The sequence below is a fragment of the Burkholderiales bacterium genome (assembly GCA_036262035.1).
In the GTDB taxonomy this organism is placed as follows: domain Bacteria; phylum Pseudomonadota; class Gammaproteobacteria; order Burkholderiales; family SG8-41; genus JAQGMV01.
On sequence record DATAJS010000005.1, the window covers coordinates 1 to 57,260 of the forward strand.

52 protein-coding genes, 3 tRNA genes and 1 pseudogene (1 of these 56 running past the window's edge) are annotated in these 57,260 nt (G+C 66.4%); 21 read left to right on the forward strand and 35 right to left on the reverse strand.

What is annotated here, in order from left to right; translation table 11 throughout:
- The 8 genes from VHP37_02975 to VHP37_03010 form a co-directional block, all read left to right on the forward strand.
- On the forward strand, positions 1-535 hold a 535-nt coding region (locus VHP37_02975; GenBank protein HEX2825286.1), incomplete at its 5' end, for a type I secretion C-terminal target domain-containing protein.
- Positions 536-649: 114 nt separating this feature from the next.
- Positions 650-2,911: a M10 family metallopeptidase gene (locus tag VHP37_02980; protein HEX2825287.1), complete on the forward strand. Its 2,262-nt coding sequence runs from the start codon at positions 650-652 to the stop codon at positions 2,909-2,911.
- A gap of 43 nt (positions 2,912-2,954) precedes the next feature.
- Positions 2,955-3,191 carry a hypothetical protein gene (locus VHP37_02985; GenBank protein HEX2825288.1) on the forward strand — a complete coding sequence of 79 codons (237 nt, stop codon included), beginning with the start codon at positions 2,955-2,957 and terminating at the stop codon, positions 3,189-3,191.
- 8 nt (positions 3,192-3,199) lie between these two features.
- Positions 3,200-4,588, forward strand: coding sequence for a class I SAM-dependent methyltransferase (locus tag VHP37_02990; GenBank protein HEX2825289.1), 1,389 nt, complete (start codon positions 3,200-3,202; stop codon positions 4,586-4,588).
- Entirely contained in the window at positions 4,585-6,129 is a 1,545-nt protein-coding gene (locus tag VHP37_02995) for a sulfatase-like hydrolase/transferase (GenBank protein HEX2825290.1), read from the forward strand. The genes VHP37_02990 and VHP37_02995 overlap by 4 nt, the downstream gene beginning before the upstream one ends.
- Before the next feature lie 11 nt (positions 6,130-6,140).
- Complete coding sequence (locus tag VHP37_03000) at positions 6,141-6,338, forward strand: VanZ family protein (protein HEX2825291.1); 198 nt, start codon at positions 6,141-6,143, stop codon at positions 6,336-6,338.
- Entirely contained in the window at positions 6,335-7,807 is a 1,473-nt protein-coding gene (locus VHP37_03005) for a hypothetical protein (protein HEX2825292.1), read from the forward strand. The genes VHP37_03000 and VHP37_03005 overlap by 4 nt, the downstream gene beginning before the upstream one ends.
- Before the next feature lie 97 nt (positions 7,808-7,904).
- Entirely contained in the window at positions 7,905-10,979 is a 3,075-nt protein-coding gene (locus VHP37_03010; protein ID HEX2825293.1) for an FG-GAP-like repeat-containing protein, read from the forward strand.
- Between the two features lie 29 nt (positions 10,980-11,008).
- On the opposite strand, the gene VHP37_03015 is transcribed toward VHP37_03010, so the two are convergent.
- Positions 11,009-12,004, reverse strand: coding sequence for a VCBS repeat-containing protein (locus VHP37_03015; protein ID HEX2825294.1), 996 nt, complete (start codon positions 12,002-12,004; stop codon positions 11,009-11,011).
- A gap of 308 nt (positions 12,005-12,312) precedes the next feature.
- Between VHP37_03015 and VHP37_03020 the strand changes: the two genes are divergently transcribed.
- Positions 12,313-13,269 carry a hypothetical protein gene (locus VHP37_03020; GenBank protein ID HEX2825295.1) on the forward strand — a complete coding sequence of 319 codons (957 nt, stop codon included), beginning with the start codon at positions 12,313-12,315 and terminating at the stop codon, positions 13,267-13,269.
- Positions 13,266-13,871, forward strand: a complete 606-nt coding sequence (locus VHP37_03025; GenBank protein HEX2825296.1) for a class I SAM-dependent methyltransferase — start codon at positions 13,266-13,268, stop codon at positions 13,869-13,871. The genes VHP37_03020 and VHP37_03025 overlap by 4 nt, the downstream gene beginning before the upstream one ends.
- Positions 13,872-14,070: 199 nt before the next feature.
- On the opposite strand, the pseudogene VHP37_03030 reads toward VHP37_03025, so the two are convergent.
- From VHP37_03030 to VHP37_03045, 4 genes and pseudogenes are all read right to left on the reverse strand, one after another.
- Positions 14,071-15,063, reverse strand: a pseudogene (locus VHP37_03030) (autotransporter outer membrane beta-barrel domain-containing protein).
- Positions 15,060-15,464 carry a hypothetical protein gene (locus VHP37_03035; GenBank protein HEX2825297.1) on the reverse strand — a complete coding sequence of 135 codons (405 nt, stop codon included), beginning with the start codon at positions 15,462-15,464 and terminating at the stop codon, positions 15,060-15,062. Before VHP37_03035 ends, VHP37_03030 begins: the two are co-directional and overlap by 4 nt.
- A gap of 151 nt (positions 15,465-15,615) precedes the next feature.
- Positions 15,616-15,753, reverse strand: a complete 138-nt coding sequence (locus VHP37_03040) for a hypothetical protein (GenBank protein HEX2825298.1) — start codon at positions 15,751-15,753, stop codon at positions 15,616-15,618.
- Between the two features lie 229 nt (positions 15,754-15,982).
- Positions 15,983-16,297 carry a hypothetical protein gene (locus tag VHP37_03045; protein ID HEX2825299.1) on the reverse strand — a complete coding sequence of 105 codons (315 nt, stop codon included), beginning with the start codon at positions 16,295-16,297 and terminating at the stop codon, positions 15,983-15,985.
- A 602-nt stretch (positions 16,298-16,899) separates the two neighbouring features.
- Here VHP37_03045 and istA point away from each other — a divergent pair.
- Together istA and istB are read left to right on the forward strand one after the other, a co-directional pair.
- Entirely contained in the window at positions 16,900-18,438 is a 1,539-nt protein-coding gene (istA, locus tag VHP37_03050) for an IS21 family transposase (GenBank protein HEX2825300.1), read from the forward strand.
- On the forward strand, positions 18,419-19,186 hold the full coding sequence (gene istB, locus VHP37_03055; GenBank protein ID HEX2825301.1) for an IS21-like element helper ATPase IstB: 768 nt from the start codon (positions 18,419-18,421) through the stop codon (positions 19,184-19,186). The genes istA and istB overlap by 20 nt, the downstream gene beginning before the upstream one ends.
- Positions 19,187-19,338: 152 nt before the next feature.
- Here istB and VHP37_03060 read toward each other — a convergent pair whose 3' ends face one another.
- The 12 genes from VHP37_03060 to VHP37_03115 all read right to left on the reverse strand — a co-directional run bounded on the left by VHP37_03060 (position 19,339) and on the right by VHP37_03115 (position 25,771).
- Positions 19,339-19,632: a hypothetical protein gene (locus VHP37_03060; GenBank protein HEX2825302.1), complete on the reverse strand. Its 294-nt coding sequence runs from the start codon at positions 19,630-19,632 to the stop codon at positions 19,339-19,341.
- On the reverse strand, positions 19,548-20,129 hold the full coding sequence (locus VHP37_03065) for a hypothetical protein (GenBank protein ID HEX2825303.1): 582 nt from the start codon (positions 20,127-20,129) through the stop codon (positions 19,548-19,550). The genes VHP37_03060 and VHP37_03065 overlap by 85 nt, the downstream gene beginning before the upstream one ends.
- 111 nt (positions 20,130-20,240) lie before the next feature.
- A tRNA-Glu gene (locus VHP37_03070) sits at positions 20,241-20,316 on the reverse strand.
- Between the two features lie 72 nt (positions 20,317-20,388).
- A tRNA-Ala gene (locus VHP37_03075) sits at positions 20,389-20,464 on the reverse strand.
- A gap of 51 nt (positions 20,465-20,515) precedes the next feature.
- Entirely contained in the window at positions 20,516-21,922 is a 1,407-nt protein-coding gene (gene gltX / locus VHP37_03080; protein HEX2825304.1) for a glutamate--tRNA ligase, read from the reverse strand.
- A gap of 115 nt (positions 21,923-22,037) precedes the next feature.
- On the reverse strand, positions 22,038-22,232 hold the full coding sequence (locus VHP37_03085; GenBank protein HEX2825305.1) for a hypothetical protein: 195 nt from the start codon (positions 22,230-22,232) through the stop codon (positions 22,038-22,040).
- Positions 22,233-22,242: 10 nt separating this feature from the next.
- Positions 22,243-22,434 carry a hypothetical protein gene (locus VHP37_03090; protein ID HEX2825306.1) on the reverse strand — a complete coding sequence of 64 codons (192 nt, stop codon included), beginning with the start codon at positions 22,432-22,434 and terminating at the stop codon, positions 22,243-22,245.
- Entirely contained in the window at positions 22,431-22,595 is a 165-nt protein-coding gene (locus tag VHP37_03095) for a hypothetical protein (protein ID HEX2825307.1), read from the reverse strand. Before VHP37_03095 ends, VHP37_03090 begins: the two co-directional genes overlap by 4 nt.
- A gap of 159 nt (positions 22,596-22,754) precedes the next feature.
- The gene (locus VHP37_03100; protein HEX2825308.1) at positions 22,755-23,336 is read right to left on the reverse strand and encodes a hypothetical protein; all 582 of its coding nucleotides are present in this window, start codon (positions 23,334-23,336) and stop codon (positions 22,755-22,757) included.
- Complete coding sequence (locus VHP37_03105) at positions 23,323-23,784, reverse strand: hypothetical protein (GenBank protein HEX2825309.1); 462 nt, start codon at positions 23,782-23,784, stop codon at positions 23,323-23,325. The genes VHP37_03100 and VHP37_03105 overlap by 14 nt, the downstream gene beginning before the upstream one ends.
- A 71-nt stretch (positions 23,785-23,855) precedes the next feature.
- Positions 23,856-24,860, reverse strand: coding sequence for an IS1595 family transposase (locus VHP37_03110; GenBank protein HEX2825310.1), 1,005 nt, complete (start codon positions 24,858-24,860; stop codon positions 23,856-23,858).
- Between the two features lie 80 nt (positions 24,861-24,940).
- Complete coding sequence (locus tag VHP37_03115) at positions 24,941-25,771, reverse strand: polysaccharide deacetylase (GenBank protein HEX2825311.1); 831 nt, start codon at positions 25,769-25,771, stop codon at positions 24,941-24,943.
- A gap of 59 nt (positions 25,772-25,830) precedes the next feature.
- Here VHP37_03115 and VHP37_03120 point away from each other — a divergent pair, with 59 nt between their 5' ends.
- The 4 genes from VHP37_03120 to VHP37_03135 all read left to right on the forward strand — a co-directional run bounded on the left by VHP37_03120 (position 25,831) and on the right by VHP37_03135 (position 30,492).
- Positions 25,831-27,405, forward strand: coding sequence for a gamma-glutamyltransferase (locus VHP37_03120; protein ID HEX2825312.1), 1,575 nt, complete (start codon positions 25,831-25,833; stop codon positions 27,403-27,405).
- A complete protein-coding gene (locus VHP37_03125) occupies positions 27,405-28,403 on the forward strand; it encodes a tripartite tricarboxylate transporter substrate binding protein (GenBank protein ID HEX2825313.1) in 999 nt (332 codons plus the stop codon). The genes VHP37_03120 and VHP37_03125 overlap by 1 nt, the downstream gene beginning before the upstream one ends.
- A 116-nt stretch (positions 28,404-28,519) precedes the next feature.
- A complete protein-coding gene (locus VHP37_03130) occupies positions 28,520-29,485 on the forward strand; it encodes a tripartite tricarboxylate transporter substrate binding protein (protein ID HEX2825314.1) in 966 nt (321 codons plus the stop codon).
- A gap of 38 nt (positions 29,486-29,523) precedes the next feature.
- A complete protein-coding gene (locus tag VHP37_03135; protein ID HEX2825315.1) occupies positions 29,524-30,492 on the forward strand; it encodes a tripartite tricarboxylate transporter substrate binding protein in 969 nt (322 codons plus the stop codon).
- A 4-nt stretch (positions 30,493-30,496) separates the two neighbouring features.
- Here VHP37_03135 and VHP37_03140 read toward each other — a convergent pair whose 3' ends face one another.
- From VHP37_03140 to VHP37_03150, 3 genes are read right to left on the reverse strand one after another with little or no spacing between them, the layout of a single operon-like run.
- Entirely contained in the window at positions 30,497-31,777 is a 1,281-nt protein-coding gene (locus tag VHP37_03140; GenBank protein HEX2825316.1) for an FAD-binding oxidoreductase, read from the reverse strand.
- Between the two features lie 2 nt (positions 31,778-31,779).
- Complete coding sequence (locus VHP37_03145; GenBank protein HEX2825317.1) at positions 31,780-33,453, reverse strand: hydantoinase B/oxoprolinase family protein; 1,674 nt, start codon at positions 33,451-33,453, stop codon at positions 31,780-31,782.
- 13 nt (positions 33,454-33,466) lie between these two features.
- Positions 33,467-35,557 carry a hydantoinase/oxoprolinase family protein gene (locus VHP37_03150; GenBank protein HEX2825318.1) on the reverse strand — a complete coding sequence of 697 codons (2,091 nt, stop codon included), beginning with the start codon at positions 35,555-35,557 and terminating at the stop codon, positions 33,467-33,469.
- Between the two features lie 119 nt (positions 35,558-35,676).
- Here VHP37_03150 and VHP37_03155 point away from each other — a divergent pair, with 119 nt between their 5' ends.
- Complete coding sequence (locus VHP37_03155; GenBank protein HEX2825319.1) at positions 35,677-36,999, forward strand: Gfo/Idh/MocA family oxidoreductase; 1,323 nt, start codon at positions 35,677-35,679, stop codon at positions 36,997-36,999.
- 106 nt (positions 37,000-37,105) lie between these two features.
- On the opposite strand, the gene VHP37_03160 is transcribed toward VHP37_03155, so the two are convergent.
- The gene (locus VHP37_03160; GenBank protein ID HEX2825320.1) at positions 37,106-38,344 is read right to left on the reverse strand and encodes an FAD-binding oxidoreductase; all 1,239 of its coding nucleotides are present in this window, start codon (positions 38,342-38,344) and stop codon (positions 37,106-37,108) included.
- A 62-nt stretch (positions 38,345-38,406) separates the two neighbouring features.
- Between VHP37_03160 and VHP37_03165 the strand changes: the two genes are divergently transcribed.
- Positions 38,407-38,481 (forward strand) — tRNA-Val (locus tag VHP37_03165).
- A gap of 22 nt (positions 38,482-38,503) precedes the next feature.
- On the opposite strand, the gene VHP37_03170 is transcribed toward VHP37_03165, so the two are convergent.
- From VHP37_03170 to VHP37_03190, 5 genes are all read right to left on the reverse strand, one after another.
- Positions 38,504-39,877, reverse strand: a complete 1,374-nt coding sequence (locus tag VHP37_03170) for an HlyD family type I secretion periplasmic adaptor subunit (protein HEX2825321.1) — start codon at positions 39,875-39,877, stop codon at positions 38,504-38,506.
- Positions 39,874-42,003 (reverse strand): type I secretion system permease/ATPase, encoded by a 2,130-nt coding sequence (locus tag VHP37_03175; GenBank protein HEX2825322.1) that lies wholly within the window; start codon positions 42,001-42,003, stop codon positions 39,874-39,876. The genes VHP37_03170 and VHP37_03175 overlap by 4 nt, the downstream gene beginning before the upstream one ends.
- Positions 42,000-43,316, reverse strand: coding sequence for a TolC family outer membrane protein (locus VHP37_03180; protein HEX2825323.1), 1,317 nt, complete (start codon positions 43,314-43,316; stop codon positions 42,000-42,002). Before VHP37_03180 ends, VHP37_03175 begins: the two co-directional genes overlap by 4 nt.
- Before the next feature lie 210 nt (positions 43,317-43,526).
- A complete protein-coding gene (locus tag VHP37_03185; GenBank protein ID HEX2825324.1) occupies positions 43,527-43,787 on the reverse strand; it encodes a hypothetical protein in 261 nt (86 codons plus the stop codon).
- A 51-nt stretch (positions 43,788-43,838) separates the two neighbouring features.
- Positions 43,839-47,108, reverse strand: coding sequence for a PAS domain-containing protein (locus VHP37_03190; GenBank protein ID HEX2825325.1), 3,270 nt, complete (start codon positions 47,106-47,108; stop codon positions 43,839-43,841).
- A 146-nt stretch (positions 47,109-47,254) separates the two neighbouring features.
- On the opposite strand from VHP37_03190, the gene VHP37_03195 reads away from it, so the two are divergent.
- Positions 47,255-49,207 (forward strand): AsmA family protein, encoded by a 1,953-nt coding sequence (locus tag VHP37_03195; GenBank protein HEX2825326.1) that lies wholly within the window; start codon positions 47,255-47,257, stop codon positions 49,205-49,207.
- 211 nt (positions 49,208-49,418) lie between these two features.
- Here VHP37_03195 and VHP37_03200 read toward each other — a convergent pair whose 3' ends face one another.
- From VHP37_03200 to VHP37_03215, 4 genes are read right to left on the reverse strand one after another with little or no spacing between them, the layout of a single operon-like run.
- Positions 49,419-49,829 carry a hypothetical protein gene (locus tag VHP37_03200; protein ID HEX2825327.1) on the reverse strand — a complete coding sequence of 137 codons (411 nt, stop codon included), beginning with the start codon at positions 49,827-49,829 and terminating at the stop codon, positions 49,419-49,421.
- Between the two features lie 10 nt (positions 49,830-49,839).
- Positions 49,840-50,268, reverse strand: coding sequence for a hypothetical protein (locus VHP37_03205; protein HEX2825328.1), 429 nt, complete (start codon positions 50,266-50,268; stop codon positions 49,840-49,842).
- Positions 50,268-50,561, reverse strand: a complete 294-nt coding sequence (locus VHP37_03210) for a hypothetical protein (protein HEX2825329.1) — start codon at positions 50,559-50,561, stop codon at positions 50,268-50,270. The genes VHP37_03205 and VHP37_03210 overlap by 1 nt, the downstream gene beginning before the upstream one ends.
- Before the next feature lie 35 nt (positions 50,562-50,596).
- Positions 50,597-50,887, reverse strand: a complete 291-nt coding sequence (locus tag VHP37_03215) for a hypothetical protein (GenBank protein ID HEX2825330.1) — start codon at positions 50,885-50,887, stop codon at positions 50,597-50,599.
- 174 nt (positions 50,888-51,061) lie between these two features.
- Between VHP37_03215 and VHP37_03220 the strand changes: the two genes are divergently transcribed.
- Positions 51,062-51,667 carry a hemerythrin domain-containing protein gene (locus VHP37_03220; GenBank protein HEX2825331.1) on the forward strand — a complete coding sequence of 202 codons (606 nt, stop codon included), beginning with the start codon at positions 51,062-51,064 and terminating at the stop codon, positions 51,665-51,667.
- Between the two features lie 156 nt (positions 51,668-51,823).
- On the opposite strand, the gene VHP37_03225 is transcribed toward VHP37_03220, so the two are convergent.
- The 5 genes from VHP37_03225 to VHP37_03245 all read right to left on the reverse strand — a co-directional run bounded on the left by VHP37_03225 (position 51,824) and on the right by VHP37_03245 (position 56,845).
- The gene (locus VHP37_03225) at positions 51,824-53,218 is read right to left on the reverse strand and encodes a sigma-54 dependent transcriptional regulator (GenBank protein HEX2825332.1); all 1,395 of its coding nucleotides are present in this window, start codon (positions 53,216-53,218) and stop codon (positions 51,824-51,826) included.
- Positions 53,219-53,386: 168 nt separating this feature from the next.
- Positions 53,387-54,304 (reverse strand): Ku protein, encoded by a 918-nt coding sequence (locus VHP37_03230; protein HEX2825333.1) that lies wholly within the window; start codon positions 54,302-54,304, stop codon positions 53,387-53,389.
- Between the two features lie 41 nt (positions 54,305-54,345).
- The gene (locus VHP37_03235) at positions 54,346-55,083 is read right to left on the reverse strand and encodes a hypothetical protein (protein ID HEX2825334.1); all 738 of its coding nucleotides are present in this window, start codon (positions 55,081-55,083) and stop codon (positions 54,346-54,348) included.
- A gap of 18 nt (positions 55,084-55,101) precedes the next feature.
- Positions 55,102-56,238 carry a DNA topoisomerase IB gene (locus VHP37_03240; protein HEX2825335.1) on the reverse strand — a complete coding sequence of 379 codons (1,137 nt, stop codon included), beginning with the start codon at positions 56,236-56,238 and terminating at the stop codon, positions 55,102-55,104.
- Positions 56,219-56,845 carry a DUF4142 domain-containing protein gene (locus VHP37_03245; protein HEX2825336.1) on the reverse strand — a complete coding sequence of 209 codons (627 nt, stop codon included), beginning with the start codon at positions 56,843-56,845 and terminating at the stop codon, positions 56,219-56,221. Before VHP37_03245 ends, VHP37_03240 begins: the two co-directional genes overlap by 20 nt.
- 129 nt (positions 56,846-56,974) lie before the next feature.
- Between VHP37_03245 and VHP37_03250 the strand changes: the two genes are divergently transcribed.
- On the forward strand, positions 56,975-57,260 hold the 5' portion of the coding sequence (locus VHP37_03250) for a hypothetical protein (GenBank protein ID HEX2825337.1). It continues 50 nt past the right edge of the window; the window shows 286 of its 336 coding nt (coding positions 1-286); its start codon is at positions 56,975-56,977; its stop codon lies off the right edge, out of view.

Here is a 57,260-nt window from a genome sequence, read left to right on the forward strand (position 1 = left end):
GTGGGTAGGCGACAACTGGGGCGGCGATGCGGCCGGCGACCAGCTGATCTCGATCGAAAACCTCGTCGGGTCGGACACCGCCGACTGGTTCGAGGGCTTACGCACCGCCTCCAGCGTCCTCGACGGGCGCGGCGGCGACGACGCCCTGTTCGGCGGCAACGCGAACGATACGCTGCTCGGCGGATCGGGCAACGACTGGCTGGTCGGCGGCGGCGGGGCGGACACGCTCACGGGCGGCCCCGGGCGCGATTTCTTCGTCTATACGGCGCTGTCCGACGGCGTGGACACGATCACCGATTTCACGCGCGGTGCCGGCAACGACGCACTCGACATTTCGGACGTGCTCATCGGCTATCACAGCGGCACGTCGAACATCTCGGATTTCGTCAGGCTCACGCAAAGCGGCGGCAATACGACCGTCGCCGTCAACGCGGACGGTGTCGGTGCCGATTTCGTCAATCTGGCGGTGCTCCAGAACACCACCGGGCTGCTGTTGAACGATATGCTCGCGCAAGGGAACCTGATCGTGAGTTGAGGGTGCCGCCGCGGGCCTCGGGGCCGCGCTAAAAAAGGCAGGAGTAGCCGGAACCGGGCGACGGCGGCAAGGGTCTCAAGCGGACCTCGAATTCCGCCGTAAAAGGCGCATACCATGCCCGCCACCACTCTCGTCGAGCTCACTGGAGACCAGGACACCGACGGCGTCATCTCGGGCATCCGCTGGGCCGTTCCGACGCTGACTTTCAGCTTCCCGACGTCTGCCGCCTTCTACAGCCGCAGCTACGGGGCAGGCGAGCCGTTCGACCATTTCGGCGCTCTCAACGAGACTCAGAAGTCCGCCGCGCGTGCGGCGCTCGGGCTGTACTCGGCGGTCGCCCAGATCATCTTCGCCGAGGTCACCGAAAGCTCGGCCACGCACGGGGACCTTCGCTTCGCGCGCTCCGACGCGCCCGATACCGCCTGGGCGTATTACCCTGCGGCTTCCTCCGCCGGCGGGGACTCCTGGTACAACAGCTCCACCGGCTGGTACGACAATCCGGGCAAGGGCAACTATGCCTATCTCACCTTCGTGCACGAGCTCGGCCACGCGCTGGGTCTGAAGCACGCCCACGAGGACAACGCCGTGAGCGCGTCACACGACTCGATGGAATACACGGTGATGTCGTACCGCTCCTACGCCGGACAGAGCGTGGACGGCGGCTATACGAACGGCGCGTGGAGCTTTGCGCAGACGCCGATGATGCTCGACATCGCGGCACTCCAGCACATGTACGGCGCTAACTACGCCACGAACAGCGCCAACACCACGTATCGCTGGAACTCCATCACGGGAGAGCTCTCGATCGACGGCGTGAGCCAAGGCGCAGCAGGTGCGAATCGCGTCTTCATGACCGTATGGGATGGCGGCGGAACGGACACTTACGACTTCTCAAACTATAACGCTGGTATACAGGCGGACCTGCGGCCCGGCATGTGGTCCACCACATCGGACGCGCAGCGCGCGTACCTCGGCGATGGACACTACGCGCAAGGCAACATTGCCAACGCGCTTCTGCACGAAGGTGACCTGCGTTCAATCATCGAGAACGTGACGGGCGGTTCCGGCGCAGATCGGTTGATGGGTAACGACGTATCGAACGTGATCTCGGGCAGCGACGGCGCCGACGCTCTCTTCGGCCTCAACGGCGACGATCTCCTGCTCGGCGGTGCAGGCGCCGACACCCTCGACGGCGGGATCGGCACCGACACGGCGTCGTACGCCGGCTCTCCGGACCGCGTCTTCGTCCGGTTATGGGTGGGAGATTCGTGGGGCGGCCACGCCGCCGGCGACACGTTCGTGTCGATCGAAAACCTCGTCGGTTCGACGAACGCCGACTGGTTTGAAGGCTTGGGCTCGGCGCCGAGTCGGCTGGACGGCGGATCCGGCGACGACGCGCTCTTCGGTTTCGACGGCAACGATACACTCCTCGGCGGCGACGGCAGCGACTGGCTGCGCGGGCGCGCAGGCGCCGACCTCATCGACGGGGGCAACGGCATCGATACCGCTTCCTATGAAGGCTCGACGGCTCGCGTGTTCGTGAGGTTGTGGGTCGGAGACGAATGGGGGGGCGACGCCGCAGGCGATCAGTTGATGTCAGTCGAGAACCTCGTCGGATCGGAGCAGCCGGACTGGTTCGAAGGCCTGAGCTCGGTCGCGAGCACCCTCGACGGACGCGGCAGCGACGACGCGCTCTTCGGCTTCGACGCCGACGACACCCTGCTCGGCGGCGATGGCAACGACTGGTTGCGTGGCGGCGACGGCGGCGACGTGCTCAACGGCGGCAACGGGGTCGACACCGCGTCTTATGAAGGATCCGCCCAGCGCGTGTTCGTCAGGTTGTGGGTCGGCGACAGCTGGGGCGGCGACGCCGCCGGCGACAGCTATGCCTCGATCGAGAACCTCGTGGGATCGAGCAACTCCGACTGGTTCCAGGGACTTGCGGCCGCTCCGAGCGTGCTCGACGGACGCGCCGGCAACGATACGCTGTACGGCTTCGCCGCGAGCGATACGTTGCTCGGCGGCACCGGCGACGACTGGCTGGTCGGCGGCGGCGGAGCCGACACGCTCACCGGCGGTCCCGGGCGCGATACCTTCGTGTACGCAGGCCTCGGCGACGGCGGCGACATCATCGCGGACTTCACGCCCGGCGCGGGCAACGACGTGCTCGATCTGCGTGGCGTGCTCGTCGGCTACGATCCGGGGCGCTCTGTCGCGTCGGCGTTCGTTCGCTTCTCGAATGCGGATGCGGATGCCAGCATAGCGGTCGATGCGGACGGCGTCGGGGCCGATTTCGTGACTCTCGCCCTGCTCCGGAACGCCGCCGGCCTGACCCTCGACGACGCGCTGGCCCAGGGCAACGTCCTGCTGGTCTAGCGGGCGCGCGCCAGGGCGCGGCCTCATCCGCTATACTGGTTCGATGACACTACGCATCCGGCTTCTTTCGCCCGTCGCCGTCGTCGCGCTGTTCAGCATTCCGCAAATCGCCTTCGCCTATCTCGATCCCGGCACCGGCAGCATGCTCCTGCAGGGGCTGCTCGCGCTCGTCGGCGGCACCGTGGCGACGATCGCGATGTACTGGCGCTCCTTCAAGACCCTCCTTAGACGTCTGCTCCGCGGCACCGACCGCGACCGGGATCCGCCCGCGTCCGCGTGAGTCGGGCCGTGGCCGTCGCCGACCCGGCTTCCTTCAGGGATCCTAAAGCCACGGTCTATATCGTCCGGGACCGGGTATTCCGCACTCTCGACGAAACGGCCTGGCGGCATTATCAGCAACTGCGCGCCTGTGGAGCGCTCGACGAGCTCGAGCGGGCTGGCCGTATCGTGGCGAGCCGCGCGGCCGAGCCCGGCGAGCTCGTGTCGCCGCAACGAGCGGACGCGCGTCACGTGCTCGAGCACGAGCGTATTCCCTGCGTCTCCTATCCGTACGAGTGGCCGTTTTCGCTGCTCAAGCGGGCCGCGCTGCACCAGCTCGACTTGCACCTCGACCTGCTTGCGCGCGGCTATACGCTGAGCGACGCATCCGCCTATAACGTGCAGTTCCGCGGCACGCGCGCGGTGTTCATCGACGTTCCGTCGATCAGGCCGTACGTCGAAGGCGAGTATTGGGACGGTTACCGGCAGTTCTGTGAGCAGTACCTGAACCCGCTCCTTCTCACCGTCGAGACCGGCATTCCGTTTCACGCGTGGTATCGCGGAAGCATGGAAGGTATCCCGGTCGATCACATCGCGCGGCTGCTGCCGGCGCGCTCGCGCGCATCGTGGCGGGTGCTGCTGCACGTGGTACTGCATGCTCGCATGCACGCGCGCACCTCCACCGAGCGCGATGCCCGCGCCGCGGCGGCTCAGCGCCGGCCGATGGCGAAGTCGACATTGCTGTGGCTTCTGCGTTCCCTGCGCAGCTGGATCGCAAGTCTCGAACCGCGGCGCGGACGCACGGCGTGGAGCAGCTACCATCTGTGCGCGTCTTACGACGCGCACGAGTCCGCGACCAAGCAGGGTTTCGTCGAGAGCTACATACGCCGCCGCGCGCCTGCTCAGGTACTCGACCTGGGATGCAACGAAGGCGCGTTCGCCCAACTCGCGCTGAGCGCCGGTGCAACTCGCGTGATCGGCTGCGATTTCGACACAGGGGCGCTGGAAGCCGCCGTCGAGCGCGCGGACCGGCATCACCTCGACTTCCTGCCCCTGTTTCTCGACGCCGCGAATCCGACGCCCGAACAGGGCTGGGCGCAGGCTGAGCGCAGGGGCTTTGCCGCAAGGACGCGTAGCGACGCGCTCGTCACCCTCGCCTTCCTGCATCACATCGTCATCGCCCGCAACGTGCCGTTGACGGCTGCGCTCGAATGGCTGACATCGCTCGCGCCTTCCGGCGTGATCGAATTCGTGCCGAAGACCGACCCGAGAGTGCGCACGATGCTCGAAGGCCGCGAGGATATCTTCCAGCAGTACGATCCCGCTTCCTTTCGCCGCGAGCTGTGCCGCCACGCAGCGATCATCGGCGAGCAGGCCGTCTCGCCCGGCGGGCGGGTGCTCGTGGAATATTGCCGATGAGCGGGTTAGTTGCGGCGCGCAGCCGCGCGCCCCTCGCCGGCTACACGATGATTTGCCTGTGGCCGGCCGCGATGTTCGTCGCGCGCGAGCACGCACAGGGCGAGCGCGTCGGGCCGCTCGCGCTCGCGGTCGCATGCGCGCTGTCCGGACTGTTGTGGCTCGGGGGCATGCTCGCGGCCCAGGCAGTCGCGGCGTCTGCGCGCGGGTGGCCGCACGCCCGCACGCTCACGGTCCTGACCCTCGCGGTCTTCGAGCTTTTCGCGCACGAAACGCTGCGTTACATCCTCGCTGGCGTCGGCATCGGCGCGGCCGCATCGGCGGTGCTGTACTTGGCGCTCGTCTCGACGACTCTCGCGGCGATCTCGTACTTCTCGGTACACGAGGCGATACGCAGCGGCGTGGGCGTCACCGCGACGTTACTCACCCTGCTCGCGACGATGCACGCGCTGGGCTCGCAGGCGCTCGCTCCGCCTCCATCGGCTGTCGCGGGCGAGCCGCGATTTCAGCCGGTACGAGCGTCCACGCCGCGCAATGTCTATCTGGTCGTGCTGGACGGTTATGCCGGGCCCGCGGCCCTGCTCGAGCATCTCGGATACGATGTGCAGCCTTTCATCGCACAGATGCAGGCGCTCGGCTACGTACACGTGGAGCACGCCCGCGCGAACTACACGACCACGTACACCTCGATCATGGCGATGCTCGCGATGGACTACGTGGTCGACGATACTGCGCCGCCGTATACGTCCACGGAGCCGTTTTTCCCGGCCGCGTGGCGCCGCGACGGACTGCCTGCCGCCCCGCGCAGCCTCGCGGCCGGCGGCTACGACGTCCTGCACGTCGGCAACCTGTGGGTGCCGTGCAAGCAGTCGGTCGAGGTCGAATGCCTGGGCGCCAGCGAGCTCGGTTGGGCCGCTCACACCGTCTACGGCTTCTTTTCGCCGACCAAGATACCGCAGCGCTTCGCGCGCGCTTTCTTCGACCCCGGCGGCATACCCACCGTGCTGCGCGCGGTACCCGAGCTCACGTCACGCAAGCGGCCGTTCCTCGCGTTCGTACACCATCTCTCGCCGCATGCGCCTTACGTTCATGCCGACTGCTCGACGGACTATACGCTCGGCGACGAGCGTGAAAAGTACAAACAGTCGATCACGTGCGTGAACGCGCTCGTTCTGGAGCTCGCGAAGGCGCTCGCGGCGCGCGACCCTGAAGCGATCGTGCTCTTCCAGGCGGACCACGGCAGCGACTTCAACGTGCCGTGGAAGCAGCCGTTCGCGGAGTGGGGTGACGTCGCCATCGACGAGCGCACGAGCATACTCAGCCTGGTGCGCGTTCCCGATGCATGCCGGCGCTGGATACCGGACGATCTGTCACCGCTGAACGCGATGCGGCTGGCCCTCGGATGTCTCGAGGACCGACAGCCTGTCTACCTGCCGGAACGCAGCTATCTCACCACTTACCCCACGTTTCCGGACTTCGGTCGCGTGCGCGACGTGAGCGCCCGTTTGCTGCAGCACGCGGCGCGCAAGCGACACGCGCGATGAAACCGGCAAGCATGGCGCTGGGCATGGCGCTCGAATGCGTCCAGGCCGCACTGCCCTATCGCAGCTTCGACGTGCTTGACATGCTCGCCAACGCTTCCGGGGTGCTCATCGGCTGGGCAGTCGCACCTCCACGCACGGCCAACGCCGTGCGGTGGCTGCAACGCACAGGTTCGCGGCGATATCGTGACGAAGCGGGAGGCCAACGATGAAGCGGCTGAGGATCGCGCTCTTGTACGCAGCTCTGGCGGGACCCACGAGCGTCCACGGCGCATCGCCCGGCATCGGCGCGGCTGCGGCCGGGGCCGTGAACGTCGCGGATTTCGGCGGCGTCTGCGACAACGTCACCGACATCGGCCCGCCGATGCAACGCGCGGTGGACGCGCTGGTGTCGGTCGCCGGCGGCCGCGGGGGGTACGTCGACCTTCCCGCGGGTCATTGCCGGATCGAGACTCAGGTCAGGGTCGGTTCGAACAACATACGGTTCCGCGGCAAGGGCATGCTCGCCACCGCGCTGGTCACGAGATCGCAGACGCTCACGCCGATCCGCGTGATCTCGGTAACCGGCTTCGGCATGAGCGATATCGGCATGACGGGCAGCGGCCCTGGCAACAAGGCGGTTGGCCTCGATCTGATCAACGTATGGGAATCGGGCCTCGACCGCGTCGCGATCAACCGCTTCGCCGTCAACGTGCGGTTCTCGCCGGGTATTAATGCGTCGTATTCGAACTGGATCAGCGACAGCTTCATCACGATGGCCAATGCCACGAACATCGACGCACAAGCGGGGACGAACAGCCTCAAGCTGCGCAACGTCGCAATCGGAGGGTCGCCCGCGCAGCGCGGCGTCAAGGTCGTCGACTCCACCGATTTCAATGCGATCGGCTACAACTGCGAGGGCGTGTCGGTCGCGTGCATCGACATCGACGCCACTCGCGACACGGTGAACAACTCGACCCATCACATCGCGAACGGACATCATGAAAACAACACATCGAGCGTCGCCGATATCGTCGTCGGCGCGACGCGAACCGTCTACGGCGTGAGGGTCGAGAACATCTTCTTCTCCGCCGGCGCCGGCGCGCAGTACCCGATCAAGCTCGTCAACGCTCACAACGTCACGCTCGAGAACAACATCGTTGCGTCCGGCTACGCGATCTCGCAGTATCCGTACATCGGCAACGTCAGCAATCTGAGCGCGCAGGCGAACCGCTGGCAGCTTCCGAGCTTCAATACCGTGCTCGGCGCCGACGTGCGCATCGGCGGCGCGGATCTGAGCGCGCCCCCGGCTTCCAACCTCGAGGTACAGGGCGGCAGCGGCATCACGGTCGCACGCGACGCGAACGGCACCGGCTCCGGAATCGGTCTGACGTTCCGACAGAAAGACGCGCGCAATACGTGGGTGCCCTACGGCTCGCTGCGCGGGAGCCTGCGTTCCGCGGTCCCAGGCGCGGTGACCGCCGAGCTGACGCTCAAAGGCAAGGTCCGCGGTGTCGATACCGATTACCTGACGCTCGACGACACCGGTTTCAGACCGCTCGCCAAGACATTCGCGAACCTCGGAGCAGCGTCGAACGGCACGTTCGTCTACTGTCCGGACTGCGCGATCGCCAATCCCTGCGCGGGCAACGGCACCGGAGCGTTCGCGAAACGGCTGAACGGGGCGTGGATCTGCAACTGAACGGGCCGGCGGATTGGCGCGCATGCCGCCGATGCGTAGACTTTAGGCTCCGCGCCGCGCGCTCAGGCGGCTTTTCCACAATCCCGACAAATCACCGATGGCCAGCCGACCGATCATTTCGAACGTCCAAACGAACCTCACCTATCGGCGCGGGGACGATCCGCTGCTGCTCGCGCCGAATCTCGTCGTCACCGATACGGACAGCGCGACCCTCGCCCATGCGATCGTGCGGCTGCGTGTCGATTACGATCAGCCGCTAGGTGACGAGCTCGCGGCCGACGTGAGCGGAACGAACATCACCGCGTCCTACGATGCCGCGAGCGCCACGCTCATCCTCAGCGGAACGGACTCGGTTGCGCACTACCAGCAGGTCATGCGGTCGGTGACTTATTCGTGGTCCGGCGATGTCGCGGAGCGCCCGACGACGAGCCGCGCGGTCGAATGGCAGGCAGACGACGGCAGCGGTTGGGCGGGCTTCGGCACCCCCGCTTCGATCGACCTTGGCGGCCCGACCGTTCGCATCGACTCCGTGCTTGCGGCGGACGTGAACGGCGACGGAAGAGACGACCTTTTCGGCGGCCCCCTGGTGTTGCTCAACCACGGCCACGGGACCTTCGGCGCGCCGCGGCAGACCTGGTTCACGCCCAGCAGCGTCGCGGACCTCGACGGCGACGGCAACCTCGACATCATCGCGGCCCTGATCGTGAACGGAGTTCGTGTCGTCCAGACCGCGCTCGGCAACGGCGACGGCACCTTCCGGACGCCCGTGTCGCACGCCGCGCCGTCGTGGACTTCCCTGGTCCAGCCGACCGCCGTGGCCGATCTGAACAACGACGGCAAGCTCGATATCGTCACGACGGGATCGGTCCTGCTCGGAAACGGGGACGGCACGTTCAGCACGGCGCAGCCGATAGGCTCGGACAGCAGCGTAAACAACGTCGTCGTCGAGGACACCAACGGCGACAGTCGGGTCGATTTGATCCTGCAGCATACCGATCCCTCCGGTGCTCACTTCTACGCGACCGTATGGAAGGGAAACGGCGACGGGACGTTTCAGGCGCCGCTGCGTTCGGAGTTGCCCGACGGCATGAGCCCTTTCAACGGCAACATATCGGTGGGGGACGTCAATGCCGACGGACGCATCGACCTGGTGGTCACCACTAACAGCTCGACCGGTGTGCTGCTCGGCGCAGGCGACGGCACGTTTGCCGCGGCGATGTTGCACGGGGGCATCACGCGTCCTATCAGGACGGCGATCGACGACGTGAACGGTGACGGCCTGTCGGACATCGTGATCGCGGGCGGCGAGAACGGCTACGAGAGCAGCGTTCGCATCATGCTCGGCGGCACGAACAGCTACGTGGAGTACCACAGCTCGTTCGGCGGCAGCACGCCACGCAGGCTCGCCTTCGGCGACTTCGACGGCATCGGCGGCCCCGATTTCGCGGCCATCGGGAATGGGCGCAGCGGGAGTGAATTCACCTTCACCGCGGTGCTCAATGCAGGCACCAACATGTCCGACCCGGTCCACACGGCGCTCGCGCTGGAGTGGGGCGCCAATGTCTATGCCTGGTCGGCGCTCGCCGACGGCCAGAGCCTGCCGTTCGACCCGTCGACGGACCGCATCGTTTTCGACGACGCCTCGATCTCCGCCGCCGACGTGAGCCTGCGCGGCGCACTGCTCCAGCTCACGCATCAGGACAAGACGGTCACGTTCGAAAGCGACTTGCGGACCGTGACGACGACCAATGTCGCTTTCACCGACGGCAGCGTGCTGCTCGTCGGCGACAACACCACCGGTGCGGCGCTGGACGACGCCGCCAACACGCTCGTCGGCGGTTCGGGCAACGATCAGTTGTATGGCGCCGGGGGTGACGACGCGCTGAGCGGCGGCAATGGCGACGACATGCTGGTCGGCGGTGCCGGCGGCGACTCGTTGGACGGAGGCGCCGGAAGCGACACCGTATCGTACGCGGGTTCCGACGCTCGCGTGTTCGCGCGGCTCTGGGTCGGCGACGCGTGGAACGGAGAAGGCTGGCGCGACCGCGACCATGCGGACGTGCTCGTTTCGATCGAGAATCTCGTCGGCTCCGATCATGCCGACTGGTTCGAAGCGAGCGACCTCACGGGCAGCACCCTGGACGGGCGCGCGGGTCAGGACACCTTGTTCGGCCGCGGCCACGCCGACCGGCTCATCGGCGGCGCCGACGACGACATGCTGTTCGGCGGCGTGGGCGACGACGTGCTGATCGGCGGCGCCGGTGCCGACGTGATCGATGGCCAAGACGGCAGCGGCGATATCGCATCGTACGAAGGCGCGCCGTCACGCGTGTTCGCGCGGCTGTGGGTCGGGGACGCATGGGGCGGCGATACCTCGAACGGCCACGGTGCGACCGATACGCTGCTCAATCTCGAAGGCTTGATCGGCTCCGACAACGCCGACTGGCTCGAAGGCGTGCTGAATGCCCGCAGCACCCTCATCGGCGGAGCCGGCGACGACGCACTATTCGGCTTCGGCGGCGACGACCTGCTCGACGGAGGATCAGGGAACGATTGGCTGCGCGGCGGCGCCGGCGGTGACCGCCTCGACGGTGGAGACGGCAACGATACGGTTTCGTACGAAGGTTCCGACGCTCGTGTCTTCGCGCGGCTGTGGGTCGGCGACGCATGGAACGGGGACGGCTGGCGCGATCGCGACCATCCGGACGTGCTGCTGTCGATCGAGAACCTGGTCGGCTCCGACCACGCAGACTGGTTCGAGGGCGACGCCGGCGCGAACCGGCTCGAAGGCCGCGCGAGCCTCGACACGCTCTTCGGCCGCGAGGGCGACGACGTGCTGATCGGAGGAGCGGACGCCGACACGTTGTCAGGCGGCTCCGGAGCCGACGTTTTCGTTTTCCGCTCCGCATCCGAAGGCGTGGACACCATCGTCGACTTCGAGCGCGGCGCGGGGCACGACCAGCTGCGCTTGGAGCAGGTCCTGGTCGGCTACGTTTCCGGTCTGTCCTCGATCGCCAACTTCGTCGAGTTGCGCGAATCGGGCGGAGACACCATTCTCGCCGTGGACCCCGACGGCATGGACGACGACTTCGTCGATCTGCTCGTCCTGCAAGGACAGGTCGGGCTCAGCTTGAACACGCTCGTTGCAGACGGCAACCTGGTGATCGCCTAGACGGTGTTCGCGATCGCGCGCCGGCTACGTCACGGCCTGATGATCACCTGGTTCTGATCGCGCAAGCTCGGAAGGTAAGCCCAGGTTTTCAGAACCGTCCCGTCCATGAGCCAGATCCCGTTGTCGCCGGAATTGTTGTCTCGCCACACGATGTCGGCCTTGCCGTCGCCGTCGTAGTCGCCGGTCGCGGCCACGGTCCATTTCCTCGGACCGAGCGGACCGCGGGCAAACGACGCCGCCTCGGTAAACGCTTGTTGCGTCGGATTCACGCCGTCCATGAACCAGATGACGTTGTCGCCGTTCTGCGTGTTACGCCACAAGATGTCCGACTTGCCGTCGCCATTGAAATCCGCGGCCGCGGCAATGATCCAGTCCGTGACGATCGCGCCCAGGGACGCATCGCTCGCGATGGAGGCCCCGTTCATCAGCCAGATCACGACCTCGCCCGTCTGATCGTTGTACCAGAGCAAGTCGGCCATGGTGTCGCCGTCGAAGTTTGCGACGGCCGCCACGATCCAGTGGGCGTTCGTGACGGCTGGCAGGAACGGAGCATCCATGACGGTGGCGCCGTCGAGCATCCACATCACGTTTTCCCCGGTCGCGGTATTGCGCCAGAGGATATCGGCCCGTCCGTCTCCGTTGAAATCGCCGGATCCGGCGACCGTCCAGTCGGTGCTGACGACTCTGGGAAGCGATGGAGTGGCGGTTACGTCGAAACCGTCCATGATCCAGAGCAAGTTGTCGCCGGTTGCGATGTTGCGCCAAATCAAATCACCGCGCCCGTCGGCATTGACATCGCCGATCGCAGCGACACGCCACTTCACGTCCGGCACCTTCGGCAGCGTCTGACTTTGTGCGACGGCAGCGCCGTTCATGCGCCAGATCATATTGTTGCCGTTTCCGAAATCGCGCCACAGGATGTCGGATTTGCCGTCGTTGTCGAAGTCGCCCCGCGCGGCCGCATTCGCCGGCCCTGCCAGGACCGCCGCCCCGAGCAACACCGCAAGCACGAACAACGCTTTCATGAGATTGCCTTTTTGTGATTTGCCGCCTTCGGTGCGAGTGACTCGCGGAATTCGACCGGTTTCTCGGTGCGACGACTGCCCGCATGGTAACGCATGCGTGCAAAGCCGTCTGAACTGCCGAATTCGATACGAAATCCCGGCTCAGACTGGGGAATCAGTGGCGTCCCCGCGGGGAAGCGTCGATATCCCAAGGCTCGCCGCTTGGGCGCTTCTGACGGTCGCGTAGTAAGAGTTTATCCACTGATCGATGCGGTGAGCGAACGGTATGATCAACGAGTTGCCAAAGCGACATTCAGCCGAGCAGGTAAGTGGGCCTGGAACCCACAATCCACCAACTCTGCGACGCTTGGATAGCTAGCGTCCAGCCAAATGAACGAGGTGCGCGGGGAATAGGCGGCCGCGAGCACCGGCTGCACGCGAACGGGATCGTTTTCCACAAACTGACCTATTCGGAACTTCGCGCCGCTTGCGTAGGTCTTCTGCGCGTTCTTACGTTCGGACAGATGATCACGGTGGTGGACCGCGATCATCTGCTACTTTGGACATGGATAGGCGATTTGGTGCTCTACAGTGGCGACCCGGCGATCCCGCGCTTTTTTGGAGTCGAGGAGACTGAAATTCGCGAGTTGTTTACTAGCGCGCTGTGCGCGTCCTTTGCGGATGTCGCCCAGCCCGCGGCACCGACGTCTGAGGAATGGACACGCTGGCGTCAGGTGAGGCAAGCGATGGTGCCTCCGGCTTTGGACCAGTTCCTCTCGCGCCGCCATCTGATCTTGGCGTATCTGTCGTTCCCTTTATTGGAGGCGCTGCTGAAGAAAGCGGCTGCGCGTTACATTAGCTACGCGGGTCGGGTTAAGAGCGAATGGGACGCTCCGACCATAAGTCCCCTCGGGATATTGGACTCGTCGAACATGCGGCGTCGAATTTACAAGGTTGGTAGTACCTGTAGCAGCTTGCGAGATTTACTGTTCTTGGTCTTTGAACGAGTCGCGGACGCGGATCTGCGCCAAGATCTGGATGACATCCGCGCACACCTAGCTGAGTTCGATGGCACGTCAATTGACGCGTTCGAACGGCTTTATCGGTGGCGCAATAGTTCGCTGCATGGTGAAACCATGCCTACCCGCGATTGGGGGCACCGTCCTCACAATCGCATCTCGCATCGCCCTGTTTTCGCTGCAGGATTCCTTTCAGGCCCTTCGAACGGCAATCGGCAAAGAGATCGACTTGGGGGGATCGTCGCGTTCGTTTGGCTTCTACCGTGATCGATCAAACTGACATTTTTGTTGGGGGTGAAGCTGACGCCTACTACCAGCGCAACGGGCATCGGCCGCCATACGGCGAGACGCTACGCTACTTCGTCCCGCACATCAGGCCGGGCATGAAGGTGCTCGAAGTCGGCTGCAACAACGGGCTGAACCTGCGCTGGCTCGAAGAACAGATCGCATGCGAAGGCTACGGCGCCGAGCCCTCCGTGCGCGCCATCGCTGGGCAGAAGAACCTGCTGCGCGCCACGGCTGACAGACTGCCGTACGTCGACGAATCGTTCGACGTGGTGCTGCTCGGATTCTGCCTCTACCTCGTCGATCGGCGTCGGCTGTTCCACGCGATCGCCGAGGCACACCGGGTGCTACGCGACGGCGGGTTGCTGGGCGGTTGGGACTTTCGCGTGAGCGCGCCGCAGAAGCGCGTTTACCGGCACCACCCAGGCGTGTGGTCGTACAAGATGAACTACGCCGGGCTGTGGCTCGCGAACCCGGCCTACACGCAAATCTTCGACGACACGTTTGAAGCCGAGGGCACGGCGATCGCGGTGTGGCTGCTGCGCAAGGACGAGGCGCACGCGTATCGAATCACCGACGGCTAGGGCGTCACTCGTTCTTTGAACTTGTTCGCCAGCTCCAACTCCAGAAGCTCCGTCGGCTTCACGACCAAGACACGGCATGCCTTCTCTAGCTGCTCGCGCTTGTTGAGAATCCGACTGTCGGTGGGCACGAAAAATCCGCCGCCATACTTACCTGCTCGGAACGGCGTTGTCGAGGCCGGACGGGCATATCACCAGCATCTCACCACGTGTAACTCAGCCTGGCGCTACCCGCATACACATAAGACCTGGACCCCGCTTCGCCATCGAACCGAAGGGACAGCACGGTGTTTCTGGCGATCGGCAGCTCGGCGGATAAACCGAGCAACGCCGCATTCTCTGACTGTCGAGCCCCACGCACGGTAAAGGTCGCCGCCGGCAGTTGCTGGAAAGTCGCCGATGCCGCGGCATCCGTATTGAAATTTCGCACCCATGCGGCACGCGCGCGAAGCGTCAACGTGCCGGTAGCAGCCGTGAGGCGGTGGGCGAGGGATGCGCCGAGCTCCGTTCGCAGCAACGTTTCATGCCGGGATGCGAACGACAACGCCGAGGCGCCGCTGCCGCGCGCCGCACGCTCCGAATAGGCGGGTATGTAGACCCGTTGCACCTGCAAAGCCGCGTACGGCGACACCGTTCGTGGCTATTCCTCCGGCTGATACCCGACCTCCACGCGCACGGCGACATTGTGCGCAGTGAAGTCAGCGAGCAACTGCTCGACGCCGATCGCGGTGGTCGAGCGGTTGGCGTGTACGCGATGTGCCCCGTACGCTACGGCGCCGCGCACGTAGCCCAGGCGAGCCCGGGCAGTACCGTAAACAGCGCCCTGTATGAAGTTGCTGTCCATGGAACCGGCCCCGTCGGAGAGCCGGACGCGGGACTCGCCTCCGGCAAGGGCTAGCCCGATTGCGCTGCGCGGCGAGAGATCCCTGTCGACTCCTGCGGCGACGCCGTAGATACGCTGCGCTTGCGACGCGCTGCTGGTAGAAGCGTTTCCGTCGGCGCCTCCGCGACCGCCGAACACGTCCACCCATGCGCTTTTATCCGTAGTCGTGACGCTATCGGCGCTCGCGTCAGAACCCGTTCCCGCTAATTGCGCCATCGCGTAGCGTCGTGGCGTGATGCGGAAATCGGCGCTTCGCGGGATTTCCGACCCGCCAGCGGCACGTGTACCGATCATCCCAAGAAATCCGGTCATGGACACCGAGGGCAGCTGGTCGCCACTGCGCCTAGCTCACCGCTCAGCTCCTTGAAGGCGGACGCAAGCGCATCGGGGTCCTTCTGGAGCAATCCGAGAAAGGGAGAGCCCGGTGGTGCGCCGTTGTTGAGCCCGGCCGCGATAGCGTCACCGACCGCGGCTTGGTTGCCGCTCAGTCCCGGGAGGTTTGCGGTGGTTGCGCGGAGTTCGAGCACCGTTTCGGTATCGCTGTAAGCCAGACTTACGGCCAGGAGCGGCGGCAGCACCGGGGTGATCAGCGAGCCGAACGTGCCGCTGCGGTCGGTGTAAGTAAGGATCGAATAACGTTTCGGCGCGTACGAGCCACTTTCGAATTCGACACCGACCGTCCCCGCCAGATTGGCCGCTCCAGTCACCGACACGCGTGCCTCCGCTGTAGCTGTTGGCGCCGGTGAGCGTCAAGGTTCCCGGGTCGGGCTTGGTGAGCTGACCGGGGCCCGAGACTACACCGCTCATGACGACCGCTCCATTGGTCGTGTCGATGGAACCGCCGTTGGTATCGAGCGTGGCCGGTTATGGGAAAACGATCGATTGCGTGCGTTTCAGGATGCCGCCGCTGAACGTCAGCGTCGGCCCCTTGGCTGCGGGGTCGTTCTCGGTGAAGAACGGTTTCGATCGGTCGATATTGTTGGTCCAAAGGAGCTCGAACAACGTGGTGTCGTTATAGACGAACCCTCGCTCGTGACGTCGACCTCGTCGTTGCCGAGCGCCGACGGCGCGCCGCGATAGTTTCGCAGATCGTCGGTCAGTCCATTGGCGAGGCGTGTCACATACACGCTTTGATTCGGGGCGATGATCGGCGGTGGCGCTTGCTGGCCGCTCCAGATCGCGTAGCCGCCGCTAACGCGCAGGGTCAGGAAGCCGCTCAGACTGCCGAGCCTTACGGCTGGGTTCCGTTGTACAGGCCCAACGTATTCACGGTGGCTCCCATCGTCGCGAATATCGCTCCGTTCGGAGCGAGGAATCCATAGCTGGGCGTTTGTCCCGCGAATCCCGCAATGGGTTGCTCCGGTGCGCCCATGACGTTACGCAGGGTGAGTTGCGTCGAGCCGCCGCCAAGATAAAGAATGCGGCTGCCGTCGGTGTCGAAAATGCGCCCGCTGATCTGATCAACGCGCTCGAGCGTTTGGGCGCTACTGCATGACGCGACAAGCGCTAGCGGGAGCGCACACCAAGTTCTTGCTTTCATCGCCATTACGAGTATTTTTCTGTTGATTCTACGGACGATCCAGGTTTGCGCCCGCCGGCCTTGCACAGCACACACCTTCCTTTCGGCTACACTGAGCGCGTTCGCGCGCTTTTCTGTGGACAGCGTAATGCACTGGTGCGCCAATATGAGGCACTGGACGGCAAGATCGCTAAGGTGACAGCGATGCTCTCCCACGTCCGCACCCGCCGCTGCCCGAGCAAATCGGGAAGTGGGAAAACGAACGGGGAGAAGATTCGCGCGGCATTATCGGCACCGAGACACGGCTACGCCAAGCGCAACTGGTCGTTGAACTTGCTAAGCCGACGTGATGCAGATCCTAAATTCGCCTGTCGACCGACGTGGCGGTCGCTCGATCGGGAAAGCCGAAAGACTTCCTCGCGATCATCATCCCGCGCGTCCGGCTGGACCCGCGGGATCTAACGTACCGGATTAACTACAAAATACCCCGGCGGCCACCCAAATTCCCCCACCTGTGGCCACCGCAAATTCCCCCACCCCTGAGGCCATGTAAGCGCGCCTGAAGCCAGGGCGCTGACCGGCGGGACGTTTACGCTCGCTCCCCTCGAGCCAAGGGGGAGATCAGGGAGTTGAACGTCTTGAAGCCGCATCTACGCATCACCGTCGACACGCTGCTGAAGAGCGGCATGTCGCATCGGCAAATCGCCCGCCGTACCGGAGTTGATCGCAAGACGATCCGCAGCTACGCGGCGGCGCTGGCAAATTCCTCCGGGGTGGCCACCGGCTCTGAAGGGGCGGCGGCCGCGCAAACTCCCCCACCCCGGCCACCGACTCTAAGCACCTCGGCGTGCGAGGCGCACCGCGCCTGGATCGAAGAGCAGGTCACGCTCGGGCGCAACGCTGTGGCCATCTACCAGGAGCTGGTCGACGCCCACGGCTTTACCCACCGCTACAACTCGGTCAAGCGCTTCGTCGCCACGCTCAAGGCGCGCGCGCCGGAGCGCTTCGACGTGCTGGAGTTTCTGCCCGGCGAAGAGGCGCAGGTCGATTACGGCCAAGGCGCGCCCACGCTCTACCACACCGGCCGCTACAAGCGGCCGTACTTGTTCGTGATGACGCTCAAGTACTCGGGCAAGAGCTTCCGCAAGGTGGTGTGGAAGACCGACCAGCAGGCCTGGGCGCGGCTGCACGAGGAGGCGTGGCGGGCCTTCGGCGGCGTGTGCCAGTACGTCGTGCTCGACAACCTGAAGGAAGGGGTGATCCGGCCCGACATCTACGCCCCGGAACTGAACGGCGTCTACAGCGCGCTGCTCGCGCACTACGGCGCCGTCGCCGATCCGTGCCGGGTGCGCGACCCCAATCGCAAGGGCAGCGTCGAGAACGCGATCAAGCACACCCAGGCCACCGCGCTCAAGGGGCGCAAGTTCGACGCGATCGAGGCGCAGAACGCGTTCCTGGCGCATTGGGAGGAGCGCTGGGCAAGCTTACGCATCCATGGCCGCAAGAAGCGCCAGGTGCTCGAGATGTTCCGGGAAGAGCAGCCGAAGCTCAGGCCGCTGCCGCTTGAGGGCTTCCGGCTGTTCAGACAGGTCACGCGCACCGTCGATGACGCCGGCCTCGTGCAGATCGAAGCCGCCTACTACGCTGCGCTGCCGGCCGCACCGCACAGCGAAGTGACGGTTCGCATCTACCACCAGCACATCGAGATCGTCGATACCGCCGGCCAGGTGCTGCGCCGGCACGAGAAGGCGACGCGCCGCGGCGCCTTCGTCATGGAGGGCAGCGATCGGCTGTTCAACCCCTCGCGCGAGAGCGCGCGCGTGCTCGCCCGCGTCGAGAAGATCGGCCCCTGCACCGCAGCGCTCGCGCGCGAGCTCTTCGTGCGCCTGGGCCGCCCCGGCAGCCGCGCGATCTACGGCATCGCCAGCCTCACGCGCACCTACACCCGCAGCGACATCGAAGCGGTGTGCGCCCGGCTCGTCGCCTCGCAGTGCTTCTCCTACACGGCGCTCAAACGCGCGCTCGAGCGCCGCGTCGCAGACACCGCCGTCATCGCTTCGCCGCTCACCCAATCCGGCCCCCAGATCCGGACGCTCACCGAGTATCAATCGTTCTGGGACACCCACTCTCACTCACAGGAGGACCCTGATGGCAATGTCTATCACTGAGCTGGAACGCGCGCTGCGTGCGCTGCGACTATCCGGCATGAGCGCAACCCTGCAAGCCCGCGCGCTCGCCGTAGCGAGTCACGAAATGGACTTCGTGGAAGCCTTCTCGTGGCTGGTGCAGGACGAGCTCGACCGGCGCCGCTCGCGATTGCTCGATCGACGCTACACGCTCTCGGGACTGACCGAGCGCAAGGACTTGAAGGACTTCGACTGGAGCTACAACCCCAGGCTCCCCAAGCGCGAAGTACTGGAGCTCGCCACGCTGAAGTTCATCGACGCCAGAGAGGACGCGCTGCTCCTCGGCCCACCCGGCACCGGCAAGAGCCACGTCGCCAAGGCGCTCGCGCTGGCCGCCGTCGGCCGCGGCTACAAAGTCGTCTACCGCGAAGCGCATCAGTTGCTCGAGGACATCAACGAAGCGCGCGAGCTGGGCGAGCTGCGCAAATACCGCGCGCAGTTGAAGGCCGCCGAGCTCCTGGTCATCGACGACCTGTTCCTGCGCCGGCTTCCGGCGCACGCCGGCGACGAACTCGCCGACGTGCTCATGAGCCGCTACGAGAAGGCCTCCACCGTCATCACGTCGAATCGACCGTTCGACGACTGGGCGAAACTGCTCGGCGACGTCGTGGTCGTCACGCCGCTGCTCGACCGCCTCCTGCACCACGGCCACATGCTCAAGTTCGAAGGCAAGAGCTGGCGCCTGAAGGAAGCCGCCGCCCGCGTTGCCAAGCGCACCTCAGCCGTCTAAAGTCCAGCCCGTCCCGCCGCAGGGGTGGAGGAGTTTGACCCGGCCACGGGTGGAGGAGTTTGAGGTGGCCACCGGGGAAAATACCGGCCGCAGCCGGGAATTAGTGGCGCCCCACGGCGTTTCGAACGTATCCCATCCGTAGAATTAATCACTTACGTAGATCGCTTGCTGTCTTCAAGCCTGCCCGGCGGAAGGCTCTGGTACAGCGCATCGACAGACTTGGGGTGACTGATCATCTGATCCGCGATGGCGTTCACCAGTCGCAACAGCTTCTGCGCGGTGTCTGCATCGTCATGGAGGTCGAGCGCGCCGGGGCGCACGGCGTCGTCCCCTACGACGCGCACTACATCGAGCGCTTTTTTTACCGTGGGATTGAGGCCCTTCTCCACGAGCCCTTCGATGTCCTCGTCGATGGTCTTCCTGCGCTCACCGAGGTGTCTGCACAACTTCTGGATACATAGTCTGAGCAGCGCGCACGCGCCCCGCGGGACGCGTGGATGATCTCGCGCGCTTCGTCGAAGTCGGCGACGATGTCATCAGGCAAGTCTTCGTTCGGCGCGATCCCGGCCTTCTCGGCCGGGAAGACGAGGCGCTCGCCCACCCATACCGAAGCCTTGTGACAGTGATAGCAGATGGATAAAAAGAGGTTTGGCGCTTCGTGGCTGAACAGGTCGCGTCGATTCGCGGCGAGGCGGACGTGCCCGGCTTCGATTGCATCCAACCACTCGTGTATGTTGCGGCCCTGGCTGTCGGTCGATTCCTCGGCTTTTCCAAGCCGCTCGCGGATTCGTCTCCGCGCATCGGCATACGGAACGTGCGGGCGCTTGTCGCGCTCACCGAGCGAGACCGCATGAGCCGAGTTCCAGTACTGCGTCGTGTAGGCGCCGCAGTACGGGCAATCGAAGGCGCTCGCATGTATCGAGGCCGGTACGCTTTTCGGCAAAATCGCTCCCCCTGCGTGGAAGCGAAAACGGGCTAGCTCTCGCTAACCCGTTATAGTTCTGCAGCCAATGTTCGCACCGCCTCCTGCGGCGGCCGAATTGGCGGATGAATCTGGCGTCCCCACGGGGATTCGAACCCCGGTTACCGCCGTGAAAGGGCGATGTCCTAGGCCTCTAGACGATGGGGACTAAAGGACTTTCTTACTGCTCAAAAAAACTGGGGTCGGACCCCATAAAACGGGGTCTGACCCCATTTTTCCGTGGTGGAGGTAAGCGGGATCGAACCGCTGACCTCTTGCATGCCATGCAAGCGCTCTCCCAGCTGAGCTATACCCCCACGCGAGAGGCGAAATTATAGCCAAGGGCGCCGGGCGTGTAAACAAAGTGGTTACGAGCCCGGGGGTTGCAGCGCACTGTCGATGCGCTTCAGCACAGCCTCCTTGCCCATGACCTCCAGGGTGGCGTCGATCGAGGGCGTCTGGGTCGTGCCCGCCACGATGACGCGCAGCGGCATGGCGACCTTCGGCAGCTTGAGCTTGTGCTCGCCCACCACCGCCTTGATGGCGTCGTTGATCTTCGCGCGCTCCCAGTCGGTGCTCTCGAAGCGGTTGCGCAGGTCGCGCAGCGCGGGCATGACGTCGTCGGTCAGGTGCTGGCCCCGGAGCTGTTCGGGCGCGTGCAGCGGTTTGTAGAAGTACACCGCCGCGTCGGCAAGCTCGACCAGCGTGCTCGCGCGCTCCTTGAGCAACGCCACAACACGGGGGAGCGCCGGCCCCGCGTCCACATCGATTTCGTGCGTGGCAAGAAACGGCCGCAGGAGCTCGGCGAGCCGATCGTCGGCGGCTTCCTTCAGGTACTGCTGGTTGAGCCACGTAGCCTTGCCGGCGTCGAAGCGCGCCGGCGACTTGCTGATGTGCTCGAGATCGAACCACTCGACGAGCTGCTCGCGCGTGAACTTCTCTTCGTCGCCGTGCGACCAGCCGAGGCGCGCGAGGTAGTTCACCAGCGCTTCGGGGAGATAGCCCTCTTCCTGGTACTGCATGACGCTCACCGCGCCGTGGCGCTTCGACAGCCGCTCGCCGTCCTGCCCGAGGATCATCGGCACGTGCGCGAACTCGGGCAGCTTCGCACCCAGCGCTTTGTAGATGTTGATCTGGCGCGGCGTGTTATTGACGTGGTCGTCGCCGCGGATCACGTGGGTGATGCTCATGTCGATGTCGTCGACGACCACGCCGAAGTTGTACGTGGGAATGCCGTCGGAGCGCATGATCACCAGATCGTCGAGCTCGCTGTTCGCCACCGTGATCGGGCCTTTGACGAGATCGTTGAAGGTGACCTCGCCTTCGTCGGGATTGCGCAGGCGGATGATCGGCTTCACACCGGCCGGCGGAGTAAGACCGTCACGCTTCGCGTTCTCGGGGCGCCAGCGGCCGTCGTAGCGCGGCTTCTCGCCTCTCGCACGCTGCGCTTCGCGCAGCGCGTCGAGCTCTTCCTTGCTCGCGTAGTCGTAATACGCGTGGCCCTGCGCCATGAGCTGCTCGGCGACCTCGCGATACCGGTCGAGGCGCTTCATCTGGTAATACGGCCCTTCGTAATCGTCCATCCCGAGCCAGCGCATGCTGTCGAGGATCGCCTGCGTCGAGGCCTCGGTCGAGCGCTCGCGGTCGGTGTCCTCGATGCGCAGCACGAAGGTGCCGCCGAGCTTTTTCGCATACGCCCAGCAGAAGAGCGCGGTGCGGGCGCCGCCGATGTGGAGGTAGCCCGTGGGGCTGGGGGCGAAGCGGGTGCGGATCATGGGGATGGTGTGGCGGAAAAGGCCGCAATTTTACGCCAAACCCACCCCCACCCTAACCCTCCCCCGAGGGGGGAAGTGTATACATGACAAAGACGGCTATGCAAAAAAATAGCCGTCAGGGGCGCTCGTCAGGCGGCAGACATTCGATTAGCCGCGCGATCTCAAGCTCCCAGTGCGCCTCTTGGTTGCGAGCACGTAGGGCGGCGTCGTGCTTTCTCTCGGCCTCGGCCGCTTCCGCAAGCCGCGTCCATTCGCCTTTGGCGTCGGTCAGAAACACGACCATCTTTTTGATGAGCGCGCGATCTGGCATTGGGATGGATTTACAGTGGTTGGTTGAGGTATCGAGTTTCGAGCAGAACGATGCGGGTTTCCGCATTTGCGATACGTCGTTGCAGCCGCGCCCGCGAGACAGCGTCCAATTGCCCGGAGTGCTTGCCATACAGGGCGGCGATGCACGCGCTGCGCAATTGGCGCTCCAAAGCAAGCGCGTCTGCGGCGTAGCTCTCGCTCATTTGGCGCGCTTCTTTGGTGTCGGCTTCGGCGTCTGCGGATCCGGCGGCGTGCTCAGGAGGGCGCGCAACAGGTCGTCGGCGCGCTTCATCCCTTCCTCTTTTGGATACAGGTCTAGCTCGTCGCGCTTCGTCTGCGGTTCTGGCTTGCGTGCGTTAGTCATGGTGGGGTTCCGCTGTGGATAAGAAATCACTGGATGCTGCGGACTTCTTCGCTCCGCTGTTAGGTGCTGGCGCGATACCGGGCTCGGATTCAATTCCCGAGCCATTGCTTCGCGCCATGGCGGTTCTCATCGGCAGGAGCATGGGCGCGTATATCGATCCTAGGGAATGTGCAGGTCCGGCAGCTTTAGTTCTGCTGGCCATGAATGAGGGTTTTTTGTCTCATTCCCCTCGCGAATTTGCACCTCCCGACCAAGCCATAGGAACAGCCCCATCGTTCGATCAAAGAACGCGTGCTGAGCATGTAACAGTGCAAGGTCGAGGTAATGAACATTCATCTTAAAGTTCACTGCGCCGTACTCGCGGGCGGTCTCTTCCAGATTCACGAACCCGAGCCTCTTCACGCCTTCCATTTCCGGAAACCATGCGCAGTGCGCGTATTGGTTCCGGATTTTCAGGCAGTGCCTAAGCGCCCCTATAGCCATCTCAAATCGGGTTCCAAGGCGATGTCGATGGTAATGCGTGCGCGCCAACGCGTCCGCAACATCGATCCTTTGTGTCTCTCCCCGCGCTCGATACATAACCTTCACAGCCGTACCAAAATCGTGTTGAACGTGCTCCACGCAGTACAGCAACATAACTTCCACATCGGAGTAACCGGCGAGAAGGCGTCCAACAATGACCGCCTCTTCCGGGTAATGCTCCAAATCCCTAAGGATGCGCGGAGGCTCAAACAAATCCATGCTCAACTGCATACGCCTGCCCCAGCGGAGACAAGCTGTAAGTTGGGGGGACGAGGCCCCCGATGCCTTCGTGATATTGAGCATGTCCCGTGCGGCACAGTTCGTTCAGGAAGTGTTCTACGCGCGTGGGGTGAGCGTTCATTTGCGAAGCCAGTTCTTGCAGGGTAGGCCGCTGATGACCCTGCGCAAGGAACTGCACAATTGCCTTGGCCTCCTCATTGAAGGTCGGCGTTTGAGCGCGTTTCGCGGTCTCGCGCTCCTGCTGCTGCTTCAGCCGCTCGACTTCGCGTTTGAGAGGGTTAACTTGCGCCTGAAGGGCCTGGTTCTCCGTTTCGAGAATCTTCACCTTCGCTTCCAGCTCTTCAAACTGCCTATCGAGGCGCAGCATTTGCGCCTGCTTTTGTTGCGGCAGGCCAAGGCCACGAATTGCGTCAGCGATCTTCCCCATGATCTCCCCAATCAAGGCCTAGCTGAATCCAATGCCCCGTTACATCCAGCGCCGCGATCCGGCGGAGCAGATCAATGAGCGCCAGTCTTAGAGTTTTCTTCTGCCCCACGAGTCCGCCGATACGTCAGGCGCTTGCCGTGGACCTGCTTGAGCAGCGTTTCGGTGCGCTCGATATCGGTGGGGCCGACGAGAACGGTCTTGCCGTCGATCTTGCGCTTGACCTGGCGGTGGTTGTAGCGGAAGTCAAACTCGGTCACGTAGCGCTGCAAGTGCTGTTCGCTGACGAAGTGGAACGTGCCGACAATGCCGCGCTTGAGGATCGAGAAGAAACCCTCGGCGGTGTTGCAGTGGGCGTCACCACGCACGTATTCACCGGCACCGTGGTTCACTGCTTCATGGCTCGCGAACATCGGCGCGAGGATGCGGTATTGCCCTTCGCCGTCAGTGCGGAAGTTGGTAATGGCGCAATTGATCTGCGACTCAAGGACCGGCTTGAGGTTCTTGGCGTTGACGGAAGGCAGGTGGAACGAGCGGACCTGTCCGGTTTCGCGGTGAACGAGCGTGAACACCATCTGCTTGCCGGTGCCGCCGATGTTGCCCTTCGTGCGCTTATGGGCGTGCTTGTTCTTTTCCTTGCCGCCAACGTAGGTCTCGTCCGCCTCCACAGTGCCGCCGCTCGGCGCGAACATGCTCGCCGGATGCTTCATGGCTTCGCGCAGGCGATGCGTCATGAACCACGCGGTTTTGTAGGTCACGCCCAACATGCGCTCGATCTGCTTGGAGCTAATGCCCTTCTTGCTGGACGCCATGAGCGTGGCGGCAAAGACCCACTTATCAAGGCTGATCTTGGAGCGCTCGAAAACGGTCCCGACCGTCACCGTGAACTGCTGGCGGCATTCGGTCTCAAGGCACTGATACAGGCCGGGGCGGGCCGACTTGCCCTCGATCTTGGAAATGCGCTCAAACGCGCCGCAGTGCGGGCATACCGGACCGTTCGGCCAGCGGATGCCCTCAAGGTAAGTGCGAGCTGCTTCGGCGTCGTGGAAACGGGGTTCTTTGAAGGAGTATTCGGCCATGGTTTTTCTCAGGTATGGCCGAAGTATGAGACCGGAGGCCGTCTTTGTCAAGTATATACTTCCCTCCGAGGGGGAGGGAATTATCTTTCTTTGAACTCTTCGACCGTGCGGTCGATCCGCTGGAACGCCGCGCCTTCGTCCTTCAGGCGGCGGATGAGCCGCTCGAGCATCAGGATGCGGTGGCCGCGGCCGATGATGAACGGATGGCAGGTGTAGGTGAGCACGCCCCAGTCCTTCACGACGTCCTTCATGTAGAGGAAGTCGTTGATCCAGTTGTCCTCGACCTCGCGCGCGTTCCTCAGCCCCTGCCGCAGGCTTTGCTCGGTGCGCACGAACTCGAAGTGCGGCGAATCGTCGGTCGACCAGTGGATGGGCATCTCGACCAGCGCGCTCTTGTCGCCGAAGCGCGGCGGGGACAGCAGCTCGATCGCGTCGCCCTGCCGCGCGTAGTACGGCGTGTAGTCGTCGCCCATCATGCTGCTGTCGTACACGAAGCCGTGCTTCAACATGAGCTCGACCGAATGCGGCGAGAGATCCCACGACGGCGAGCGATAGCCGCGCGCGTACTGCCCCGAGATGCGCTTGATCGCTTCGTTGCCGCGGACGAGCTCTTCCTCTTCCTGCTCGCGCGTGAGGCTCGCCGGCGGCCGGTGCGTCCAGCCGTGATGCGCGATCTCGTGGCCGGCGTCGACGACCGCTTTCACCTGGTCCGGAAAGCTCTCGATGGTGTGCCCCGGCACGTACCAGGAAGTCTCGATGCCGTACTTGCGAAACAGCCCGAGCAGGCGCGGCGCGCCGACGCGCGGCCCGAACTCGCCGCGCGACAGCCAGCCCGGCGTGGTCTGACCGCGCGAGATGAAGCCCGAGATCGCGTCGAAATCGAAGGTGAGACAGACGATGAGCTTGCTCATGCGATCGATTATAGCTTTGCTATCATCAACCTTCCCTCAGCGATCATCGGCGCGATTCCATGCTCCAACACCTCGTCCAGAACTGGCACGTGCGCAAGCCTGTTGCGCAAAGCCGCGGCGGCATCATCGCCACGCAGAACCGCGTCGCAGGCCTCGCCGCGGCGAAGGTCTTCAAGGCCGGCGGCAACGCGGTCGACGCGGCGGTCGCGACCGGTCTCGCGCTCGCGGCGGTCGAGCCGTGGAACAGCGGCCTCGGCGGCGTCGGCTTCATGATGGTCTACCTCGCCAGGGAGAATCGCGTCCGGGTCGTGGATTTCGGGCCGATCTCCCCGCGCGGGCTGAACCCTGCCGACTACCCGCTCACCGGCGGTTTCACGAGCGATCTCTTCACCTGGCCGACGGTGCAGGACGACCGCAACGTGCACGGGCCGATGTCGATCGCGGTGCCGGGCAACGTCGCGGGCCTGTCGCTCGCGCTCGAGACCTTCGGCACCCAGAAGTTTTCGGAAGTGATACAGCCGGCGATCGCGCTCGCCGACTTGGGGCTAGCGGTCGACTGGTATCTCACGCTCAAGGTGGCGACGATGGCGAAGGAGCTCGCGCGCTATCCGTCGACACGCGACGTGTGGCTGCCGGACGGTTATCCGCCGGTGACCGCCGCGGGGGCCCCGCTCGGCCGCCTGATGCTCGAGGGCCTCGCGGGAACGATGCGCCGTCTCGCCGAGGCCGGCCCGCGCGATTTCTACGAAGGCGAAGTGGCGCAGAGCATCGCCAGGGACATCCGGGCGCTCGGCGGCTATCTCTCGTTCGAGGACCTGAAGAGCTACCAGGCGCGTATCGTCGATCCGCTCGAAGTCGAGTATCGCGGCGCGCAGCTCGCGCTCGCGCCGGGCTTGAGCGCCGGACCGACCATGGCGCGCGCACTGTCCAAGCTGTCGGAGGTCAAGCTCCCGGGCGGCGGGCCGAAAGCCGATGCGTTCCTCGCCTATGCGCGCGTGCTGCGCGAGGTCTACGCCGAGCGGCTCTCCACGATGGGCGAGACCAGCGACCATCGCGATCCTTCGACGACGACCCACCTCAACGTCGTCGATCGCGAAGGCAACATGGTCGCGCTCACGCAGACGCTGCTGTCGGTGTTCGGCTCGAAGGTCGTGCTGCCGCAGAGCGGCATCCTCATGAACAACGGCATCATGTGGTTCGACCCGCGGCCGGAATCGCCGAACTACCTGGCGCCGTGGAAGCGTCCGCTGACCAACATGAACCCGATGATCGCGCGGAAGAACGGCAAGGCGTGGTTCGCTCTCGGGGCGTCGGGCGGACGCAAGATCATGCCGGCGACCTATCAGATCGTGTCGTTTCTCGTCGATCACGGCATGTCGCTCGAGGACGCTTTCCATCAGCCGCGCATCGACGCGAGCGGCGGCGACACCGTGAGCGTGGATCCGCGCCTGCCCGATTCGATCAAGGCCGCGCTCGCCGACGCCTTCCCCACCGTCGAGACCGAGCTCGTGGTGTATCCGACCAACTACGCCTGCCCCAGCTCGGTGCTGCGCGATCCGAACGGGGGCGCGCATTACGGCGTGAGCGACGTGCTCTCGCCGTGGTCGGGCGCGGTCGCGGAAGACGCGGTCTGATGGCACGGAGATTGCGAAAGCCCGCGCGCATGCGCCTCACTCCGTTGCTCGCAACGCTCTGTGCAGCCTTCGTCAGCGTCACCGCCGCGGCGCAAAGCGGCGATTACCCGAACCGCCCGGTGCGGTGGATCGTGCCGTTCGCGCCTTCGGGACCGACCGATCTCATGTCGCGCGCGGTCGCCGAGAAGCTCACGCAGCGCCTCGGCCACCAGTTCGTCGTCGACAATCGGCCCGGTGCGGGCGGCAACATCGGCGCGGAGCTCGTCGCGAAGTCGGCGCCGGACGGTTACACGCTGATGATCGGTCACGTCGGCACGCACGCGATCAACGCGACGCTCTACCCTCGTCTCGCCTTCGACCCGGTGAAGGACTTCACGCCGATCACGCTGATCGCCACGCTGCCGCTCGCGCTGGTAATCCATCCTTCGGTGCCGGCGAAAGACGTGAAAGACCTCGTCGCGTACGCCAAAGCCAATCCGGGCAAGCTCAACTTCGCTTCGGCGGGCAACGGCGGCCCGACGCATCTCACCGGCGAATTGCTGAAGACGTCCGCCGCCATCGACATCGTGCACGTGCCTTACAAAGGCAACGCCGCCGCCTTGCTGGATTTGACCGCCGGCCGCGTGCAGATGATGTTCAGCAACATGCTCACCGCGATGCCGCACGTGCGCGCCGGGAAGCTGCGGGCGATCGGGGTGTCGAGCGCGAAGCGCTCGCCGCAGGCGCCGGACCTTCCCGCGATCGCGGAGACCGTGCCCGGTTTCAACGCCGTGCCGTGGTACGGGGTGCTCGGGCCCGCGGGCCTGCCGCGCCCCATCCTGACGAAGCTCAACACCGAGATCGCGCGCGCCCTCGCCGAACCGGACATGAACCAGCGCTTCGTCGCACAGGGCATCGATCTGCAGTCGAGCACGCCGGAGCAGTTCGGCGCGCTCATCAAGTCCGAGCTGGTGAAGTGGCGAAAGGTCGTGAAGGATTCAGGCGCCAAGGTGGATTGAGGCCTTAAAAGTCAAAATGGATCCTGGCTTTCGCCAGGACGACGCTGTCGCGTCGAATGGATTCCCGCCTTCGCGGGAATGACGGCACACCAATAACCGGGGAGATCCATGTGACGATGTTTTCGAAGCTGCTCGGCGCAGCGTTCGCTTGCGCGGCGATGTCGGCCGCGGCGCAGGATGCAGGAAACTATCCCTCGCGGCCCTTGAGACTCATCACCGGCTTTCTGCCCGGCGGAGTGAGCGACACCGTCGCACGCGTCACCGGCGAGAAGCTCGGCGAGCAGCTCGGCCAGCGGGTCGTCATCGACGGGCGGCCCGGCGCCGGCGGTGTGCTGAGCATGGAGCTCGCGGCGAACGCCAACCCCGACGGCCACACGCTGTACCTCGGCCAGCCGGTGATCACGATCAGCCCCAACTTCAAGAAGAAGCCGCCGTTCGACCCGATCAAAGCCTTCGCGCCGGTATCGCTGATCGGCTTCGGCACGACGATGATGGTGGTGCACCCGTCCACGCCCGCGTCGAACGTCAAGGAGCTCGTCGCTTACGGCAAATCGCAGCCGCCGGGCGCGCTGCGCTTCGGCCATTCGGGCATGGGCTCGACGAACCACCTCGCGGGGGAGCTCTTCGCGGTGATGACGGGTATAAAGCTCTCGCCGATCCCGTACAAAGGCGCCGCCGCGAACATCGTCGGCGTGCTCCAGGGCGAGATCCAGATCGCGATGCTGCCCACGCTCGCGGCGATCCCGCACGTGAAATCGGGCCGGCTGAAAGCGATCGGGATGACGGGATCGAAGCGCTCGCCCGCCGCGCCCGACGTGCCGACCATCGGCGAGACGCTCAAGGGTTACGACGTGCCGGTCTGGTACGGACTGGTCATCACCGCGAAGACGCCCGCGGCGATCGTCAACAAGCTGCACGCCGAGACGCAGCGCGCGATCCAGACCGCCGAAGTCAAAGACCGGCTCGCGTCGCAGGGCATCGAGACGCAGACCGGCAGCCGCGCCGAGTTCGCGAAGCTGATCCAGGACGACGCGGTGCGCTGGGCGAAGCTCGTGAAGGACGCGGGTATCGTGCTGGAGTGAAGAAAACAGTGAGGGGTGAAGCGGTGACGGATAAGGCGGTGACGAAAAACAGGATCCTGGCACTTACGATCGCAGTCACTGCCGTGCCTGCGTTTGCTGCGGACGCGAAATACCCGACACGTCCCATACGCTTCGTCGTGGGCTTCCTGCCCGGCGGGCCGAGCGACACCATCGCACGCGTGGTCGGCGGCAAGCTCGGCGAATCGCTCGGCCAGCCGGTGATCGTCGACAACCGCGCCGGCGCGGGCGGCAACGTCAGCGCCGACATCGTCGCGGATGCGCCGCCGGACGGACACACGATCCTGCTCGGCACCGGCGGACCGCTCGTGATCGCACCGATCCTCGGCCAGAAAATCGGCTTCGATCCGGACAAGGACTTCGCGCCGGTGTCGACGCTCGGCGGCTCGATGAGCATCCTCGCCGCGCATCCTTCGCTGCCCGCGTCGGGCGTCAAAGAGCTGATCGCGCTCGCCAGGGCGAAACCCGGCGAGATCAACTACGCGTCCTCGGGCGTCGGCAGCGCAAACCACCTCACCGCCGAGCTGCTGTCCTCGATGGCCGGCATCAAGCTCACGCACGTGCCGTACAAAGGCAGCGGCGCGGCGCTGCCTGCGCTCATCTCCGGCGAAGTGAAGCTCGGTTTCGGCCCGTTACTGCCGGCCATCCCTCATGTAAAGGCGGGCCGCATCAAGGCGCTCGGCGTGAGCGGGCTCAAGCGCGCGAGCGCCGCACCCGACATCCCGACGATCGCCGAGCAGGGACTGCCCGGCTTTCACGTCGATTCGTGGTACGGCGTGTTCGTGCCGGCGAAGACGCCGAAGCCGATCGTCGCCCGGCTGAACCGCGAGCTCGTCCGCATCCTCGCATTGCCCGATGTGAAGGAGCGTCTCTCGCGCGACGGCGTCGATCCCGCCGGCAGCACGCCCGAGCAACTGCACGACATCGTTCAGAACGAGAAGAAGATGTGGCTGAAGGTGATCAAACAAGCCAACATCAAAGTGCAGTGACGATCTAGACGCGAGCCGCGTCCAGCGCGCCGTAATAGACGGCGACGACTTTCATCGCGGGAATGCGCAACGCGTGCAGCGGCACGCGCCTGAAGCCGCTGCCGTTCATCGCACCGGCGTCGATGAGGTCGCCGAGCGCGAGATGCGCCAGCAGCTTCCCCAACAGGTTCGTCAGCGCGACGCCGCGACCGCCGTAGCCCATCGCATAGGCGATGCGCGGGCTCACCCGCCCCACGTGCGGAAAGTCGTCGAGCGTCACCGCGACCTTGCCCGACCAGCGATGGTCGATCGCGACGTCTTGCAACGCCGGAAATGTCGCGCGGAGCTTTGCCTCGAGCCCGCGATACACGTCCGGCGACTCCTTGCCGGTGAGCGAGCCGCGCCCGCCGTAGAGCAGCCGTCGGCCGGGCGCCCACCGGAAGTAGTTGAGCAGATGCCGCGTGTCGGAAACCAGATGGCCCTCGCGCAGGATGCCGCGAGCGACCTCGCCGGCGAGCGGCGCCGTCGTGAGCACCGACGTCGACACCGGCACGACGCGCTCCGCGAGGTCGGTGCCGTAGCGATGGAGCTCGGTATAAGCGTTCGTCGCGACCAGCGCCTGCTTCGCTCGCACCGTGCCGCCGGTCGTCTCGAGCACCACACCGTCGCTCTCCTCGCGCAGGCTCGTCACCGCCGTGCCGACGTAGATCGGCACGCCGCTCAAAGCGAGTCCCGCCGCGTGACCTCGCGCGTAGTCGAGCGGATGCACGCCGCCCGCGCGCGGATCGAGATAACCGCCCATATAGGCATCGGTCCCCGACAGCTCCGCGGTCTCACGCGCATCGAGGAGCCGCGGCGCGGTATCGCCTTCGCTCTTCAGCCACTCGATGTCGGCCTGCAACGTCGTGAGCGCGACTTTGCCGTTCGCGGCGGTGATGTGGCCGCAGCGCGAAAAGCCGCAGTCGATCCTGAATTCATCGACGGTCTGCTCGAGGAGATCGAGCGCCTGGTGCAGCAGCCGGTAGAGCGTGCGCGTGCGCTCGCGGCCGAGCTCGCGCGCGAGCACGGACCACGGCTTCTTGTAACGCAAGACCGCCATGCCGCCGTTGCGGCCGCTCGCGCCCCAGCCGACGTCGTGCGCTTCGAGCACCGTGCAGGCGACACCCGCTCGCGCGAGATGGCGCGCTGCCGCGAGGCCGGTGTAGCCGGCGCCGATGATCGCGACGTCGGTCTGGATGTCTCGGTCGAGGCTCGGAAGCTGGGGGACGGGATGGGCGGTGGTGTTCCAGACCGACGGCGGATGCATCTTCACGCGCCGTAGAGATCCTGCGCCGCGGCCGCACTGACCTTGCCGTTGGCGACGTCGTCGCGCACAGCCGCGCGCCGCTTCGGATCGCCGTAACCGCCGCCGCCCGGCGTCTGCACGATCACGCGGTCGCCCTTGTTGAGCACGGTCAGCACTTTCGAGGGGATCACTTCCTCGCGGCCGTCGGCGCGGCGGATGATCGAATGCGCCGACGCGCCCGGCGAGCCGCCGGCGAGCCCCGGCGCGGTGCTGTAATGGCGCTCGCCGCGATGCGTAAACGAGATGCCGTCGGCGAGCGCTTCGTACTCACGCAGGACGCCCAGTCCTCCGCGATATTCCCCTGCGCCGCCCGAATCGCGGCGCAGCTCGACGCGATGCAGCCTCAGAGGCGCATCCATCTCCAGCGCTTCCGCCGGCAGGTTCATGCAGTTGCTCGCATCGGTGTCGACGACGTCGACCCCATCGAGCCCGCGCGCCGCGCCGCTGCCGCCGGCGATGAGCTCGCCGCTGATGAAGCGCTCGCCGTTCGCGCGTTTGCCTGCGAACGCGACGACGAGCAGCGTGCCTGCGGCGGGCGCGCTCACGCGATCGGGCAACGTTTCGGCCAGCGCGCTGACCATGCACGTCGCGATGCGCTTGATCGTCGACGTGCGCGCGTTGACCGGCGCCGGCTCCTCCGGGTTCACCAGCGAGCCTTTCGGCAGCACCAGCTTCACCGGACGGAAGCAGCCGCCGTTGGTCGGTATGGTCGGGTCGGTCAGCACGCGCACCGCGAAATACGCCGCGGCCTGCGAGCCCGAAGGCACGCAGTTGAGCGGTCCTTCGAGCTGCGCATCGGTGCCGGTGAGATCGAACGCGATCTCGCCGTCGCGCACCGTCGCCGCGACTTCGATGCGCACCGGCCTGTCGAGCGTGATGCCGTCGTTGTCGAGGTAATCGACGTAGCGATACGTGCCTTCGGGAATCGCGCGCAGCGCTGCTCGCGTCATCGTCTCGGAACGATCGAGGAGATCGTCGAACACCGACATCAGGAACTCCGCGCCGTACTGGTCGGCGAGCGCTTTGAGGCGCCGCCCGCCGACGGTGCACGCGGCAAGCTGCGCGTTGAGGTCGCCCATCAGCGTGTCGGGCAGCCGGCTGTTCTGGCGCAGGATGTCGACGAGCGTCTGGTTGTATTCGCCGGCGTCGCGGAACTTGAGCGCCGGCAGCCGCAGGCCTTCCTGGTAGATCTCGGTCGATCCGGGCGGCAGCGATCCCGGCGAATAGCCGCCGACGTCGCCGTGGTGCGTCATCGTCGCGCTCATCGCGATCACGCGGCCCGAGTGGAACACCGGCGTCATGATCGCGATGTCGGGCAGGTGCGTGCCGCCGCAGTACGGATCGTTGAGGATGTAGGCGTCCCCGTCCGTCATGGTGTGGAGCGGGAACTTCTCGACCATGCTCTTCAGTGCGGGGATCAGCGTCGCGAGATGCACCGGTATCGCGCACGCCTGCGCGAGCGTCTCGCCGTTCACGGTGAAGAGGCTCGCCGAGGTATCGAGGCCTTCCTTGACGATCGGCGAGAACGAGCTCTTCAGCAGCGTGAGCTCCATCTCGTTGGCGATGCCTTCGAGCTTGTTGCGGATCACTTCGGCGGTGATCGGGTCGACGAGCTCGGTGCGGGTGGCGGTGTTCATGGTTGGGTTAAGGTCAAAGTGGATTCCCGCCTTCGCGGGAATGACGACGTTCGCCTTCGCGGGAATGACGATCGAGAATCAGCGAGCCGTGAGCGTCGATGTGCGCGCGCCACCCGGGCTCGACGACGGTGGTGGTGTCGGCCTGCTCGACGATCGCGGGACCGTCGAACGTCGTCCCCGGCGCGAGACGCTCGCGCTCGTAGACCCCCGCGTCGACGAAACCGCCCGAGAGCTCGGTGAGGATGCGCCGCGTGCCTTTCTTCGCCGCACCGCCGGCGGCGCTCGGATGCAGGGGCTCGGCCGCGGACTGCGACTGGAGCGCCTGGTGCACCGCGCGCAGGTTCACGAACTGCACTGCACCTTCGACGCTGTGGCCGTAGACGCGGTCGTGCGCCGCGTAGAACTTCTGCTTCAGCGCGTCGAGGGCATCGGTTTCGAGGTCGACCGCCACTTCCAGGTGGTACGACTGGCCGACGTAACAGACGTCGGCATAGTAGCGCCGCTCGATCGATTCGACGGGCACGCTTTCGGTCGCCATCAGCTCGCCGCAGCGCGCATCGAGCGCCGCGAACGCTTCGCGCAATGCGCCGATGCTCGCCTGCGCGAGCGGCATGGAGTACGCGCTCGAAGCCTCATGCTCGACCGGCGCGGCGAGCAGCCCCGAAGCCGACAGCACGCCCGGATGCAGCGGCACGATCACGCGGCTCATGCCGAGCTCTCGCGCGAGCGCGGTCGCGTGCACCGGGCCGCCGCCGCCCAGCGGCACCAGGCTGTAGCCGCGCGGATCGACGCCCCGCTTCACCGACACGAAACGGATGCCCTCGGCCATGTTCGCGTTGACCACGCGATGGATGCCGAGCGCCGCCTGCTCGACGCTCATGCCCAGCGGCCCCGCGATCTTGTCTTCGATCGCTGTCCACGCGAGCTTCGGGTCGAGCGTCATCGTGCCGCCTGCGAAGTACGTCGGATCGATGTAGCCGAGCACGAGCGACGCATCGGTGACGGTCGCGTGCTCCCCGCCCCTGCCGTAGCACGCAGGGCCCGGCTCGGAGCCCGCCGAGTGCGGCCCGACCTTCAACGAGCGCGCCGCATCGAGCCACGCGATGCTGCCGCCGCCCGCGCCGATCGCGTTGACGTCGACCATGGGCACGCGCACCGCGTAGCCGTCGAGCACGCCTTCGGCCGCGATCAGCGGCTCGCCCCGGCTGATCAGCGCGATGTCCGCGCTGGTGCCGCCGATGTCGATGGTGATGACGTCGCCGGCGCCCGCGGCCTCTCCGGCCATGCGACCGCCGATGACGCCTGCCGCGGGTCCGGAGAGAAAGAGCCGCACCGGCCGCCGCCGCGCCACGCGCGACGATGCCACGCCGCCGCGCGACTGCATGATCTGCAGCGGCGCCTCGACACCGCTCTTTGCGAGATCGCTCTCCATGCTCGCGAGATAGCGGTCGATCACCGGCTTCAGATACGCGTCGAACGCGGTGATGCACGTGCGCTCGTACTCGCGGAACGCCGGATCGACCTCGGACGAGATCGAGACCATCAGATCGGGGTGCGCTTCGCGCACGATCTCCGCCGCACGGCGCTCGTGCGCGGGATCGAGGAAGGAAAAGAGAAACGAGATCGCGATGGCCTCGACGCCGGCGTCGACCAGCGCCTGCGCTTCGCGCCTGACCGCGTCTTCGTCGAGGGGCACGAGCACCTCGCCGCGCGCCGACAAGCGCTCAGGCACCTCGCGCCGCAGCGCGCCCGGCGCGAGAAAGCCCGGGGTTTCGGGCTTCAGCATGACGCTGTAGACGTTGCGCCGGCTCTGGCGGCCGATCTCCAGCGCGTCGCGAAAGCCCCGCGTGGTGATGAGCCCGATGCGCGCGCCCTTGCGCTCGAGCACCGCGTTGGTCGCGACGGTCGTGCCGTGGACGAAGCGCGCGATGCTGCCGGGATGGACGTCCCACTCGCGCGCCATGTGCTCGACCGCGCGCAACACGCCGGCGCTGGGATAGTCCCGGGTGGTGGGGATCTTCACGAGCTTCATGTCGCCGCTCGCGCTGCGGCACACGACGTCGGTGAAGGTGCCGCCGATGTCGACGCCGACCTCGAATCGCATTCTTCTTCCTTGCAGGTCGCGTCTCGATTCGAGACGCCTTCTCGTAGGGCGCCTGGGGCGGACGCGCTGAGTGCGTTTAGTATAGCGGCTCCAACTCCGCGCACTGCGAAAGGGAAGAAATGATCAATGCAGCGATCGTCGGCCTCGGCCGATGGGGACAGAACCTCGTCAACAGCGTGCAGGGCAAGAGCGAGAAGATCCGGTTCGTCGCCGGCGTGCTCCGCCATCCCGAGAACGCGCGCGAATACGCCGAGCGCAACGGCATCGCCCTGCACTCGAGCCTCGACGCGGTGCTCTCCGACCCGGCGATCGACGCGATCGTGCTCGCCACCCCGCACACCGTGCACGCCGAGCAGATCCGCGCGGCGGTCGCGGCCGGCAAGCCCGTCTTCACCGAGAAGCCTTTCACCCTGACGTCGGCCGACGCGCGCGAGGCGCTGCGCGAGGCGGGGAGACGCAACGTCACCGTCGGCGTCGGCTACAACTGGCGCTTCCAGCCCGCGCTGCAGGCGGTCCGCCGCATGCTGGATGACGGCACCCTGGGCAAGCTGCTGCACATCGAAGGCAACTTCTGCGGACCGAGCGTCTATCGTTTTCCGAAAGAGCACTGGCGCCAGCAGCGCGAGGAAGGTCCCGGCGGCGGCATGACCGGCCGCGGCGTGCACGTGGTCGACGCGATGCTGTACCTCGCGGGGGAGGTCGACAGCGTCTACGCGCAGAGCAAGCGCATCGCGCTCGAATACGGGATCGACGACACCACTTCCATGCTGTTCGACTTCAAGGGCGGCGCGACGGCGTATCTCGGCACCGTGATCGCCACCGCGGAGACCTGGCGCATGCAGGTCTTCGGCTCGCGAGGCTGGGTGGAGGTCGGCGACGTCGAGCACCTGACCACGTGGCAGATGCGCGTGTGCTACGTCGATCCGGACAACCTGCTCACGCACCACCGGCCGCAGATCGCGACCTTTCCCGAGACCAGCACCGAGCGCGCGGAGCTCGAGAATTTCGCCGACGCGGTGAGCGAAGGGCGCGCGCTCGCGGCGCCCGGCGGGCACGAAGAGCACGGCGTGGCGGTGCTCGAGGCCATCCTCGAATCGGCGCGGAGGGGCGAGCGCGTGAAGGTCGGCGCCCAGCCCGCCGTCGGCACTAGGCGGGCCGCGTCGAAGGCCGAGCCTTCGATCGCGACCGAAGCCAAGCGATTGCTCAAGCGCGCGCGCAAGGCGATCGTCGGCGTGGTGGAGAAAGCGACCGGCACCGCGCCGGCGAAACGGCCGGCGAAGAAGAAGAAAGTGCGCGCTGCCGCCAAAAAGTCGACGCGTCGCGCCAACGCGAGGGCGGAGCGCCGCGACACCGGCAAGAAGACCAGGAGCGCGAAAAAGCGCGCGGCGCCGTCGGCCAGACGTGCTTCGTCCGCGAAGAAGAAAGCGCCTCGGAGGAAGTGAAACGGACGTCATTCCCGCGAAGGCGGGAATTCATTTTGACGTTGAAAAAAAACGTTGAAAATGGATTCCCGACAGCTCGCGCTGTTGCGCGTCGGCAATGACGGGCTCAGAACCGATCCGGACGATACGGCGTCACGTCGATGTTCGGCGTGCGCCCTGCGATCAGCTCCGCGACGAGGCGTCCCGTCGGCGCGCCGCTGCACAACCCGACGTGCCCGTGGCCGAACGCGTAGTAGACGTTCTGAAACTTCGTCGCGCGCCCGATCACCGGCAGTGAGTCGGGCATCGAGGGCCTGCGTCCCATCCATTTCGTCGCGTCGGCCTTGCTGATATCCGGGAAGATCCGGCGCATGTGCTTGTCGAGGATGTCGGCGCGCGCGTAGTTCGGCTCGGCGTGTATCCCGGCGAACTCGGTCTGGCCCGCGATGCGCAGACCCATCTCCATCGGCGTGATGAAGAACTTGTGCTCGGGCATCATGATCGGCATCGGCAGCGTATAGCGCGGATCGGAGTACGTGACGTGATAGCCGCGCTCGGCTTCCAGCGGCACGCGGTCGCCGAGCTTCGAGGTGAACTCGTTGGAGTGAGAGCCGGCGCAGATCACCAGCGTCTCGACCGGCACGCGGCCGTCGTTCGTGAGGAGCGCTCGCGGGCCGTCGGGCCCCACTTCGATGTCGCGCACCTCGCGCTGGAGCAGCACCCCGCCGTCGCGCACGAACTGCGCGGCGAGCGCCTTGGTGAGGCGCTCCGGATTCGCGACGAAACCCTGCTCGGGCAGGTACAGCCCGGCCTCGTAGCGGCCGTTGAGCTGTGGCACCAGCGATTTGATGCCCGCCTCGTCCAGCTCTTCCACGATGACGCCGCGATCGCGCCGCAGCTTCCACGACAGCGCGTCCCCTTTCAGCGCCTCGCGCTTTTCATAAGCGACGACGTAGCCCGTCTTGCGGATGAGATCGGTGACGCCCGCGTGCTCCACCAAGGGCTCGTAGGCGTCGAAGGTCTGCCTCAATAAAGGGCGGAGCGCGTCGGCGATGGCCTCGACGCGCTTCGGATTGGCCGCGGCGAGAAAGCGCAGCAGCCACGGCGCCGCCTTGGGCAGATAGCCCCAGCGGATCATCAGAGGGCCCATGGGGTCCGCGAGATAACCGGGCACTTTCCAGTGGATGCCGGGGGTTGCGAGCGGCACGCAAGACCCGGGGCTGAGGATGCCGGCGTTGCCGAACGAGCAATACTCGCCGGGCGGGCGCATGTCGACGATGGTGACGTCGTGTCCGTCGCGTTTTAGGTACGAAGCGGTGGCGACGCCGACGATGCCGGCGCCGATGATGGTGATCTTCTGGGACAATTTGGAAGCTCTGCGGGTTACTGATAAAATGGCGCCCGCGACGTCTTACGCGTCTCTCTCCCGGGCGGTTAACTCAGCGGTAGAGTGCCACCTTCACACGGTGGAAGCCACTGGTTCGATCCCAGTACCGCCCACCATTTCCCTGCCCTCTGTCCAGCCCTACCGCTCCGTCAGCGCCCGCTCGCGCGCCCGATTGATCGGCTTGGTGAGGTAATACAGGATCGAGCGCTTGCCGGTGATCACGTCGACGCTCGCGAGCATGCCCGGGCTGATCGAGAGCTTCTTGCCGTAGTAGTCGATCGCGTTCCGGTTGGTGCGCACGTGCGCGATGTAATACGGCTCGCCCTGCTGCGGCACGATCGAATCCGCGGAGACGTACTCGATCTTGCCTTCGAGCCCGCCGAAGATGCTGTAGTCGTACGCGGTCACCTTCACGATGGCGCGCTGGCCCACGTGCACGAAAGCGATGTCGGAAGGTTTGAGGCGCGTCTCGATGAGCAGCGTGTCCTCGACCGGCACCATCTCGACCATCGGGCTGCCGGGCTGCACCACGCCGCCGACGGTCTTGTTGGGGATCGTCTTGACGATGCCGTCCATCGGCGCGCGCACGATGGTGCGGCTCGCGCGGTCTTCGAGCGCCGGTATCTGCTGCGCCACCTTGGCGAGCTCGCCCTGCGCCTGCGCGAGCTCGTTGCCCGCCTGCGAGCGGAAGCTCGCGTCGGCGTCGGCGAGCTTGCCTTTCGCTTCGTCGATCGCGGCCCGGGCACGCGGGACCGAGAGGCGCGCCTGCTCGAGGTCGGTGCGGATGCGGTTCTGGTCGCGCTCGAGGCGCAGGAGCTCGACCTCGGACACGATGCCTCTCTTCACGAGCGGCGCGGTGATCGCGATCTCGCGGTCCGCGAGCACGAGCTGCTCGGCGAGCCGCTCGGCCCGCGACTGGAGCTCCTTGAGCTCGCTCTCGCGCTGCGCGAGCTGCTGCCTGAGCACCTGCACCTTGGTGCCGAGCTCGACCTGCCGCGCCTTGTACAGCGCGGTCTCCTGCTGCGCGATGACCGGCGAGCCTTTCTGCACGTCGGCAGGCATCGCCAGGGCCGTGCCGCGCACTTCGGCGGACAGCCGCGCGATCCTCGCCTTGAGCGCGAGCGCGCCCTGCTCGCCTTCGCGGAACGCCGCGACGAAGCGCGTGGGATCGATGCGGATCAGCGGCTCGTCCTTCTTCACCACGTCGCCTTCGCGCACCATGATCTCGGCGATGACGCCGCCTTCGAGGTTCGACACGACCTGCACCTGGCTCTTCGTCACGACCCGGCCCTCGCCGCGCGCCACTTCCTCGATCTGGAAGAACGCGGCCCACGCGAAGGCGAGGATGAAAAAGAGCGTGACGCTGGCGAGCACCACGTGCGGGAAGCGGCGCTCGCCGATGCGCTCGGCGTCGAGCTGATCGAGCGTCCAGCCTTTCGCGGCGGGCGCCGGCGCGGGCGACGCCGGCTGCGGCGCTTGCGGCCGGGGCGGGGCCTGCAGTGCGTCGTTCATACCGCTTTCCTCACGCGCCCCTGCGACAGCGCCTGCAGCACCTCGGCCTTCGGGCCCGCGGCGACCGCGCGGCCGTTGTCCATCACGATGAGCTTGTCGACGATCGTCAGCATCGATTCGCGGTGCGTGACCACGATGAGCGTGCGTCCCGGCAGCACCTGCGCGAGACGCGCCTTGAACTGCTCCTCGCTGCCCACGTCCATCGACGCGGTCGGCTCGTCGAGCAGCAGGATCGGCGGATCGTCGAGCAGGGCGCGCGCGAGCGCGACCGCCTGCCGCTGGCCGCCCGAGAGCCCTTCACCGCGCTCGCCCACCGGCAGGTCGAAGCCTTGCGGATGGCGCTGGATGTGCTCGTCGAGCCCGACGAGCTGCACCGCGCGCAGCATCGCGGCGTCGTCGATGTGCACCGCGCCCATCGTGACGTTCTGGCGCACGGTGCCCGAGAAGAGCACGACGTTCTGCGGCATGTAGCCCACGTTGCGGCGCAGATCCGCGGGATCGATCTGGCGCGTGTCGATCGAGTCGACGAGCACGTTGCCCGCCTGCGGCTGGTACAGGCCGATCAGGAGCTTGGCAAGCGTGCTCTTGCCCGAGCCCATGCGCCCGACGATGCCGACGCGGTCGCCCGGCATGATCGTGAAGGTGAGGTCGCGCAGCGCGTCGATCGGCTGCCCCGGATATCTGAAGGTGACGCCGCGGAAATCGATGCGGCCGCCCAGCCGCGGGCGGCTGACGAAGGTCTTGCCGGGCTCGCGCTCGACCGGCGCTTCCATGATCTTGTTGAGCGCGTTGAGCGCGCTCATCGCGGTGTGGTAGCGGGTCAGAAGCCCGGCGAGCTGCGACAGCGGCGCGGTCGCGCGCCCGACGATGATCGAGCACGCGATGATGCCGCCGAGGGAGAGATGCCCTTCGGCCGCGAGGTACGCGCCGGTGATGAGCGTCGCGATCGATACGACACCCTGCACCCAGCCGGTGAAGTTGATCGCGAACGCCGAGATCATGCGCGAGGCGAGGCTCTCCTTCGCGACGTAATCGACCAGGCTCTCCCACTTCCTCTGGAGCTGCGAGGCGGCGTTGAGGTGCTTGACGTGCTCGATGCCGGCGAGCGTCTCGATCGCGGTCGAGTACTTCGCCTCGGTCGCGGCGAAGCTGCGGCGGATGTGGTCGCGCAGCTTGGGCTGGAGCGCGAGCCCGACGCCGACGACGATCGGTATCGCGACCAGCACCGGCAGCACCATGAAGAAGCCGCCGACCCACACGATCACGCCGAGGAAGAGCAGCACGAACGGCAGGTCGATGATCGAGGCGAGCGTGGCGGAAGTGAAGAACTCGCGCAGCGATTCGAACTCGCGCAGGTTGTTGGCGAGCGAGCCCACCGGCTGGCGCGGCTGGTCGAGCTTCAGATCCATCACGCGCGCGAACAGTGCAGCGGACAGCGCCTGGTCGGCGCGCTTGCCCGCGACGTCGATGAAATAGCCGCGCAGGATCTTGAGCAATAGATCGAACACCAGCACGATCGTCAGGCCCAGCGCGAGGATCCACAGCGTCTCCATCGCCTTGTTCGGCACGACGCGGTCGTACACGTTCATGAAGAACATCGGCGAGGCGAGCGCGAAGATGTTGACCAGCACCGTCGCGACCGCGACTTCCATGTAGGTCGGGATCTCTTTCTTCAGCGTCCCCCAGAACCAGTGGTGCTTCTCGGTGATGCGCTCGCTCTCGGTGCCCGCGGTGAAGCGCGCGAGGCGCCCGACGAGGATGGCGTGGCCGGTGTAATCGGCTTCGAGCTCCGCGAGCGTGGCCTCGCGCGAGGCTTCGGCGAGCTCGGGGAGGACGATCTGCGCCTGCTTGTCGTCCTTCTCCACCAGCACGCACGCGCCGCGCTCGCTCATGAGCAGGATCGCGGGCAGCGCGACGTGCTGGATCTCGGCGATCGTCGTTTTCACCACGCGGGCGCTCAGGCCCGCGCGCTCGGCGGCGCGCGGCACGAGCGCGGGCGTGAGACGCCCGTTCTCCAGCGGCAGGCCGGCGGTCAGCGAATCGGGCGACGCCGGCTGGCCGTAGAGACGCGCCGCCACCGCAAGGGCGGCGGCGAGCGGATCGACGCGGACGGCGGCTTCGCTCACGGCGCGCGCTCCGTTCTGGGATTGCCCGGCACGCTCACCCCGACGCTGTCCAGGAATCGCCCGAGACCGCCCAGCACGCGGATCTCGCCCTGCGCGACCGCAGCCTGGCCGGCGATGTAGCCCGAGACCGCGTTGAAGCGCTCGTTCTCGGCGTTGAGCACGTCGAGCAGGCTGCGCTGCCCGAGCTGGAACTGGAGCCGGTACGCCTCGGCGACCTCGGTGCTTGCGCGCGCGTACTGCTCGAGCACCGGCAGCCTCAGGCGGTCGGCTGTCAGCGTGTTCCACGCCTGCCGCACTTCGCGTTCGACTTCGTTGCGGGCGCGGGCCAGGTTGGCGAACGCTTCGTCGATGCGCGCCTGGGACTCGCGCACGCGCTCGACGTCGCCGAAGCCGCGGAAGAGGTTGTAACGCAGTCTCAGCATCGCGTAGACATCGGCGTTGATGCCGGTCTGGCCGTCGAGGTTCCGGTTGCTGCTGCCGCCGGCGTCGAGCGTCACGCGCGGCATGGCGTAACGCGCACGCGTGCTCTCGTAATCGAACTGCGCGGCGTCGAATTCCTTCTGCGCGCTGAGCACGGTCGGGTGGGTTTCGATGGCCATGCGCACCGCGTCGTTGAGCGTCGGCGGGAGCTTGGGAGCGAGCGGCGGCGGCGTCTCGAGCTCGCCCGGCGGCCGGCCGGTGAAGAAGCGGTACTGCGACTCGGTCTGCTCGAGCTGCCCCGAAAGCTGCTCGACCGCGGACAGCGCGAGCGCGCGCCGCGCGTCGGCCTGGGTCACGTCGGCGCGCCGTCCTTTGCCGGCATCGGCGAGCGCGGTCACGTCGCCGAGCGTCTTCTCGTGGACTTGCACGTTGAGCTTGGCCAGCCCGAGCTGGTCGCGCAGGCGGCGCACGTCGACGTAGACCTGTCCGGCGCGCGTCGCGGCGGCTTCCGCGCTCTCGACCACCAAGTAGCGCGCGCCCTGCTCGCGCGCGTTGAACCGGCGCACCTGGCCGGTGGCGGCGCCGCCGTCGAAGAGGAGCTGCGAGCCGCTGACGTCGAACTCGCGCCGGGTGAGCGTCGGGTCATCGGGGAGGAAGCGCGTGCCGGGGTTGCGGCTCCGCTCGCGGCCTTCGCCGAGCGAGAGGTTGACGTTCGGGAAGAGCTCCGCGCGCGCCTGGCCGGTCTGGGCCGCGGCCGCAGCCTCACGCGAAAGCGCGCTGCGGATCTCCGGGAAATGCTCCACCGCCCGCGCGACTGCCTGCGACAGAGTCTCGGCCGGCGCCGGCACCGCGAGGCACGCGAGTAACAGCGATGAGGCGAGATGTCTGATCAAGGCATTGGCCGCCTGCGCCGCAGCGTCCTGGCGACTCGCGGAAAGGGTGCAAGAATAAACGCCAAGTGTTTGTCCTAGCAACCATTCCGGCGTAAATAGTCCCTTGCGCAGGCGGCGTGGGTCAGACCGTAGGATTTGAAGGTCAAGACGGATCCCGGATCATGCGCGCTTGCGCGCGCACGTCCGGGATGACGCGGCAATGTTACCGCGTCACTTCTTGTCGCCTTTCGCTTCCCGCTTCGCGCGGGCTTCCACGATCTTCTCGCGCGCTTTCTGCAGACAGTCGAGCTGCGCCTTGTCCTTGAGCTCGTCGCAGCGCTGGAGGGGTTTCCTGCGGTTCTGGTCGGCTTTGGCGACTTCGCCCTTCGTGGGCGGGGCGGACTTGGCGCTGTCGCTTTTCACCGATTCGGCCGTCGCGGCGAGCGCCGGCATCGCCAACGCAAAAGCGAGGGCGGCGGCAATCCTTCTCAAGTGCAATCTCCGGGGGCTGCGCATGCGCCGGCCTGACGCAATCGACGTGCCCTAAATCGCCGCGCGCTCGGCGCGCAGCGCGGCGCGGATGCTCGACACGAGCTTCGCCGCATCGATCGGCTTGCTGACGTGGTCGCTGAAGCCCTGCTCGATCACGCGCGCGCGGCTCACTTCGGTGAACGCGGTGACGGCGATCGCAGGCAGCGACTCGGCGCGCGCGATCTTCTTGCGTGCCTCCAGCGCCCGCACGCGCGCGAGCACCGTGAAGCCGTCCTCGTCCGGCATCGCGAGGTCGAGCAACAGGAGGTCGGGCGGATCGTCCGGCACGTGGTTGTCGAGCAGCGCGATGAGCTCGCCGCCGGTCGCGACGCTCTTCACGTCGGCTCCCGCCTGGCGCAGGGTCAGGCTGATGACGTCGCGCGCGTCCGGGTCGTCGTCGAGCGTGAAGATCGTCAGGCCCGACAGGCCGCCGCCGGACGCGTCGCGCTCGCCTGCCGGCGCGCTCACCGCCACCGCTTCCTTCGGCAGCGGAAGCTCCACCGTGAACGTCGCGCCCTTGCCCGCGCCCTCGCTGTCCGCGCGGACTTTTCCGCCGTGCAGCTCGGTGAGGTGACGCACCAGCGCGAGCCCTATGCCCAGGCCGCCGTGGCGGCGTGTCGTCGACGTATCCGCCTGCGAGAAGCGGTCGAAGACGCGCGGCAGGAACTCCGCCTCGATCCCGGCCCCGGTATCGGCGACCGACAGGAGCAAAGCGCCGTCCGCCGCCTTGAGCGCGACGCGCACCGCCCCGCCTTCGGGCGTGAACTTCACCGCGTTCGACAACAGGTTCACGACGATCTGGTGCAGGCGCGCGGCGTCGCCTTCGATGTTGAGCGCCGGCCGCCCGGCGTCGAGCGTGACGTCGATGCGCTTCGCCGCCGACGACGGCTTCACCACTTCCATCGCCCCCTGAACCACCTCGACCAGGTTCACCGGCCGCCGCTCGATGTTGAGCTTGCCGCTCATGATGCGCGAAGTATCGAGCAGATCGTCGATCAGCCGCGCCTGGTGGTCGACGTTGCGCTTGATCGCCTGCGTCGCGCGCTCGATGAGCGAGGCGTCGGGCGCCTTCGCGCTGCCGAGCAGGAAACCCCAGCCGCGCAGCGCGTTGAGCGGCGAGCGCAGCTCGTGCGAGACGATCGCGAGAAACTCGTCCTTCGCGCGGTTCGCGCGCTCGGCCTCGAGGCGCAGCCGCTGCTCGGTCGAGACGAGCGCTTCGCGCTGGATCTCGGCCATCTTGCGGTCGGTGATGTCGACGGTGACGCCGAGCCGCAGCCGGTTCTCCGCGCCGGGCTCGAACGCGCGCTCGCGCGCGTGCATCCACCGCCATTCGCCGTCGCTCGCGCGCAGCCGGAATTCGACCTCGCGCATCGCCTGGTCTTCGTACTGCCCGCGCCGCAGTTTGTCGATCACCGCCGCGAGATCGTCGGGGTGGATGAGCCGCTCGAGGCCCGCGCGGTCGTGCGCCATCAGGTCGGCCGCGGTGTAGCCCAGCGCCTGCAATCCCATGCCGGTCGCGTACACGATGCGGTGCTGCAGATGGTCGAAGAGATACAGCACGATCGGCGCGGTCTCGACGAGGCCCTGCGTGAAGCGCTGCGCTTCGCGCAGCTCGTTCTCCATGCGCTTGCGTCCCGAGATGTCGGTCGCCACGCCGATGACGCCGGTGACCCCGCCGCGCACGTCGTGCAGCGGCGACTTGGTCGTGAGATAGGTGCGCACGCCGTCGGGCGTCTGCATCGACTCCTCGACGCGCTCGGTGCGCCCCGACGCCATCACGCGCCGGTCGTTCTCCATGGTGCGCGCCGCCAGCGCGGCATCGTCCATGAACTCGGCGTCGGTGCGGCCGACGATGCTGTCCTCGGGCTTGCCGATCGCCTCGACCTGCGCCGGATTCGCCATGACGACGCGCCCGGCGCTGTCCTTGACGATGATGAGATCGGGGGTGGACTCGGTGACGCCGCGCAGGAGCGTGAGGCTTTCCTGCAGCGCCACGTTCGCGCGCTCGAGCGCGGCGGTGCGCTCGGCGACGCGGCGGTCGAGCTCGGTGTAAGCGAGGCGCAGCGCCTGCTCGTTCTGCCGGCGCAGGCTCACGTCGCGCACCAGCATCACGCCGCCGATCAGCGCCGGCTCGCTGCTGTTGATCGGTGCGACGCTCACTTCGACGTAGCGCTCCGGCGCCGAGCCGACGAGCTTGAGCTCGCGCGCGGTGTCCGGCTCGGCGCCGCGCAGCACCGCGAGCAGCGGGTGCTCGATCGATCCTGCGTCGGACTGGAGCGGAAACGCTTCGACGATCGACCGCCCGACGAGGTCCGCGGAGCGCTTGCGTGCGAGCGCCTCGGCGGCGGGATTGACCAGGCGCACCACCCCGACCGGATCGGTGGCGATGAACGCCTCGCCGCAGCTCGCGATCGTCACGTGCAGCCATTCGCGCTGCGCCCGCGCCTGCCGCTCGGCTTCGGAACGCTTGGCGTCCACGCGGTCGAGCAGCCGCGCGCCCCACAGCACGAGCCCGCCCACGGCGAACATCGTGAGCACGGTCTGCAGCACCGAGCCGAAAGCCGGGTCGAGCACGCCGCCGCCTTCGCCCGCGACTTCGAGCCAGCCGATGACGAGCGTCAGCATGAGCACCGCGGGCAGCAGGCGCCGGGTCATCACGGCGCCCGCGCGGTGGCTCGTCAGCATGCCGAGCAGCCACGCGTCGGGCCGCACCACGCCGACCGCATAAGTGAGTAGCAGCAGCGCGGCCAGTGACGGCAGCGACACGTCGACCAGCGGCGGCAGCCCGAGCAGCAGCCTGAAGCTGATGCCGATCAGCGCGACGAAGAGCAGCGTCGCGCTGGCCGCGGCGAGCAGGCGCGCGGCGGTGAGCTGCCGCTGGCCGGGGCTCGACAGCAGCGCCGCGCCGGCGGCGATGAGCAGCAGCGCGCTGCCCGGATACACGTCGAGGTTGCCGCCGGGCAGCCCCGACTCCGGCAGCCACATCGTCACCAGGACGCCGACCGCGAGCAACGCGAGGAGCGCGCGCCCGACCTGTCGCCGCGGTGACAGCGCGAGCCCGAACGCGATCGCGACGCCGATGGCGAAGACCGCCGTGAGCGGACGCACCACCGGCCAGCCCGGGACGAACGTCGCGAGCGCTTCGTAACCGAACGCGCGTCCGAACAGCGCGAGCGCTGCGACGATGCCCGCGGCGGCGATCGACAGCCGTCCGGAGCGCGAGAGCGCGACGGCAAGCTTGCGATGGCGGACGATGGACTCGGAGGCGGGATCGGTGCTCAAGGAATTCTGATCGGCGGCGCGGGGGTGTCCCGGCGTCAAAACTGTAGCACGCGCAAAAGACACCAGCCAGCCGCGGGGCACGCCGGTTGCACCGCCTCGGGGTCCGCCTATCCTGCGCCTTCCGCGCTTTCATGCCGATGAATCGATTGACGATATCCAAGCCGCTCGCGACCGCGCTCGCCGTCGCCGCGGTGCTGCTGGCGATCCCGTTCGGCATCATCCTGTGGATCGAATCCGAAGCCGGTCAGCGCTGGATCGAGCGCAAGGCCTACGATTCGACCGGGCGCGTGGTGAAGATCGGCGATATCGACATCAGGATCGGCTGGCATCCCGGCGCGCGCGTCACCGGCCTGCAGATCACCAATCCGGACTGGGCGAAGACCTCGCACCTCGTCGACACGCAGCTCATCGACGGGCGGGTACGCCTGCTCCCGCTGCTGAGGGGGCTGGTGGTCGTCGACGATCTCACGCTCACGCAGGCGAAAGTGGGTCTCGAGCGCGAGAAGGACCGCAATACCTGGACGTTCAAGCAGCGCGAGAAGAAGCAAGACGAAGGACCGCAGCGGCTGTTCGTGCAGCGCGTGAATATCGACCGCGGCTTCGTCGTCTACCGCGACACCACGATCGACACCAGCGTCGAGATGGACGTCGCGGGCAACGTCGCGCAAGGGGGCGGTACGATCGACGTCGTCGCGCGCGGCACGTATCGCGGCAACAAGCTGCACGCGGTGGCCAACTTCCCGGGCCTTTTGCCGACTCCCGACACCGCGGTCGACATGTCGATGGCGATCGCGATCGGCTCGGTCACCGCCGCGGCCGCGGGGACGGTGCGCGCGGCGGACGTCGACGGCATCGACCTCGATCTCGACGTCTCGGGCGCGAGCCTAGGCGACATCAAGAAGCTCGTGCCGGTGAACCTGCCGGATACGCCGCCGTACCGCCTGCAGGGCCGCTTCCGCAATCCCGCGGGCGCGTTCATCTTCGATCCGTTCGAAGGCCGCGTCGGCGACAGCGATCTTTCCGGAGCCGCGCGCTACGAGAAAGCCGACGCGACGCGCAAGGTGCCGCTGCTGCGCGCGAAGCTCGTCTCGACGCTGCTCGACTTCGACGACCTCGGCCCCGTGGCCGGCGCGCCCCCGAAGACCGGCGCGGGCGAAACGGCTGCGCCGAAACAGAAAGCGCAGGCGGCCTCGATCGACACCACCGGCAAGGTGCTGCCGCAGAAGCGCTACGAAGTCGAAGACTTTCCGCTGATGGATGCCGACGTCAACTTCGAAGGCAAGAAGATCGTCGACGCCGCGCACGTGCCGATCGAAGACCTGTCGGTGCACTGGACCATGAAGGACGGCGTGCTGCGCTTCGAGCCGATGAAGTTCAGGCTCGCGCACGGGCTCGTCACCGCCAATCTCTCGCTCGATTCGAACAAGAAGCCGGTGGCGGGCAAAGCGAACATCGAGCTCGCGGGCTTGCGGCTGCGCGAGCTCTTTCCGCCCACCGAGAAGATGAAGCAGCCGCTCGGGGACATCTTCGCGCGCGTCGACATCGCCGGCCGCGGCACCTCGGCGGCGGAGCTGATGGGCAGCGCCGACGGGCGCCTCGCGATGCTCATCAACGGCGGCTACATCAGCAACCTGCTCATGGAAGCGGCGGGGCTCGACGTCGCCGAGGCGCTGCGCATCCTCGCGACCAAGGACGTCGACGTGAAGCTGCGCTGCGCCGTCGTCGACCTCGATCTCAAACAGGGCAACGCGAAGCCGCAGGCGTTCGTCATCGACACGACCGACACCGTCATCACTGCCGACGGCACCGTCGATTTCAAGAACGAGCTCGTCGACCTCAAGACCAAGCCGGTGCCGAAGGATCCGAGCATCTTCGTGCTGCGCACCCCGGTGAACATCGTCGGTCCGTTCAAGAAGCCGAAGGTCCGGCCCGAGATCGGACCCATCGCCCTGCGCGCCGGCGCCGCGATCGCGCTGGGTGCGCTCAACCCGCTGCTCTCGTTCCTCCCCTTCATCGAGACCGGCCCCGGCAAGGACACCGATTGCGGGAAGCTCATGGCGGAGGTGAAGCGCGCGGGGGTTAAGGAGGTGAAGAAGTGACGGGTGAGGCGGTGACCGATGATGCGGTGACGGGTGGGGCGGTGACGGGTGAAGCGGTGACGGGTGGGGCGATGACGGGTGAAGCGGTGACGAAGAACGGGGACGTGTAGCGGCGAGGAAAACCGGTGGTGGATGAATCGCCGGTGCTGACCGAAGGGTTCCCTCCCCGTCAGGGGGAGGGACAGGGTGGGGGTGGGTTTAACTCAACACGCTACCGCATCGTTGCAGGCCTTGCCGGCGCGGCACGGACCGGCGCGGCCGGCTTCGGCGAATCCTTCTTCGAGCCGAAATACCGCGACGCGGCCCACTTCGCGATGGTGCCGACGCCGAACTTCGGCTGCATGAGGCCGATGGCGGTGCCGGCGACGCCGGTGAGCATGCCCAGCACGCCGACCTTCTTCGCCGTTTCCGGCTCGGGCCTGGCCTGCCCCCGGCCGAACATGAGCTTGCCCATGGCGTAGCCGATTCCGGTCAGCGCGAGCAAAGTCTTCGGCGATGCGACGGTGTTCTTCAGACTGTTGGTGCAGCCGTTGATCGCTTCGTCGAGCGCGATGCGCTCGGCGGCGATGCGGGCCTCGATCTGGCCGATCTCGGCGTCGAGCTCGTGCAGCGACATCTTCATCGTTTCTCCCCTAAGGCTCGACCTGGTTGCCCGGCGGCTCGGCCTTGATCTGCCGAAGCAGCGCCGAGAACGGCTTCTGGTCGAACACGTTCTTCACTTTCAGCCCGACGATACCCGCGCCGACGAGATTGAGCCCGGCGGCGATGAGCAGCACCGCCGGCCACGACAGTCCCTGGCCGAACAGCCACACGGCGAGCGCGACCACGCCGGCGAGCCACGCGGTGACGACGAGCACGGTGATCAGTATGCCCGCTCCGATCAGCCATGCGAACTGCATTGCGGCGCGGCGCGCGTCGAGCACGCCGAGCAGCGCGTAGTTGGTCGCGAGCTTTTTCAGCGACGCGAACGTGCGCTCGATCGGCTCGAGGAACGAAGTCTCCTGCGTCTCGGGCGGCGGCGAGCCGCGCAGGGCCGGGTCCCGATAGGCCGTAGAGTCCATCAGCGCCGGGACGTGAGCTTCGACAGGAGCAGCCCGACCGCGATCGCGATGCCGATCGCCGCGATGGGATGTTGGCGCACGTATCCGCGCGCGGACTCGAACGCGCGGCTCTGCATGAGGTCCTCACCGCGCTCGGACAGGCGCGAGGCGGCCTGCTGGGCGTAGCCGCTGACGCGCCCCATCGTCTCGTGGGCGGTCTCGGACAGCCGTGCGAGCCCCGCGCTCGCCTGTTCGGCGAGCTTCTCGGCCGTGCTCGCGCCGGGGGACGAGCCTTGCATTCCGGTGTTCTGCATTGCGTTCTCCTTGAGTGGTGGCGGGGTCTTCGCGGCTAACGCTTGCGCGTCGGTACGTCGTTGGGGATGCCGCGGCGTTCGGTGTCGACCCGGCCGCTTTCGATGTCCTCACCCGCCTGCGAGATCTGCCGCTCCGAAGGCGGCAGTTTCTCGTCGAGCCGGTTTCCCGTCGAGCGCGCGGACTCGTCGCGCTCGTGCGGCATTTTCTCGTTTCGGCGCTGCGGCGCCACCTTCGGATCCGGTTGCCCCTGAAGCTGCTCGAAGCTGCGCGTGTCGCTGCGGCCGGCCGCCGGATGTTTGGCAGAATCTTTCTCGCGAGTTGACATGGCTGTGCTCCGACCGTTAGTAAGCACGCAACGTGCCGCGTGGAGGGCGCTTTGCGCGGCGCTTGGAGAACGCCGTAGCAGGAGCGTAAGCTTTTCGGTGTATATCTGCACGCGGCGCGCGCAATGCGGGGTACAGGCATTGCACCCGCGGCATGCACGCAAAAGAGGACGATCATGGCCAAAGGACAGACGGGCGAGACCCGCGACGCTATCGCTTTCCTGCTCGACGACCACCGGCGCGTCGAAAAGCTCTTCGCCGACTTCGACGACGTCGACCGCGACGACGCGGACGCGGTCCAGGAGCTCGTGGAGATCGCTTGCATGGAGCTGCAGATCCATTCCATCCTGGAGGAAGAGATCTTCTATCCCGCCGTGCGCTCGCAGCTCGCGGACGACGATCGGGAGCGGCACGACCTGCTCAACGAAGCCGAAGTCGAGCACGAGACCGTCGACGACATGGTCGCCAAGCTGCAGGAGCTCGAGCCCGACGACGCGATGTACGCCGCGTACTTCCGGGTGCTCAGCGAATACGTGAAGCACCACGTCAAGGACGAAGAGACCGAGCTCTTTCCCTTCGTCAAAGGCCTCGATCTCGATCTGGCGCAGCTCGGCGAGGACATGCGCACGAGGCGCGAAGAGCTCTTCGCCGAGATGGAAGCGGACGAAGGCGAGCTCGACGAAGGTGAAACCGCCGAGCTCGACGAAGACTCGTTCGAGTCGGAGGAAGAAGACATCGAGGATGCGCAGGAGCAGGTGGATGTGAGCCGCACACGGCATTAGTCGTGTGCGGCTCACGTGCGATAAACGAACGGGGGAAACCAAAGGTTTCCCCCGTATGCCCCCATCCTTCTGACCCGACGTCACGCGTACAAGACAACGGGTGAGCGGTTTCCCGTTCACCCGTTCACGCGTTCACCCGTTCACCCGTTCACGCAGTCAGAGTTTTTCCGCCTCGAACTCCTCGTCGTCTCTCTCCGGAGGCAGCGGCGTGCCGTCCTTCTCCGCCTTGTACTGCGCGAGGCGGTTGTAGAGGGTCTTGAGAGAGATGCCGAGCATCTCGGCGGCCTTGCGGCGGACGTTGCCGCACTCGGCGAGCGTGGCTTCGATGAGGCGGCGGTTCACCTCTTCGAGCGTGCTGCCGACACGTACCGTGATGAGCGGGGTGTGCGCGGGCTCCGAGAACATGCGCGGCGCGAGGTCGACGTCGACCACACCGTCGGCCAGGATGTAGACGCGCTGCACGTAGTTCTTGAGCTCGCGGACGTTGCCCGGCCACGAGTGCGAGTACAGCGCGGCGATCGCCGCCGGCGAGAACGTCTTCTTGGTGTTCTCTTCGGTGTTGAACTTCTCGAGGAAGTGGCGCGCGAGGATCTCGATGTCGGTGCCGCGGTCGCGCAGCGGCGGGAGCTCGATCGGGAACACGTTCAGCCGGTGATACAGGTCCTCGCGCAGCTTCCCGTCGGCGACCGCTTTCGCGGGACTGCGGTTGGTCGCCGCGATGACGCGCACGTCGGTCGCGATCGGCGTGTTGGTGCCCACGCGCATGAACGTGCCGGTCTCGAGCACGCGCAGCAGCTTGACCTGCAGCTCCATGGGCATCTCGGTGATCTCGTCGAGGAACAGCGTGCCGCCGTGCGCGCGCTCGAAGAAGCCTTTGTGCTGGCGATCGGCGCCGGTGAACGAGCCTTTTTCGTGACCGAAGAGCTCGCTCTCGATCAGGTTCGGCGACACCGCGCCGCAGTTCAGCGGCAGGAAAGGCCGCTTCTTGCGCCGCGAAAGATCATGAACGGTCTGCGCCGCGAGCTCCTTGCCGGTGCCGCTCTCGCCCACCAGCAGCACGGTTGCCGACGTCGGCGCCACGCGGTTCAACTGGTCGTAGAGCTTCTGCATCACCGGTGCGCTGCCGATCATGTGGCCGAAACGGCCCAGGCCGCGCAGCTCCTGACGCAGGTCGCCGATCTCGGCCCGCAGCTCGTGGGTGCCCGGGACGCGTTGCAGGATCGATTTCAGCCGGTCGATGTCGACCGGCTTCACGAGGTAATCGGTCGCGCCGGAGCGCAGGGCGCCGACGGCGCTCTCCACGGTGGCGTGGCCGGTGATCATGACGACCTCGGTCGCCTCGCGCTGCTCGAGGTCGTCGACGAGCTCGACGCCGTTACCGTCGGGCAGCTGCAGATCGGTGAGAAGAACATCGGGCCGCATCTGCGTGAGCTGGATGCGGGCAGTGCGCAGCGAAGTCGCCTTGGCGACCGTGAAACCCTCGCCCTTGACGAACTCGGATAGCCATTCAAGCTGTTCGGGATCGTCGTCTACGAGCAGGACGTGTGGCATCGAACCTCCTTAAGGACGTGTGTGCAGCGCCCCCATTTTTTGCGATGTGAAAAAGGGCGACCGCAGGAGCCGAAATTGTTACTCGCGTTGGGTAAATCTTACCTGCTTTGGGCCGTTTTAAAGCCTCCCAACGCGTTGCGGGCTTGTTAACGCAATTACCGCGCCAGTTCAGGCGCGCTTTTTGGTGGCCGTTTTCTTGGCCAGGCGGGAGGCGGATTTGCGCGCGGCTGCGCGCTTGGCGGGTTGCTTGGCTTCGTCGTTCGCGGCTTCGTCTTCCGCGGAGGCGCCCTTGCCTTTCTTGTCGAGGCTCTTGCGGAGCAGCGATACGAGGTCGATGACTTCGGCGCCGCGGCGCGGCTCGGCGGTCTCGCCCGACGGCGGCGTGAGCGTGTGAGTCTCGCCGGAAGAGATCTTCTTCTCGATCTGCTTCATGAGGTCGGCGGTGTAGGTGTCCTTGTACTGCTCGGGCTTCCACTTCTCGGTCATGTCGTCGACCAGCCGCTCGGCCATCGCGATCTCCTTGTCGGAGACGCCGGACGAGCCTTCTTCCGGCAGGTCGAGCTCGGACGCGGGACGGATCTCGTTGGCGAAGCGCAGCGTGTTCATGAGCAGCATGTTCTCGAGCGGAATGAGCGCCGCGAGGTGCTGCTTGGAGCGGATGACGACGTTGGCGATGCCGATGCGCCCGGTCTTCCTCAGCACTTCGCGCAGGAGCTTGTAGCCCTTCTCGCCGCGCTTGCCGGGCTCGAGGTAGTACGGCGTGTCGTAGTAGTACGGCGCGACCGAGGCGGCGTCGACGAATCCGACGATGTCCACCGTCTGGGTCGCCTCGACGTTCGCCTGCTTGAAGTCCTCGTCGGTGACGACGACGTACTCGCCCTTCTCGTACTCGTAGCCCTTGACGATGTTCTCCATCGTGATCTCCTCGCCGGTGCGCTTGTTGTAGCGCTTGTAGCCGACCGGGGAGAAGTCGCGCTTGTCGATCATGTCGAACGACAGCCGCTCGCTGCGCGAAGCCGGATAGAGCGAAACCGGAATCGTGACGAGACCGAAGGAGATGGCGCCTTTCCAGAGCGTACGCGGCATGATTGTGAGGCGGACCCGAAATGACGGACGGATATCCTAGCTCAAACCTGGCGCGACAGGTTGTGCGCCGGAGGCTCGGTCACCGTGACGGTATCGCGATGCTCCACCCGGCGGTTGATCCGGCGGGCGCCGCGCGTGCCCATGGCGCCGCCGATCATCGACAGCACGAGCGAGAGCAGCACGGTGGCCGACAGCCAGCCGGTCGCGGTGCCGACCGTGGTCGCGGCGTCCTCGACCGTCGAGCGCGGGGCGGTAGTCGCAGCCGCCGGCGTGGACAGGCGCTCGGTGATCGCGCGCGCCTGACCGGCGTCGATGCCCATCGACTCGAGCGTGCGCTGCATCTGGTCGCGGTCGCCGAGCTGCGGCGCGGCCGCGGACGTCTCCTGCGGCGCCGGTGCGAGCAGGCCGAACATGCCCGCGGTCAGGGTGCCGAGCGCGGTGGTCGCCAGCGCGGCATACAGGACGGTCGTCGCACCCCACGATACCGCGCCGTGCAGCACGCCGTCGCCGGTGCGCCGCAGGCCCGAGAGCCGCGCGGCGACGAATCCGCCGACGACCGCCGCGACGAGCATGCTGATGGTCTGCCACGCGGCGGCGCCCATCGTGATCGCGCGCGGACTGTCGGTGCCGGTGTCGACCACCGACACGCCGACGGCGACGCCGGCGAGCGTGAGCAGCAGCATCACCGAGATTCCGACTGCGAGTGAAGCGAAGATCGCGGGCCACGAAACCGGCGAGAGCCTGGCGCGGTCCGGTGCGGGAGTGATTTCGACGGCCATGTTGAACCTCTTCTGCGGCTAGTGTTTGTTGCGCGCGGAACGCTTCGTTCGCGCCTTGCGCAACGACTTGCGCAGTGGGCCTTCGAGGCTCTTTCCGTGCGGCGTGTGCGCGAGAAGCTGCAACAGCCGTACCCGTTCGTTCACCGTTCCGCGCAGCACCGCCCCGCGCAGCTCCCCCGCGAGATAGGCGTCGATGACGACCGGATTGACGTAGCACTTGCGGCACATCGCAGGCGTATTGCCGAGCGTATCGGCGATCGACTGCAACACCTCTTTCATCTTCGCCTGCGCTTCCTTCTGATGCGCGAACGCGTGGCCGGCGAGCGCGGCGAGCGCCTCGGCGGTGGCGTGCCACGTGCGGAAGTCTTTCGCGGTGAATGCGTCGCCCGTGATCTCCTTCAGGTACTCGTTGACGTCGGTGGACCCGACGTCGCGCACGCTGCCGTCGTCGTCGACGTAGCCGAACAGCTCCTGCCCCGGCAGCTCGAGGCAGCCGCGCAGCACCTTCGCCGCGCGCGGATCCTCGAGCTCGATCTCGTGCACGATGCCGTGCTTGCCGCGAAACCTGAACTGCACGCGGCGTCCGTTCACTTTCACGTGGCGGTTGCGCAGCGTGGTGAGGCCGTACGAATCGTTCGTTCGCGCGTACTCGTCGTTGCCGACGCGGATCAGCGTGTGCTCGAGCAGACGCACGATGGTCGCGAGGACTTTCTCGCGCGGCATACCGGCGAGCTTGAGGTCGCGCGCGACGCGCCGGTGAATCTTCGGCAGCGCCCTTCCGAACGTGTTCATGCGCTCGAACTTGTGCGCGTCTCGCACCTGGCGCCATTTGGGGTGATAGCGATACTGCTTGCGTCCCCTGGCGTCGATGCCGGTCGCCTGCACGTGGCCGCGCTCGTCGCGGCATATCCATACGTCGCGGTATGCCGGTGGGATGGCAAGCCTGCGGATGCGCGCGAGCGTCGCTTCATCGCTCACGCGTTTGCCGCGCGCGTCGACGTAGGTGTAGCCCTTGCCTGCGCGCTTTCTCCTGATGCCCGGTTCGCTGTCGCTCGAATAGCGCAGGTCGTCGCACGCGCGAAGCGTCTCGGCGGTGCTCTTCGGTATGACCGGCGGCGGCGCGCCGCGCGACGTTTCAGCGGCCGGCGAGCGCATTCACGAGCTTCTGGGCGGCGGTCAGGTGCTCGCGCAGCGCGGTCAGCGTCCGCTCGGCGTAGCGCTTGAGGTCACGGTCGTTGCCGTCGTTCAGCTGGCGCTCGAACAGCGCAATCGCCTCCTTGTGCGCGTCCACCCCGAAGCGACGGAGGAACGCTTCGCCGATCTCCTGCGCCCGCACGCCCGAAAGCTTGGTGACCATGTCCAGATGACGGCCGGTCGCCGCGGGCGGCAGGTTGAGCCCTTTCGCCGCGGCGATCTTGCGCAGCTCGTCGACGCTGCGGCCGTGCTCCTTGGCGATGCGTTCGGCGTAGCCGCGGATCTCGGGCGCCGGCGTCGCTTTGAGCACCAGCCGCGCCGCCTCGACTTCGGCGAGCCCGCTCGACGCGGCGAACAGCGCGAACGCTTCGTCGGCCGGCTGCATCGATGCGCCGGACACCGCGGCGGGCGACACGACAAGGTCCGTCGTCTGCGCCACCGCTTCGGATACGAATGCGAACGTCTTCGGCTTTTGCGGCCGCGTGTCGCACGCGGTCGCCAGCGCGAGTGCGCATAGCGCGATGACCGCCGCGCTCACGCGCCTGCGCAAAGCATTGCGATCGTCCATGAGGGTCCTCGAAGAATCTCCGCGCGATTGCACGGGATGCGGCCGCTTCCTGCATCGTGCGTGCCCGTCACGGGCATAGGCATTGCACCAACGCGGCCGAAAGGCCCCGACTCACGAGAGGGAAACATCATGAGAAACCTCGTTCGTTACGCACTCATGGCGATCGCGCTCGCCGCGGTTGCGCCGGCCGTGGCGCAGGATGCGAAGAAGGCGCCTGCGGCGTCGGGAGCGGCCGCGCGCCCGGCCGATTCCACCGCCAACAAGCCCAGCGAGTCCGGCGCACAGACCAGCACGCCGCCGGGCGCGGTCACCGGCGCAGGCCAGCCGCAGGGCGGCGGTCAACCGGCGCAAGCACAAGGCGCCGACAGCGCGAAAGCGAAGAGCGGCACCGGCGCCAAGACCAAGAAATCGGCGA

Excerpts from the sequence above, each read along its gene's own strand:
- VHP37_03245 (HEX2825336.1), bottom strand. The coding sequence starts at position 56,845 with ATGGACGATCGCAATGCTTTGCGCAGGCGCGTGAGCGCGGCGGTCATC.
- VHP37_03230 (HEX2825333.1), bottom strand. The coding sequence starts at position 54,304 with ATGCCGCGTACGCTCTGGAAAGGCGCCATCTCCTTCGGTCTCGTCACG.
- VHP37_02995 (HEX2825290.1), top strand. The coding sequence starts at position 4,585 with ATGAGCGGGTTAGTTGCGGCGCGCAGCCGCGCGCCCCTCGCCGGCTAC.
- VHP37_02985 (HEX2825288.1), top strand. The coding sequence starts at position 2,955 with ATGACACTACGCATCCGGCTTCTTTCGCCCGTCGCCGTCGTCGCGCTG.
- VHP37_03205 (HEX2825328.1), bottom strand. The coding sequence starts at position 50,268 with ATGGACTCTACGGCCTATCGGGACCCGGCCCTGCGCGGCTCGCCGCCG.
- VHP37_03130 (HEX2825314.1), top strand. The coding sequence starts at position 28,520 with ATGTTTTCGAAGCTGCTCGGCGCAGCGTTCGCTTGCGCGGCGATGTCG.
- VHP37_03240 (HEX2825335.1), bottom strand. The coding sequence starts at position 56,238 with ATGCGCTCGCCGGCCGCTGAAACGTCGCGCGGCGCGCCGCCGCCGGTC.
- VHP37_03225 (HEX2825332.1), bottom strand. The coding sequence starts at position 53,218 with ATGCCACACGTCCTGCTCGTAGACGACGATCCCGAACAGCTTGAATGG.
- VHP37_03145 (HEX2825317.1), bottom strand. The coding sequence starts at position 33,453 with ATGAACACCGCCACCCGCACCGAGCTCGTCGACCCGATCACCGCCGAA.
- VHP37_03235 (HEX2825334.1), bottom strand. The coding sequence starts at position 55,083 with ATGGCCGTCGAAATCACTCCCGCACCGGACCGCGCCAGGCTCTCGCCG.
- VHP37_03150 (HEX2825318.1), bottom strand. The coding sequence starts at position 35,557 with ATGCGATTCGAGGTCGGCGTCGACATCGGCGGCACCTTCACCGACGTC.
- VHP37_03215 (HEX2825330.1), bottom strand. The coding sequence starts at position 50,887 with ATGTCAACTCGCGAGAAAGATTCTGCCAAACATCCGGCGGCCGGCCGC.
- VHP37_03200 (HEX2825327.1), bottom strand. The coding sequence starts at position 49,829 with ATGAAGATGTCGCTGCACGAGCTCGACGCCGAGATCGGCCAGATCGAG.
- gltX (HEX2825304.1), bottom strand. The coding sequence starts at position 21,922 with ATGATCCGCACCCGCTTCGCCCCCAGCCCCACGGGCTACCTCCACATC.
- VHP37_03170 (HEX2825321.1), bottom strand. The coding sequence starts at position 39,877 with ATGAACGACGCACTGCAGGCCCCGCCCCGGCCGCAAGCGCCGCAGCCG.
- VHP37_03100 (HEX2825308.1), bottom strand. The coding sequence starts at position 23,336 with ATGGATTTGTTTGAGCCTCCGCGCATCCTTAGGGATTTGGAGCATTAC.
- VHP37_03085 (HEX2825305.1), bottom strand. The coding sequence starts at position 22,232 with ATGCCAGATCGCGCGCTCATCAAAAAGATGGTCGTGTTTCTGACCGAC.
- VHP37_03140 (HEX2825316.1), bottom strand. The coding sequence starts at position 31,777 with ATGCATCCGCCGTCGGTCTGGAACACCACCGCCCATCCCGTCCCCCAG.
- VHP37_03115 (HEX2825311.1), bottom strand. The coding sequence starts at position 25,771 with ATGAGCAAGCTCATCGTCTGTCTCACCTTCGATTTCGACGCGATCTCG.
- VHP37_03095 (HEX2825307.1), bottom strand. The coding sequence starts at position 22,595 with ATGACTAACGCACGCAAGCCAGAACCGCAGACGAAGCGCGACGAGCTA.
- VHP37_03000 (HEX2825291.1), top strand. The coding sequence starts at position 6,141 with ATGGCGCTGGGCATGGCGCTCGAATGCGTCCAGGCCGCACTGCCCTAT.
- VHP37_03110 (HEX2825310.1), bottom strand. The coding sequence starts at position 24,860 with ATGGCCGAATACTCCTTCAAAGAACCCCGTTTCCACGACGCCGAAGCA.
- VHP37_03015 (HEX2825294.1), bottom strand. The coding sequence starts at position 12,004 with ATGAAAGCGTTGTTCGTGCTTGCGGTGTTGCTCGGGGCGGCGGTCCTG.
- VHP37_03210 (HEX2825329.1), bottom strand. The coding sequence starts at position 50,561 with ATGCAGAACACCGGAATGCAAGGCTCGTCCCCCGGCGCGAGCACGGCC.
- VHP37_03155 (HEX2825319.1), top strand. The coding sequence starts at position 35,677 with ATGATCAATGCAGCGATCGTCGGCCTCGGCCGATGGGGACAGAACCTC.
- VHP37_03105 (HEX2825309.1), bottom strand. The coding sequence starts at position 23,784 with ATGGGGAAGATCGCTGACGCAATTCGTGGCCTTGGCCTGCCGCAACAA.
- VHP37_03045 (HEX2825299.1), bottom strand. The coding sequence starts at position 16,297 with ATGGCGATGAAAGCAAGAACTTGGTGTGCGCTCCCGCTAGCGCTTGTC.
- VHP37_03090 (HEX2825306.1), bottom strand. The coding sequence starts at position 22,434 with ATGAGCGAGAGCTACGCCGCAGACGCGCTTGCTTTGGAGCGCCAATTG.
- VHP37_03010 (HEX2825293.1), top strand. The coding sequence starts at position 7,905 with ATGGCCAGCCGACCGATCATTTCGAACGTCCAAACGAACCTCACCTAT.
- VHP37_03005 (HEX2825292.1), top strand. The coding sequence starts at position 6,335 with ATGAAGCGGCTGAGGATCGCGCTCTTGTACGCAGCTCTGGCGGGACCC.
- VHP37_03120 (HEX2825312.1), top strand. The coding sequence starts at position 25,831 with ATGCTCCAACACCTCGTCCAGAACTGGCACGTGCGCAAGCCTGTTGCG.
- VHP37_02980 (HEX2825287.1), top strand. The coding sequence starts at position 650 with ATGCCCGCCACCACTCTCGTCGAGCTCACTGGAGACCAGGACACCGAC.
- istB (HEX2825301.1), top strand. The coding sequence starts at position 18,419 with ATGGCAATGTCTATCACTGAGCTGGAACGCGCGCTGCGTGCGCTGCGA.
- VHP37_03220 (HEX2825331.1), top strand. The coding sequence starts at position 51,062 with ATGGCCAAAGGACAGACGGGCGAGACCCGCGACGCTATCGCTTTCCTG.
- VHP37_03125 (HEX2825313.1), top strand. The coding sequence starts at position 27,405 with ATGGCACGGAGATTGCGAAAGCCCGCGCGCATGCGCCTCACTCCGTTG.